General features: G+C 58.5%; 47 protein-coding genes and 1 tRNA gene (1 of these 48 cut by a window edge). 34 read left to right on the top strand and 14 right to left on the bottom strand.

The window, feature by feature from the left end; all coding sequences use genetic code 11:
• From Q0V70_RS04705 to Q0V70_RS04690, 4 genes are all read left to right on the top strand, one after another.
• A protein-coding gene (locus Q0V70_RS04705; protein WP_297588972.1) for an alpha/beta hydrolase crosses the window boundary here: on the top strand, nt 1-522 show its end. Its footprint begins 1,047 nt before the window's first position; only the last 522 of its 1,569 coding nucleotides appear in the window; its start codon lies off the left edge, out of view; its stop codon occupies nt 520-522.
• A gap of 108 nt (nt 523-630) precedes the next feature.
• A tRNA-Thr gene (locus Q0V70_RS04700) sits at nt 631-703 on the top strand.
• Nucleotides 704-1,169: 466 nt separating this feature from the next.
• Complete coding sequence (locus tag Q0V70_RS04695) at nt 1,170-1,454, top strand: HigA family addiction module antitoxin (protein WP_297588968.1); 285 nt, start codon at nt 1,170-1,172, stop codon at nt 1,452-1,454.
• A 513-nt stretch (nt 1,455-1,967) separates the two neighbouring features.
• Nucleotides 1,968-2,306 carry an Lsr2 family protein gene (locus tag Q0V70_RS04690; RefSeq protein WP_297588965.1) on the top strand — a complete coding sequence of 113 codons (339 nt, stop codon included), beginning with the start codon at nt 1,968-1,970 and terminating at the stop codon, nt 2,304-2,306.
• A 68-nt stretch (nt 2,307-2,374) separates the two neighbouring features.
• Here the strand turns inward: Q0V70_RS04690 and ispF are convergent, their stop codons facing one another.
• On the bottom strand, nt 2,375-2,962 hold the full coding sequence (gene ispF, locus Q0V70_RS04685) for a 2-C-methyl-D-erythritol 2,4-cyclodiphosphate synthase (RefSeq protein ID WP_297588963.1): 588 nt from the start codon (nt 2,960-2,962) through the stop codon (nt 2,375-2,377).
• Nucleotides 2,963-2,997: 35 nt separating this feature from the next.
• On the opposite strand from ispF, the gene Q0V70_RS04680 reads away from it, so the two are divergent.
• The 8 genes from Q0V70_RS04680 to Q0V70_RS04645 all read left to right on the top strand — a co-directional run bounded on the left by Q0V70_RS04680 (nt 2,998) and on the right by Q0V70_RS04645 (nt 14,696).
• Nucleotides 2,998-4,191 (top strand): ATP-binding protein, encoded by a 1,194-nt coding sequence (locus Q0V70_RS04680; protein ID WP_297588960.1) that lies wholly within the window; start codon nt 2,998-3,000, stop codon nt 4,189-4,191.
• 11 nt (nt 4,192-4,202) lie between these two features.
• A complete protein-coding gene (locus tag Q0V70_RS04675; RefSeq protein ID WP_297588957.1) occupies nt 4,203-5,672 on the top strand; it encodes a TPM domain-containing protein in 1,470 nt (489 codons plus the stop codon).
• 166 nt (nt 5,673-5,838) lie between these two features.
• Nucleotides 5,839-6,696 (top strand): phosphatase PAP2 family protein, encoded by an 858-nt coding sequence (locus Q0V70_RS04670; protein WP_297588955.1) that lies wholly within the window; start codon nt 5,839-5,841, stop codon nt 6,694-6,696.
• 90 nt (nt 6,697-6,786) lie between these two features.
• The gene (locus tag Q0V70_RS04665) at nt 6,787-8,247 is read left to right on the top strand and encodes a cell wall-binding repeat-containing protein (RefSeq protein WP_297588953.1); all 1,461 of its coding nucleotides are present in this window, start codon (nt 6,787-6,789) and stop codon (nt 8,245-8,247) included.
• Between the two features lie 166 nt (nt 8,248-8,413).
• Nucleotides 8,414-9,874, top strand: coding sequence for a cell wall-binding repeat-containing protein (locus tag Q0V70_RS04660; protein WP_297588951.1), 1,461 nt, complete (start codon nt 8,414-8,416; stop codon nt 9,872-9,874).
• A 190-nt stretch (nt 9,875-10,064) separates the two neighbouring features.
• Nucleotides 10,065-10,694, top strand: coding sequence for a response regulator transcription factor (locus Q0V70_RS04655; protein WP_295028223.1), 630 nt, complete (start codon nt 10,065-10,067; stop codon nt 10,692-10,694).
• Between the two features lie 11 nt (nt 10,695-10,705).
• Nucleotides 10,706-13,267 (top strand): histidine kinase N-terminal 7TM domain-containing protein, encoded by a 2,562-nt coding sequence (locus tag Q0V70_RS04650; RefSeq protein WP_297588948.1) that lies wholly within the window; start codon nt 10,706-10,708, stop codon nt 13,265-13,267.
• The gene (locus tag Q0V70_RS04645) at nt 13,260-14,696 is read left to right on the top strand and encodes a sensor histidine kinase (protein WP_297588945.1); all 1,437 of its coding nucleotides are present in this window, start codon (nt 13,260-13,262) and stop codon (nt 14,694-14,696) included. The genes Q0V70_RS04650 and Q0V70_RS04645 overlap by 8 nt, the downstream gene beginning before the upstream one ends.
• 30 nt (nt 14,697-14,726) lie before the next feature.
• On the opposite strand, the gene Q0V70_RS04640 is transcribed toward Q0V70_RS04645, so the two are convergent.
• Nucleotides 14,727-15,875 carry a pyridoxal phosphate-dependent aminotransferase gene (locus tag Q0V70_RS04640; protein ID WP_297588942.1) on the bottom strand — a complete coding sequence of 383 codons (1,149 nt, stop codon included), beginning with the start codon at nt 15,873-15,875 and terminating at the stop codon, nt 14,727-14,729.
• A 182-nt stretch (nt 15,876-16,057) separates the two neighbouring features.
• On the opposite strand from Q0V70_RS04640, the gene Q0V70_RS04635 reads away from it, so the two are divergent.
• The 14 genes from Q0V70_RS04635 (at nt 16,058) to Q0V70_RS04570 (ending at nt 31,504) form a co-directional block, all read left to right on the top strand.
• On the top strand, nt 16,058-17,953 hold the full coding sequence (locus Q0V70_RS04635; RefSeq protein WP_297345696.1) for a ribonucleoside triphosphate reductase: 1,896 nt from the start codon (nt 16,058-16,060) through the stop codon (nt 17,951-17,953).
• Between the two features lie 192 nt (nt 17,954-18,145).
• Nucleotides 18,146-18,775 carry a hypothetical protein gene (locus Q0V70_RS04630; protein WP_297588940.1) on the top strand — a complete coding sequence of 210 codons (630 nt, stop codon included), beginning with the start codon at nt 18,146-18,148 and terminating at the stop codon, nt 18,773-18,775.
• Between the two features lie 70 nt (nt 18,776-18,845).
• Complete coding sequence (locus Q0V70_RS04625) at nt 18,846-19,646, top strand: anaerobic ribonucleoside-triphosphate reductase activating protein (RefSeq protein WP_297588937.1); 801 nt, start codon at nt 18,846-18,848, stop codon at nt 19,644-19,646.
• Between the two features lie 65 nt (nt 19,647-19,711).
• Nucleotides 19,712-20,977, top strand: coding sequence for a hypothetical protein (locus Q0V70_RS04620; RefSeq protein WP_297588934.1), 1,266 nt, complete (start codon nt 19,712-19,714; stop codon nt 20,975-20,977).
• 28 nt (nt 20,978-21,005) lie between these two features.
• The gene (locus Q0V70_RS04615) at nt 21,006-22,832 is read left to right on the top strand and encodes an N-acetylmuramoyl-L-alanine amidase (protein ID WP_297345692.1); all 1,827 of its coding nucleotides are present in this window, start codon (nt 21,006-21,008) and stop codon (nt 22,830-22,832) included.
• 67 nt (nt 22,833-22,899) lie between these two features.
• Nucleotides 22,900-23,748: a DsbA family protein gene (locus Q0V70_RS04610; protein ID WP_297345691.1), complete on the top strand. Its 849-nt coding sequence runs from the start codon at nt 22,900-22,902 to the stop codon at nt 23,746-23,748.
• Nucleotides 23,749-23,817: 69 nt separating this feature from the next.
• On the top strand, nt 23,818-24,750 hold the full coding sequence (locus Q0V70_RS04605) for a cytochrome c biogenesis CcdA family protein (protein ID WP_297588931.1): 933 nt from the start codon (nt 23,818-23,820) through the stop codon (nt 24,748-24,750).
• A 41-nt stretch (nt 24,751-24,791) separates the two neighbouring features.
• Nucleotides 24,792-26,273: a magnesium transporter MgtE N-terminal domain-containing protein gene (locus Q0V70_RS04600; RefSeq protein ID WP_297345689.1), complete on the top strand. Its 1,482-nt coding sequence runs from the start codon at nt 24,792-24,794 to the stop codon at nt 26,271-26,273.
• A complete protein-coding gene (locus Q0V70_RS04595) occupies nt 26,266-26,820 on the top strand; it encodes a DUF1003 domain-containing protein (RefSeq protein ID WP_297345688.1) in 555 nt (184 codons plus the stop codon). The genes Q0V70_RS04600 and Q0V70_RS04595 overlap by 8 nt, the downstream gene beginning before the upstream one ends.
• Nucleotides 26,821-26,879: 59 nt before the next feature.
• Nucleotides 26,880-27,857 carry a 23S rRNA (guanosine(2251)-2'-O)-methyltransferase RlmB gene (rlmB, locus tag Q0V70_RS04590; RefSeq protein WP_282922578.1) on the top strand — a complete coding sequence of 326 codons (978 nt, stop codon included), beginning with the start codon at nt 26,880-26,882 and terminating at the stop codon, nt 27,855-27,857.
• Nucleotides 27,858-28,067: 210 nt separating this feature from the next.
• The gene (cysS, locus tag Q0V70_RS04585; protein WP_297588927.1) at nt 28,068-29,588 is read left to right on the top strand and encodes a cysteine--tRNA ligase; all 1,521 of its coding nucleotides are present in this window, start codon (nt 28,068-28,070) and stop codon (nt 29,586-29,588) included.
• A 21-nt stretch (nt 29,589-29,609) separates the two neighbouring features.
• A complete protein-coding gene (locus tag Q0V70_RS04580; protein ID WP_297588925.1) occupies nt 29,610-30,368 on the top strand; it encodes an AzlC family ABC transporter permease in 759 nt (252 codons plus the stop codon).
• Complete coding sequence (locus Q0V70_RS04575) at nt 30,365-30,688, top strand: AzlD domain-containing protein (RefSeq protein ID WP_297588923.1); 324 nt, start codon at nt 30,365-30,367, stop codon at nt 30,686-30,688. The genes Q0V70_RS04580 and Q0V70_RS04575 overlap by 4 nt, the downstream gene beginning before the upstream one ends.
• A gap of 81 nt (nt 30,689-30,769) precedes the next feature.
• Nucleotides 30,770-31,504: a phosphoglyceromutase gene (locus Q0V70_RS04570; protein WP_297588920.1), complete on the top strand. Its 735-nt coding sequence runs from the start codon at nt 30,770-30,772 to the stop codon at nt 31,502-31,504.
• A 71-nt stretch (nt 31,505-31,575) separates the two neighbouring features.
• Here the strand turns inward: Q0V70_RS04570 and Q0V70_RS04565 are convergent, their stop codons facing one another.
• Nucleotides 31,576-31,809, bottom strand: a complete 234-nt coding sequence (locus Q0V70_RS04565) for a hypothetical protein (protein WP_297588918.1) — start codon at nt 31,807-31,809, stop codon at nt 31,576-31,578.
• A gap of 140 nt (nt 31,810-31,949) precedes the next feature.
• Between Q0V70_RS04565 and Q0V70_RS04560 the strand changes: the two genes are divergently transcribed.
• Complete coding sequence (locus tag Q0V70_RS04560) at nt 31,950-32,432, top strand: CarD family transcriptional regulator (protein ID WP_282922572.1); 483 nt, start codon at nt 31,950-31,952, stop codon at nt 32,430-32,432.
• Nucleotides 32,433-32,532: 100 nt separating this feature from the next.
• On the opposite strand, the gene Q0V70_RS04555 is transcribed toward Q0V70_RS04560, so the two are convergent.
• From Q0V70_RS04555 to Q0V70_RS04540, 4 genes are read right to left on the bottom strand one after another with little or no spacing between them, the layout of a single operon-like run.
• Nucleotides 32,533-32,844 (bottom strand): P-II family nitrogen regulator, encoded by a 312-nt coding sequence (locus Q0V70_RS04555; RefSeq protein WP_297588916.1) that lies wholly within the window; start codon nt 32,842-32,844, stop codon nt 32,533-32,535.
• Entirely contained in the window at nt 32,841-34,475 is a 1,635-nt protein-coding gene (locus tag Q0V70_RS04550; protein ID WP_297588914.1) for a DUF1538 domain-containing protein, read from the bottom strand. Before Q0V70_RS04550 ends, Q0V70_RS04555 begins: the two co-directional genes overlap by 4 nt.
• Nucleotides 34,476-35,153, bottom strand: coding sequence for a P-II family nitrogen regulator (locus tag Q0V70_RS04545; RefSeq protein ID WP_297588912.1), 678 nt, complete (start codon nt 35,151-35,153; stop codon nt 34,476-34,478).
• The gene (locus Q0V70_RS04540) at nt 35,146-36,642 is read right to left on the bottom strand and encodes a DUF1538 domain-containing protein (protein ID WP_297588906.1); all 1,497 of its coding nucleotides are present in this window, start codon (nt 36,640-36,642) and stop codon (nt 35,146-35,148) included. The genes Q0V70_RS04545 and Q0V70_RS04540 overlap by 8 nt, the downstream gene beginning before the upstream one ends.
• A gap of 722 nt (nt 36,643-37,364) precedes the next feature.
• On the opposite strand from Q0V70_RS04540, the gene Q0V70_RS04535 reads away from it, so the two are divergent.
• The 6 genes from Q0V70_RS04535 (at nt 37,365) to Q0V70_RS04510 (ending at nt 44,963) form a co-directional block, all read left to right on the top strand.
• Entirely contained in the window at nt 37,365-38,093 is a 729-nt protein-coding gene (locus Q0V70_RS04535; RefSeq protein ID WP_297588903.1) for a 2-C-methyl-D-erythritol 4-phosphate cytidylyltransferase, read from the top strand.
• Nucleotides 38,094-38,353: 260 nt separating this feature from the next.
• Nucleotides 38,354-39,928 (top strand): MFS transporter, encoded by a 1,575-nt coding sequence (locus Q0V70_RS04530; RefSeq protein ID WP_297588900.1) that lies wholly within the window; start codon nt 38,354-38,356, stop codon nt 39,926-39,928.
• A complete protein-coding gene (locus tag Q0V70_RS04525) occupies nt 39,925-40,647 on the top strand; it encodes an ABC transporter (protein WP_297588898.1) in 723 nt (240 codons plus the stop codon). Before Q0V70_RS04530 ends, Q0V70_RS04525 begins: the two co-directional genes overlap by 4 nt.
• A 133-nt stretch (nt 40,648-40,780) precedes the next feature.
• Nucleotides 40,781-42,157, top strand: coding sequence for an MFS transporter (locus Q0V70_RS04520; RefSeq protein WP_297588896.1), 1,377 nt, complete (start codon nt 40,781-40,783; stop codon nt 42,155-42,157).
• A 96-nt stretch (nt 42,158-42,253) separates the two neighbouring features.
• Nucleotides 42,254-44,383 (top strand): hypothetical protein, encoded by a 2,130-nt coding sequence (locus Q0V70_RS04515; protein WP_297588894.1) that lies wholly within the window; start codon nt 42,254-42,256, stop codon nt 44,381-44,383.
• A 109-nt stretch (nt 44,384-44,492) separates the two neighbouring features.
• Complete coding sequence (locus Q0V70_RS04510) at nt 44,493-44,963, top strand: peroxiredoxin (protein WP_295028615.1); 471 nt, start codon at nt 44,493-44,495, stop codon at nt 44,961-44,963.
• Nucleotide 44,964: 1 nt separating this feature from the next.
• On the opposite strand, the gene Q0V70_RS04505 is transcribed toward Q0V70_RS04510, so the two are convergent.
• Together Q0V70_RS04505 and topA are read right to left on the bottom strand one after the other, a co-directional pair.
• The gene (locus Q0V70_RS04505) at nt 44,965-46,434 is read right to left on the bottom strand and encodes an MFS transporter (protein ID WP_297588891.1); all 1,470 of its coding nucleotides are present in this window, start codon (nt 46,432-46,434) and stop codon (nt 44,965-44,967) included.
• Nucleotides 46,435-46,504: 70 nt separating this feature from the next.
• On the bottom strand, nt 46,505-49,234 hold the full coding sequence (gene topA / locus Q0V70_RS04500) for a type I DNA topoisomerase (RefSeq protein ID WP_297588887.1): 2,730 nt from the start codon (nt 49,232-49,234) through the stop codon (nt 46,505-46,507).
• A 452-nt stretch (nt 49,235-49,686) separates the two neighbouring features.
• Between topA and Q0V70_RS04495 the strand changes: the two genes are divergently transcribed.
• On the top strand, nt 49,687-51,411 hold the full coding sequence (locus Q0V70_RS04495) for a CAP domain-containing protein (RefSeq protein ID WP_297588884.1): 1,725 nt from the start codon (nt 49,687-49,689) through the stop codon (nt 51,409-51,411).
• Nucleotides 51,412-51,541: 130 nt separating this feature from the next.
• On the opposite strand, the gene Q0V70_RS04490 is transcribed toward Q0V70_RS04495, so the two are convergent.
• The 5 genes from Q0V70_RS04490 to uppS all read right to left on the bottom strand — a co-directional run bounded on the left by Q0V70_RS04490 (nt 51,542) and on the right by uppS (nt 57,646).
• The gene (locus tag Q0V70_RS04490; protein ID WP_296182908.1) at nt 51,542-53,380 is read right to left on the bottom strand and encodes a phosphoenolpyruvate carboxykinase (GTP); all 1,839 of its coding nucleotides are present in this window, start codon (nt 53,378-53,380) and stop codon (nt 51,542-51,544) included.
• A gap of 251 nt (nt 53,381-53,631) precedes the next feature.
• Nucleotides 53,632-54,918: an adenylosuccinate synthase gene (locus Q0V70_RS04485; protein WP_297588880.1), complete on the bottom strand. Its 1,287-nt coding sequence runs from the start codon at nt 54,916-54,918 to the stop codon at nt 53,632-53,634.
• Between the two features lie 114 nt (nt 54,919-55,032).
• A complete protein-coding gene (locus Q0V70_RS04480; protein ID WP_004007695.1) occupies nt 55,033-55,206 on the bottom strand; it encodes a hypothetical protein in 174 nt (57 codons plus the stop codon).
• Nucleotides 55,207-55,358: 152 nt separating this feature from the next.
• The gene (locus Q0V70_RS04475; protein WP_297588878.1) at nt 55,359-56,771 is read right to left on the bottom strand and encodes a PhoH family protein; all 1,413 of its coding nucleotides are present in this window, start codon (nt 56,769-56,771) and stop codon (nt 55,359-55,361) included.
• A gap of 98 nt (nt 56,772-56,869) precedes the next feature.
• The gene (gene uppS, locus Q0V70_RS04470) at nt 56,870-57,646 is read right to left on the bottom strand and encodes a polyprenyl diphosphate synthase (protein WP_297588876.1); all 777 of its coding nucleotides are present in this window, start codon (nt 57,644-57,646) and stop codon (nt 56,870-56,872) included.
• Nucleotides 57,647-57,671 lie beyond the last annotated feature (25 nt).

The raw sequence follows: 57,671 nt of genomic DNA, 5'->3' as shown, positions 1-57,671 counted from the left end.
CTGAACCAAGCCCTGAACGAGGCTGATGGCACCGGCCTTCTGAACAGTGCAGATTATTACAACGAACGCAACGCGGACGGCACGTATCAGAACAACTCCTCCGACGCTTTCATTGTTATCAATTCACTGGACTATGAGCCGGTCGGCGATATGGCCCAATGGAAAGCGAACGCGGCAAAGATGGAGGCGGATTATCCCACCGTCGGAGAATTCTTCTCGTACAGTTCCCTCGGCGCGGAAAGCTGGCCATTTAGGGCAAAAACCACGGCGAAACGCGAAGTTAATCCCCCGTTAGAGGAGGACATCCTGCTGATTGGAACCACCGGAGATCCTGCCACCCCACTAAAGATGGCACAACACACCCACCAGATGATGGACCATTCCAAGCTGTTGACCGTGCAAGGCTGGAACCATACGGCATATAACTCCTATGCGCCGGGCTGTGTCAAAACCATCACCGACACTTATCTGATTTCGGGAAAAATTGAGGCCGCGAACAGCGAAACCTGCCAGCTGGATTAGGCACGCCCGCCTCGCGCTGACGCCCGCAGCAGGGTCTGCCACCGGCCTGTCACAGTTTGGAACGACCCGTGTTTCAGGCTAAAATGAAACCCGCGCATTTTGCGCACCGCCGCCTTAGCTCAGTCGGCAGAGCGATTCACTCGTAATGAATAGGTCGAGAGTTCGATTCTCTCAGGCGGCTCTGTTTACACAGCGACTCAAGTCAACTCTCGGGTCACTTTTTCTGTTTGGAGCTCCGTCTAAAACAGTCCACAGGACTGTTTTTTAACGACTCCGCACCCCGCGCGAGCAGCACACACGCTTCGCGCTGCCGCTCGTCTCTCAGGCGGCTCCACATATTTCGTTTATATTAGGATGAAAACCCATGCTAAAAATAAAGAGGCACGGCAATTAACGTTCAATTAACGTTTAGCTAACCGCACTGGTCGTTACACGCAGATGTTTCCACCCCCAGAGAGGCACCTCTTACCGTTGTAAAACCGCAACGAAATGCCCCCTAAACCTCGCTGACGTGCAAAATGGTTTCATGATTACCCCTACGATTCCGCAAAGGATGGGTCGTCATCTTTGGAAAATGATTTGTAGAGATTCGCGGGTGAAGATGTGGAACTCGTTGATTACCTTGACTATCACTGAGGAGGATGAAAATGAGTATGAAAAATCCGGTGTATCCCGGAGCTGTAATACGTGAGGATTTCTTGAATGAACTTGGCATTTCAGTCAGTGACGCCAGTCGAAAGTTGGGGGTGTCTCGAGTTACGCTTTCGCGCGTCTTAAATGGGAAAGCGGCGCTAACTCCTAATCTGGCTTTACGCCTTGAGCTCGCAGGAATTGGCAATGCCCGTCTGTGGCTGGATATGCAGACCGCCTATGAACTTGCTCAGGCTCGCAGTAAGGAGACCCCTAAGGTAGAGCAGCTAGTCGCCCTCTAGCCGTTATGTCGTTGTGACACCGATATGCTGTTTGGGTTCCGGTGAGCACAAGGAAAACGCTGGTCAGCCCGCATGGGTGGAGTTGATTCGTGGCATGAGTCTCGATAGGTACTCGGCTGACGCGAGGTTCGTTTCCATAGCGATATATCTGTGCGCTTTGAAAAAATCCAGTTTCTACATACTAGAGGTATTTCTATGCAATCTCAGTGCAAGCAATTGTTTCAAAATCGGCTCTAAACTCTGCTTTCACACCTTTCCAGGCCAAAAAATCAAGCTCGTCTGACAATCCTCTTTCGGGCTTAATAAAAGCTCATAACCGAATTGTATTTTCATAATAATGACGGCTAGATGCCGGGAATTAAACGTTAATTTGGTCGCTAAATGCACCACGCAACCTTAATGCATGAATTCTTTCGTTCTGGTGATTCATTACCCCCAGCCAGGTTGAATTATTTATTCTTCGATGTCTAATATAGAATCGTTCATCCACTCATACTTTTGGAGGGCGCCATCATGGCCAAGAAAGTAAAAACCATCCTCATTGACGATATTGACGGCTCAGACGCGGTCGAGACAGTCGCCTTTAGCTTAGACAACGTCAACTACGAAATTGATTTAAATGAAACCCACGCTAAGGAACTGCGCGACAGTCTGGAGCGCTGGATTGCCGCTGGACGCAAAGTTTCGGGCCGCCGCCGCCGCGGAACTGGCTCGGCAACTAACAACGAAGTCCGCGAACTCAATCGCCGCGTGCGTGCTTGGGCTGGCGAAAAAGGAATCCAGGTCAATGACCGCGGCCGCGTTCCGCAAAAACTCATAGACCAATACCGCGCTGCCACCGGCGATAAGTAAGGGCTATTTCTACCCCGAAAACTTCATAACACGTAAGGACTGACCGTCCGGCCTATTGCGGCGAAACGTTATTCACGACGCAATAAACAGATTGCCAGGGCGGCCAGTCCTTCCTGATTCCCCGTAAAACCCATGCGATCAGTCGTCGTGGCCGAAAAAGACACCGGCGCCTCCAGGATATTTCCCAACGCCGCCTCGGCTTCAGCGTAACGCGAGCCGAGGCGCGGCTCCTGACCGATAACGGTCACGCTGGCATTGACGACCGCCCAACCGGCCTCGTGCAACATCCGCATCGCCGCGCTTAAGAACACTTCCCCGCCGGCCCCGGCAAACTCCGGACGAGACACCCCAAAGTTGGCCCCCAAGTCACCCAACCCGGCGGCTGAGAGCAGGGCATCGGCCAAAGCGTGGGCGGCCACGTCTCCGTCCGAATGCCCCTCCAGCGGCGCATGGTCAGGAAAAGACAGGGTACCCACCTTGAGCGGGCGGCCCGCCACCGGCTCACCGGCAGCAAAACGATGCGCGTCAAAACCCTGGCCAACTCGGAAATCCATGAATAAAATCCTAATTGGAATGTTGGTGGTATTTAACCCTTTTGGGTGGTGTATTCCCCTGACCAGCACTTTAGTCTGGTGATAGTAGCAAATTTTGCTCATCCCCAGCGGATACAAGCTAAGGAGGCCAGTCAATCGTGAGCGATGTGCAGCTAAAATGTCCGTCCTGCGGTGCTCCCATTAATTTTGATGTGCCCAGCGGCAAGATGAAGTGCAGCTTTTGCGGGGCTTCATTCACAGTCGAGGAGGTCAACCAGTTCAACGGTATCTCCCAAGCCAACGCGGAACTCAATGCCGCGCACGCGCAACAGACGGGGACAACGGGGGTCGCCGGTGGGGCCGGAACCGCTGCGAGCCCGGAAACGCAAATCTCCACCACTCCCGCCGAGGGTCAACCCGGCTGGGTCGAGCCCCCGCCCACCTATCTGGACGAAGCGACCGGACAGCAAATGGCTCAGTTCCAATGCAATTCCTGCGGTGGGGAAATCATCGGTTCGCCCGATATGGTCAGCGCTCGGTGTCCTTGGTGCAACAACAACTTCGTGGCGACCGGACAGCTGACCAGCACCCGCGTCCCCGACCGGATGATTCCTTTTGCGATGACCAAAGAGCAGGCCCTGGATGCTTTCAAAGCCGAAATGCGGAAGCTGAAGCTCATTCCCAAAGAGTTTAAGCAGGCCAGCGTCGACGACATCCAAGGCGTTTACGTGCCTTACTGGCTGTATGACGCAACTGTCGCGGGCGAAGGCAACTACCGGTGCGAAACCATCCGCACCTGGACCGATTCTGATTACGAGTACACCGAACATCGGGAATTCGACGTGTATCGCAGCGCCAACGTTGCTTTCCTGGATGTGCCGGTGGCGGGCACCACGAAAGTGACCGATAAGCTCACGGAATCCATCGAACCTTTTGACTACACCAAATCGGTAGCGTTTTCCCCCGCCTACCTGACGGGCTTCATGACCAACAAATATGACGTGGAAGCGCAAGACGCCAACCCCCGTGCTTTGGAACGCATGAAAGAATCCACCGAGACGGTGCTGCGGAACTCAATCAGCGGCTATAACTCGGTGTCAACCGTCAGCACCTCCATCCAGCCGGCTTTCGGCGAACTTGAATACGTGTTCTTGCCGTTATGGTTGATGAATGTCGATTTCCAAGGCAAAAACTACAACTATGCGATGAACGGGCAAACCGGCAAGTTTGTGGGCACGTTCCCGGTATCCGAGCGCAAGTATTGGACCGGCCTGATAGGGATTGCCTTCCCCATCGCCATCATTTTTGGCGCCATATTTATTCCGTTCCTGATGCCGTGGCTTTTCGATTGAGGTTAGAAATCATGAATATGCGTAAGAAAATCCTGTTTTCCGCTGGCGCGCTAGCGGTGGCGTTGGCTCCGGCGGTTGGTTTTGCCATGCCCGCGGCGGCGGGCGCAGAAGTCAGCCCTACCGCAGTTTCCGGGTCGGCCCCGGAGCGCGTGGTACGAGGCGAAACATCCAATACCGAGTTTATCTATGACGACGCGGATTATCTGGATGCCAATCAAGAGGCGAGGCTGACAAACATCGCGAAAGCCGTATGGCAGACTTCCGGTCACCGCATTATCTACATTTCCACTACCGATCCGGCTATGGAGGACGACTCCGAAGCCTGGCTCGACGATTACGCCAAGGCCCACAATATTTCGCTTGACTCCGTCATTTTGGTGGCCGGAGGCGTGAACTACACCACCACTGACGGGCAAACCTCTGACGCGATTTCTGACGCGGACTGGGAACAGTTGCTGAAAAAGTCTAAAACCGCAGCAGACACGCATACCAAGCGTGCCGACAGTTTCTTTATGACTTTTGCTGATTATCTGAACAAGCATCCTCTGGAAAGGGCGGGTAACCCCGCGGCGGCGTCACAGCCGACCAACCAGACTCCGCCTCCGGAGGAGTCAGAAACCCCGGAGGCCGGTGAAGAACCGGCTGACTCCGCGGACCTGCCGCTGACCGAATTTGGCGACATCATCAAATTCCCTTATGGAGAGCAGTTTCCCTACGTGGGCGGACAGTCGGATGTGAAATCCGCGGCGCCTTTCATCCGCGACCACTCCGAGGTGTTTAGCAAGTCAAAGATTGCCGGCTGGGAAAAGCAAATGACCGCTTTGGCCGACAAGTACGGGATTGCGCCCTATATCGTGACCGTGGACGATTTCCGTTATCAAACCCCGCAAAAGTGGGGAGCGAACTACTACAACGTTAACCAGCTTGGTCTGGGGGAAAAGGACGCCAGCGGGGTGCTCATGGTCATTAACCCCAGCTCGCGTGATTTGTGGTTCCTGGGTCACGGGGACGGTGAAAAGGCCTTCACTGTCTATGGCATCGAAAAGCTCTATGACCACGTCAAACAACCCTTGGGTGATGACCACTGGGACGACGGCGTGGACGTCTACCTGACCCAGGTGGCGGATTACCTGGAACAATGGAAAGCCGGAACGCCCTACAGTGCGAGCCACCCACTGCCCCACCCCATAACCCTGGAGTCAACCACTGCCGGGGTCGCCGGGGCGGCAGCCCTCGGTGGCGGTGCCGGAACTCTGGTGATGCGTCGGATCAGGAAGAAGCACGATACGGCACAGCTGCAGTCGGGAGCGACCTATTACGTCGTGCCTGGTTCGGACCAGATTACGGGCTCTAACGATGTCTTTGTGAACGAATACATAACCCACGTCGCACGTCCCAAGAGTAGCGGCAGCTCCGGTTACAGCGGCGGCTCGTTCAGTTCCGGGGGCACGTCGTTTAGTTCCGGGGGCGGCAAGTTCTAAGTTCACGGTCCCAAGGGCGGTAGCGTGGCGTGCCCAGCGATGTTACGTGTCCGGTGGCGCGGCGGCCCACCGGCAACCGCCACACCCGCCCGTGGACCCCGCTTGTGAACAGGCATAACACACACCGCGCTGGCAACGCCACTCATAACCGACCTAAGATTGACACGTGAGTGAGGTTTCGGCGCCGCGGCTAACCCGCAACCAGTTTTTTCGGCTGGTTGCGGCTGTGGTTTGCGCAATCCTCACCGCGGTCATCGCCCAGCAGTCCCTCGCTACCGTCAAGGGACAAAACTTTGACGGCCTGACCCGGTTTGCGGTCAGCCGCGGCAAACCGTTCCTGTTCGGGGCGGATACGGCGGCACTGGACACCATTTCTATGGGAGCCCTCATCGCGCTGACAGGAGTGGTATTTTTGATAGCCGCCGCCCGGAAACGGCGCGAACTGGGAATTCGTGTGCTGATTTTGGTAGCGGGCGCGAACCTGACCACCCAGATTCTGAAGCACTGGATTATTCACCGCCCGGCGCTGGGCGTCGATTATCAAGGTTTAGCAAACTCGCTACCCAGCGGACACACGACAGTAGCGATGACGGCGGCGATTGGAATCGTCATGGTCGTCGTGCCCAAGTGGCGTTCCGTAGCCGTGTTTGTCGGCTGGCTCACCACCAGTTTTGTCGGCATTGCCGTGATGCTCAACCAATGGCATCGCCTCTCCGATGTACTCACCGCCATTCTCATTGCGGCCGCCTGGGGCTTGGTGCTGACTCCCCGGGAGGCCACCGACCGCCGGTTCGGCCACACCCACCGCGTTACCCTCCTGGTTTCCCTGGCCGCCACCCTCATCGGGGCTATTGGAATTGGTGTGATTTGGCTGCGGATGACCGACATTCCCCTGTCCGAGGCCGCTCTGCAAGCCGCCGCCCGAACCCCGCTCGGTTTGGCGACCGGCGGCGCCTCCGTGCTGACCATCATCGGCCTGGCCGGCTTGGTCCTGGCGATGGTCAACACGCAAGCCCGCCATTAAAACCGGTTGAGACGGTTTCACCCTTTTGGGTGGTTACTCGCACGCGGAGCACCGATAGTCTGTAGGCGTCTGTTCTATCAGGAGGTAACTATGTTTAATTCTTTCCCAAGTTCTCCCTCTCGGTTCAGTCGTGCCGGAGCAGGATTCGCGGTGGCAGCATTGGCTGTCGCCGGTTTGCTGGTGCCCGCGGCGCAAGGCACCGACACCGGGAATACCTACGCGGCTAACGGCTGTATCACGTGGGATCGTCTGGGCGGCGCAAACGCGATAGAAACTTCCGACCTGGTGGCCAATCGCGCCTACCCGACGGGTTCATCCGATTTCCTGGTGGCTTCCGCGCGAAACCCGGTTGACGCGCTGCCCGGCGGCGCCTTGGGCGTGGGGCCTATCCTCCTCACCGATGGTAAGAGCTGGAACCTCGAAACTCTGGCAAAATATCAAAATGTGACGATACTTGGCGGCTACGGCGCGGTCGAGGAGCTGGCGGAAACATTTTTTGACGAGCACGGCATCTCTAGCTCCCGACTGCATGGCCCTGACCGCAACGCCACCGCCTCCGCTATTGCCGATCGCTGGGTAAAAGTTCACGGCCAACCGACCCATGTCTATGTCACCCGCAATACCGGGACCGGTTCACCCGATGCCGTAGCTGCTTCCGTGGTTAGAGATGGACCTATCTTGACCTTCACGAGTGCTGCGAGCCTGCAAGCCGCGGCCGCGAAAATCCAGGCAATGCACCCCAGTCAGGGTGTAGTCATCCTGGGCGGTGAAGCGGTGGTTTCCGCTGCCGAGGCAAATATCCTGGCCGGAGGCTTACAGCTGAATCGCCTCAGCGGGATGAATCGTTACGAAACGTCCCGAGTCATTGCGAGTTGGGTGGCGCAAACCCGCCCGGTTCACCACGTCTATCTGGCCAGCGGTCACGCTTTGAAAGATGCCATGGTGGCCGGAGCCTTCAACGATGGGGTCATCCTGTTGACCCCGCCGGATGGTTCGGGAATCAATGAATGGGCACGGATGATGAACGCGGACGGCATCACGGTTGTCGGTGGACGCGGTGTGGTTCCCGATAGCACCGCACAAATTGCCGCCTGCGGTGAAACTGCTGGAATCACCAATTCCCTGGTCCAGGGGCTGCTGTACCCCCTCGGCACCGATCAGGCCTGCTCTACCGCGAGTTGGAACGCGGCGGAATCTCTGGGCATGATGGAACAAATGCCGCAAGGCGAGGATGCCTGCTGGCAAAAGCCGACGGGTACACACATCAGCATTCAACACCGTGGAGACTATTTCTCTGACGGTTTCCCCGATGCCATCGTCTATGTCAGCGATGTGGACGGAACGATGGTGTTCCTGGTGGTTTATAACCCCGCAAATCCGAGCCACCCCTACGTATCCTACCTGTGGGGCGGCAATGGTGATTGGGGTTTCCGCGTGGTGGAACAGTCTTCTTACCCCCTGTTTGAACCGCTTTCCGACGGACAAGTGGTCAATCAGCTTACCGTAGAGGATATCGACGGCAAGCCGAAAGTCGTGCAGCCGGTCAGCTAAAACTGGCACTGTAGCGAAAGCGTCGGTGGTGGGGAACCTCGTTGACTCCCCACCACCAACCTGTCACTAACTGCGTGATTCCACCAATTTCACCCTTAAGGGTGATGATTTGCGGGATTAGCGCCGCTACCTTGAGGGTATTCCCTGTACCCCCAAGGAGGTCACCATGTTCTCTACGCTCCACCGTTCCAGTTTCCGCCACAAAGGCGTCACCGCCGGTTTTGCGGTGGCCGCCCTGGCATTGGGCGGCTTGATGGTTCCGCTGGCACAAGGGGCGGAATCGGGTGAGACCCAGACCAATCTCGGTTGTCTCGCCCAGGATCGCCTGGGAGGCCAAAACGCCATCGAAACATCCGCCCTGGTAGCCGCCCGGGCTTATCCAGAGGGCTCCCACGATTTCCTGGTGGCCTCCGCACGCAACCCCGTTGATGCTCTGCCGGCCGCGGCCCTGGGTTGGTGTCCCGTGCTGCTGACCGATGGCCTCAACTGGGATTTGCACACCCTCGCCACCCTGAACACCGCCTACATTGTCGGAGGCCCGGGAGCAGTACCAACATCAGCGGAAATGTTCTTTACTGAACATGGGATTGAACACCAGCGGATGCAAGGCGCGGACCGCAATCAGACCGCCGCAGCAATCGCGGATTCCTGGACTTCCACCAATGGACAACCGGAATACGTCTATGTCACCCGCAATGCTGGCGCTGGTTCCCCGGATGCTGTGGCGGCCTCCGGGGTGCGTAACGGACCGATTTTGACTTTCACCAATCCGGCTAGCTTGCACGCCGCAGCGGCAAAAATCCAATCTCTGAAACCGCGAAGCGGAGTGGTCGTCCTGGGCGGTACCAGCGTGGTCAGCGATGCCGAGGCTCAAGTCTTGGCCGGTGGTCTGCCCTGGCAACGCTTGAGTGGCCAAGACCGTTACGAAACATCTTGGGCTATAGCCAACTGGATACTGCAATCCAAAACCCGCTCCCATGTCTATCTGGCCAGTGGTCACGCTTTGAAAGATGCCATGGTGGCAGGGACTTTCAATGACGGGGTCATCTTGCTGACACCACCAGATGGTTCCCGCATCTTCCAGTGGGCTAATGAAATCAACGCTGATGGCATCACAGTTATCGGGGGACGTGGCGTCGTTTCTGACGAAGTCGCGCATAACGCGGCTTGTGGCAAGACCCCGGGAGTGGACGAAAAAGTGGTCGCAAACCTGCTGTATCCGTCAACGGAACACGTTTGCTCCACGGACACTTGGGATAGTTTGAACAGCCTGGGATTGATTCCATCCATGCCCTCTATGCCCGATGCGTGCTGGACGCCTCGCGACCGGCTCAACCAGCAAGTGAAAATTGTGCGCCAATCCGATTTTGACCAAGACGGTTTCGGTGATGCTGTAGTCTACCTGTCCGACAACGGCGGAACCTCGGTTTACGTGGTTCTATACAACGCTTACGATCCAGCACATCCCTACGTGGCGTATCTGTGGGGAGGCAACGGCGACTGGGATTTCCGCATCACGGACGACCCCTTCGCCACGTTTGACCTCATTGCCAACGGTGAGCTGTTCCGCAACCTAGCTGTCATCCGTAACAACGGAGTCCCCCAAATGTTAGAGCCGGTAGGTTAGGCGGCATCGCGTTGAAGCCCACCGGGAGCAGTAGCTCGGCGAGGCGTGGGTAGTGGGGAGTCTCTGAGTCCCCGCCACTTTTCGCGGTAATTCGAGCCAAATTCTCGGTGCGCCCTGATAAACTTTGCAAACAACAGACGGCAAGACTTCGCCCCGGACACAGTCAGGAAAATTGGAAAGGGAAAGGCTATTGACCCGGATAACCATTGTGGAGGATCAGACTATCCTGTTGGATTCCCTCGCTTCCGCGATTGCTGCCGAGGACGATTTTACCGTTGTCGACAAACTCAGCGATGCCGCCGCGATTCACGCTTCGGTGCGGATTCACCCCGTCGACCTGGTGTTGATGGACGTGGTAACGGAAAATTCTTCTGGTTTGAGCGAATCGGCCAAACTCAAGCAGGACCACCCCAACCTCAAGGTCGTCATCTTCACCGCCATGCCGGATGCGGCTTTCGTACAGGAAGCTCACGAGGCCGGGGTCGATTCTTTCGTGTACAAAAACATTTCCACCCCCGATTTGTTGGCAGTGCTGCGTTCGACCATGCAGGGGAACACCAGTTTCCCCGGCACCACAGCCCTGCCCAGTTTTGGTGCCAACGAGTTGAACCAGCGCGAGATGCAGGTGCTACGCCTGGTGTGCGCCGGTTATGCACGCAAGGAAATCGCGAAAAAGATGTATTTGAGCGAAAACACCATCAAGTCCTACATCTCCCAGCTGCTGGCGAAAAGCGGCTTTTCTTCCGTGGCACGCCTGGCATTGTGGGCGGTTTCCAGCGGCTACATCGTGGTCCAAGACAATGACGCGGACTGTGACTGAATCGGGATTTCATGTCTGCCTCGCCCTATCCGCGCAATAGGTTTCCCAGTTCGCCTTCCGTAGTTTCGGTCGGACCCACCTGGGTACACGACTGGCTGGCGCATTTGGGTGTTGCGCTCGCTTTGGGATTCATTGCGGTGGTTTTGATTTTTGCCCCACTGCGCACGATTTCCTTTCAAACCGAATACACCATGGCGGTGCCTACGAGTTTTGACCAGCGTCTGACGGACTACTATCAACGAAACGGAGTCAAGGTCGAGCCTCACAGCGAATGGTCACTGCTAAAGCTGCTGCGTTCGGGGCCTGCTTACGTGATTACCAGCGAAGTCATGGCCAATTCGGCGCAGAAATCTGAACCCGACGGACGGTTCACGAAACTTTATCCCGAATCGATTGTGCTGGCCTCGCGAGCCACAAAAGTCAAGTCCATCACCGATTTCCAGAAACTAGCCGAGGCCACGAAAACTATTTATCTCGATCAAGGCGTTTCCCGGCTGGAACTGATGAGCGCCCTGGCTTTGCGTCACGACTCTGAGGAAACGCAAGATTTTTCCGCAGCTCAAGCGAAACGACTATTGAATAACATCAAGCACCAGGGCCGACTGGAGACCGGAACTTCCCCGCAAGATTTGGAACGGGCACTTCGCCGCGGCTGGTATTGCTTGACCACAGATCGGCGCGCGGCCCAATCCTCCGTGAGTCCCTCAGTCCATTACGCCCCCGCCCCCACGCTAACTGCACAAATCGGCATCTGGCAACGCAGTCCTAACGGCATCCACGGAACCTTGCCGCTGGTAACGGTACCCGAGGGATTTTTCAGCCCCGTCGACTACCCCTCCACAGATCCGGATTTCCAGGAACAAATCCACGCAGAAACAGTAACTAACCTGGACAATTTTGAGGAATTTGTCTGGGACGCCAGCCTCTACAACGACACCTACGGCGGGTCTTGGGGATGGGAGAACACCAACGAGGCCTACGAACTGGGAGGATTCATCGCCCTGCTGGTTTTCCTGAGTTTTTGGGCCGGATGGCGGTTCTGGACAGCGACTTTCACCTACGTGCGCTGGGCGGTGCTGGTGCAAGCGGGGATACTCGCGCTGTGGATTATGGCGCGGATTATCAAGCACGCCTCCCTCGGGGTTTTCGAGCGTTACACCTGGTATTACTATTACGTTCCGATTTATACGACCTGCACAATCTTGTTCTTTGTCATGTCCCACTCCAGCCGCGGACGCCCACCGGGTTACCGCTTCTTGCGCGCCTCGATTATCGGGGTCGGCGCGGCCCTGATTCTGCTGGTATTCACCAACGATTTGCACCACCTGGTGCTGCGCTTTGGTACCGGGCAGTCCGGGGTGGATTACAGCTACGGTCCGGGATACTACCTGCATTACTCGGCGGCGCTGCTGGTTTTCGCGGCGGTCATTTACGCCGGTTCGTGGTCACTCCGGGGACATTGGCTGCGTCTGGTAGCGGGAATCGGGCTACTGTTCCTCGCGGTGTTGTTCTATTCCGTGGCGTACACGTTGCGCATCCCGCTGGTTCGTACCACCGAAACCGTCCAAATGTATTGCGTGATTTTTGTGTTGGCATGGGAGATTCTGTTCTTTATCGGGGCAATTGGGCAAAACCGCGGGTATCTGCGGTTCTTTGAGAAATCCCAGATACCCATCGAAATTGTCGACCGGGACTGGCTTCCCCATTACCGCACGTCCCAGCCCCTCAATCTGGACCAGGACACCCGCCAGCAGCTGCGGGACCGCCAGGAACCCCTGCTGGTCACAGACACCTCGGTGCAGCCAAACCGAACCGTATACTGCCAAACCCGCCCGGTGGACGGAGGCCACGTCCTGTGGGAAACGGATGTCACCGCGGTGCAAGATTTGGAGCGGGCTTTGGCGGCGCTGCGTGCCCGCGAAACTCACCAAACTGAAATTCTGCGCGCCGAATACGAAGCCACGTTAAACATGGAGGAGTCAGCCGATGCCCCCATCCTCTTTGACCGGCTCGACGACTTGATGAACGCATCCTTGGGGCGGATCCAAACCAACACCGCACGGCTCAACGTCCAGCTGGACGAAAGCGAACGCTCCGATATTTTGCGCAACATTAAGATGGACTTGGGTTACGCCAAACGCGCGGGTTTGTTGACTTTGCAGAACTTTGAGAACGAAACTGTTTCGGTTAACGCCCTGACGACGTTCATGAGCCAATCCTGTACCGATTTTTCCTATGCAGGAGCGGTGGCAGGCTTGCACGGACCGACCACCGGCACTGTGCAACTCCAGGTGGCACTGTGGTGTTTGGAAGGCTTGCACCGCACCTTGAACCAGCTCATTGAGGCGTCAGAGGCGGCCGTGTTCGTGAACTTCGAGGTACCCCCAGACGGCAATTCTGCCCGGTTAAACTGGATTATTGACCTGCCGGAACAGGACCTCCCCCTACTCAATCCGCTCTTGACCTGGCCGCGTGCCCAAGTCGAACTGTATGTTGAGGACGCCACCTGCCACCTGAACATGATTATCAGCGCTGGTGAACCCGCTTTGACACCGGAGGCGACGCATGAGTGACCAGCTCTACAATCTCACCCCCGTCCAGATGGGCGCCGCCACCGCCCTGATGGGTATCGGCTTATTGGCGGCGTGCCTGCTCACAATGGGGCAATGGCTCATTCATCGGCGACGTTTAGCCACGGTGTTCCTGTTGAGCGTGGTGATTTTGCTGGCGTTCTATATGTGGGCGTTCGCCACCGTTTTCATTCATTCCCATACTGGGATTTTCTGGCTCCAAGACCGTAACTTCGGGTGGTTTGTGGTGGTCTGCTTGGTGCTTGGGGCGGCGACGATGGGAACGAACTACCGCTATGCCGAGGTACCCCTGCTGGTGACGCTGACCCCGGCGATGCCTCCTTTCGTCACTGCCGGGGGAGTCTGGGTACTGCTCACTTCCGGAGCATTGACAACCTCCTGGCTGTGCGTCCAAGTGTGGCGAGACTGGCAGCTGCTGCACCGTGTCCTCAGTCCTTTCAGTGTCAAAGGGGCTTTGGACCGGTTGGAACACGGGGTAATGTTCGCCAACTTCCGGGGTCGCAGCAAGTTCGCCAATGTTGCGATGGAAGGGCTTTTGGGGCGTCTGGGGTTGACGTCGTTGACGAATATCGGGACGTTGGAACGCCAACTATGTCAATTCAGGTTTGAGACGAAAAACCACCCAGCGGGCCCCGATTCCCCGAACTGCTGGGAAGCGAACGAAGATGGAACCTCGCAGCTGCGGATTAAGGAACCCGATGGGCGGACTTGGGTGCTGACCCATAGCCGGATTCGAGACGGCCGGCGGTCTTGGATTCAACTGCTAGCTGTCGATGTCAGCGATTACATGACGCTCAGCTACCGGCTTTCAGCTGAGATTGACGCCCTGCAGGTTCGCCAAAAACGCCTGGTCAGGGAGACTTCGCGGCTCGATGAAGCCCTGTCACGCCGGCTCATTTTATCGACCCGGTCCACCATTCACGACACGCTTTCCCAGCGCATTTCTTTCGTCCACCGCTTCCTGGAGGACGAAGTGTCGGATGACGAGCGCCTGCGCCGCCTCCAGGGTCTGCTGGAGGATCTGCCCTCCGACCTGAGTAAGGACCGCGTCACCGCCACCCCCGAAATTTGGCTGGAAACCCTGCAAGATTTAGCCTCGGCGGCCGAACTGGAACTGCACATCTCCGGCGACCTCCCACCCCAGGCGGACAAAGCCCGGATGTTCACGGAAGTGTTGCGTGAAGCCATCACGAATGTGCTGATTCATACGACTTCCAGTGAAATGGAGGTTCACCTGGGCCAGGATGCCTCCAGCTGCTGGATGGAAGTTTCTAACCCCAGTACCATGGAGACCACGCTGACCTACGGCACCGGCCTGAGCAACTTGGAGTCCCGACTCGAAGCCCTCGGCGGCTCCCTGTCCGTGTTCACCACCCCGCGTTTCACCCTGCGCGCCCGTTTGCCGCGCTGAGCAGGAATCGTCTCCCCACCGGCCAGGCAATCAGAGCTGTTCAGCGATGCTTGCCAGCAAGGCTTCGCTGGCGGAGCGGAACGCCGGGGCATCGAGCAGCAGCGACACCGATACCACCCCGGCAAAAGGCATATCGAAAAAATACCCCGGCTGCACGGTGACGCCCCGCTGGGCAATCAGCCCGGTGACGAGCGCGTCCTCGTCCACGTGGGCGGGAAATCGCAGCAGCGCGTTCCAGCCGCCTTCGGGTTCCAGCAGGCTCACGGTTCCGCTCGGCTCCCTGCGCACAAGGTCCCTCAAGGTGGCAAGGTTCTCGCGGCAGCGTTGCCGGGTGGTGCGGGTCGCGGCGGGCACAGCAGCCAGGTATTGCTCCAGGCGCTGCGCCAAAACATCGGAAAACGGCAGGTAGGCGTCCGCGATGACGTCCAGGCGGGCCAGCGCCGCCGCCACGTCTGGCTCCGGCCCGGACACTTCCAGCCACGCGATTTTCAGCCCCGGGGCGCTCAAGTTTTTACTCATTCCGTCCAAGGCAAAAGTCAGCACTTCCGAGGTTCCCGCCAGGCGTCGGCGATCGGCGAGTCGGGTGGGGGCGCCGGGCAGGTCAAAGTCAAAGAACACTTCATCAGCGATGAGCGCTACCTCGTGGTCCGCACAGTAGTTGAAGAGCCGCTGACGATCCTCCCCGTGTACATAAGAGCCGGTGGGATTGTTCGGATTGATGGCCACCACCGCGCTGACCGCCCCCGGATTGAGGTCGACCAGTTCCCAGCGGGATCCCACCCAGGTCAGGGGATAGAAATCGACCCCCACGTTTTCCAACCCCGCAATCGTTTCTACCAGGGGGTATCCCGGGGTCGGGGCAGCGAGCCACTCTCCGGGATTACTGGTCAACTTCGTCAACCAGGCATAGCCCTGGGAAGTAGAACTTAGCAGGTAGAGATGGTCGGGGTTCACGGTGCGTTCGTCACGCTTACTCAGCCAGGCAGCCAGCGCCTCGCGGGCCGCCCGAGGCCCCCGCGGGTCGGGTTCGTAGGGCGGCAGGCCCGGTGTGCCCAACCCCCAGCGGGTCGGATTAGAATCCGCTAGATTCACTTTCAACGTGCCGTCGCGTCGGGCCGCGCCCTGGGCGACAGTCACGGCGTTCGGTTCGTTCAGTTCCACCCGGTGAGAAAATTTCACCCTCCTACGATACCGCGACACGCACAGCAACGAATCGCCGTAACTCACAGACCTGGGCAAACACAATATGTAGTGGTAGAATTGAGCAACACGCACAATATGTAGTTGATTTGGCGAAATGCCTCCCTAGAGTAATTTCTTGTGTCCCCGATACCGGGAGATGAAGAGACGAAAGGAAGAAGATGACTACAACAAAGCAAGAGACGACCCCCGTTTTTGAAACGAACCCGCGCCACCACACGGTTGACCCCATAGAGACAGTGGACGAATACCTCAGCCAGGCTGACTGGCGGGTTAACGCCAACGCCAACCAGGGCTACTCGGTCGGCGGCCTGATTTTGAACGCGGCGGGCAAGATGGTGGCCAACTACTGGCTGGACAAGGTTTATCCTGCCGCGGCCGGTGCTGCCCACCGTGACGGCGACTTCCACATTCATGACCTGGATATGTTCGCCGGATACTGTGCCGGCTGGTCGCTAAAACAGCTGCTGCAGCAGGGTTTCAACGGGGTCAGCGGGGCCATTGCTTCCAATCCGCCGCGGCATTTCAGCTCGGCTTGCGGACAAATCGTAAACTTCCTGGGCACATTGCAAAACGAATGGGCCGGCGCCCAGGCGTTCTCTAGTTTCGACACCTATATGGCGCCTTTCGTCCGCCTGGACAACATGACGTATGCCGAGGTCAAACAGTGCATGCAGGAACTCATCTACAACCTGAACGTCCCGAGCCGCTGGGGCAGTCAGTGCCCGTTCACGAACCTCACTTTTGACTGGACGTGCCCGCCGGACCTGCGCGACGAAGTGCCGCTCATCGGTGAGGAACTGTGCGACTTTGCTTACGGGGACCTGCAGGCCGAGATGGACATCATCAACCGCGCCTACATGGAGGTCATGACCGAGGGGGATGCGGACGGGCGCGTGTTCACCTTCCCCATTCCGACCTACAACATGACCAAGGATTTCGATTGGGATTCCCCCAACGCCAACCTGCTGTTTGAGATGACGGCAAAGTACGGGCTGCCCTATTTCCAGAACTTCATCAACTCAGAACTGGACCCCGGCCAGATTCGCTCCATGTGCTGCCGGTTGCAGCTCGACCTGCGGGAGCTGGTCAAGCGCGGTAACGGGCTGTTCGGTTCGGCAGAGCAGACGGGGTCTATCGGGGTGGTGACCATCAACTTGGCGCGCCTGGGTTATCTGCACAAGGGCGATGAGGACGGTTTGCGCGCCCGCTTGCGCGAACTCATTGAGTTGGCTTCGGTGACTTTGGAACGTAAGCGCATCACTATCCAGTACCACATGGATCACGGCCTGTTCCCCTACACGAAACGCTACCTGGGAACGCTGGACAACCACTTCTCGACCATCGGGGTCAACGGCATGAACGAGCTGATCCGCAACTTCACCGATGATGCTTATGACATCACCGACCCGCGCGGACACGCCCTGGCGGCCCGAATCTTGGACGGGGTGCGCGACCAGATGATTGAACTCCAGGAGTCTACCGGGCACATGTACAACCTGGAGGCGACCCCGGCCGAGGGCACCACGTACCGCCTGGCGAAAGCTGACCGGAAACGCTTCGGGGACAAAATCCTGCAGGCCGGCACGACCGAGAACCCCTACTACACAAACTCCTCGCAACTACCGGTCGGGTTCACGAACGACCCCTTCCTGGCCGAGGAACTGCAGGAGGAGCTGCAGACCAAGTACACCGGCGGTACCGTACTGCACCTGTACATGGGAGAAGCCGTGTCCAGCGGGGAGGCCTGCAAGCAGCTGGTGCGCCGCTCGCTGACCACCTGGCGCACCCCCTACATCACCATCACCCCAACGTTTAGTATCTGCCCGACGCACGGCTACATTTCCGGCGAACACTTCACCTGCCCGCAATGCGAAGCGAAGGGCCGGCACCAAGATTGCGAGGTGTGGACCCGGGTCATGGGCTACTTCCGGCCGGTTCAGTCCTTTAACATCGGCAAGAAAGGCGAGTTCGCCGAGCGGCAGTACTTCAGCGAGTCGGCGGCCGCCTCCCACGGTGAGCTGCATTCGCGTCTGGCGGAAGCGGCCTTGGTTTAGGGCCAGATTCCCCCCTCGTGGTTTCACAAGGGTAGCGGGTCGACCAGGTTCGCGGGTGACAGTTTTCGGACGCCACCCGCGAACCGAGATTTTCCGTACTTTTGGGTGATTACAAACCTTAACCGTTTGCCTAGGCTGTTTATCAATCCGGGGCAACCAGCCCCCTCAGCCTGACAAATGGAAGGAATACTCATGAAAAAGTTACTTGCGTTGACGGGTGCGTTCGCCCTGGCCCTAAGCCTGTCAGCCTGCGGCGGCGGTGACGAGAAACCCACTGCGGACGCTAAAGCCCCCGCGTCGGAAGCTCCCTCAAAGGCGCCCGCTGCTGACCAGAAAACTGGCCTGATTTCCACGACCGAGGACGTGGCCAAGCCAGAGCAAGAGAACGAGGAAGTCCCCGTGGACGACGCTGACGCCCTGGAGAAAAAGTGGGAAGATGCCGGCGAGGCATACGCCGAGTCCAAGGGATATCCCGTTTCCCGCGTTAACCCCACCTTCCAGAACTTCTCCAAGGACAAGATTGAGTCTTATCAATTGTTTCTCAACGCCAACGGTGACTGGAAGACAGGGGAAAAAGTCAAGGTCGATTTAACCTGCCAGACAGTGAAACCCGCCACCATCAAGGTGTGGATTGTTCCGGATTTGAAAGATGTAGAAACTGACGAGCAGAAGGGCCAGCTGACCGAAGTCGGGTGCGGCGTGGATACCCCCGCTACAGGCTCTTGGGAATACACCGTGCCAGCAGACACGAACAACCTCATTTTTGTGCAGTACCAAGTGCCGGTGGAAGGCTTCATGATTCTCAAGGACGAAAAGCAATAAACTGAATCTATCCGACCCAGGTAACCCGGCTGGGTTACCTGGGTCACGTATTTAATCAAGAGGAGCACCAGTGCCCACAGCAACCACGAATAACCCCGCGACCAGCCCGCTCACCGGTTTGGTTATCGCCGGGGTGACGCCGTTTTCCACGGTGGATTGGCCGGGAAAACTGGCCGCCAGCGTGTTCCTGCAAGGCTGCCCCTGGAACTGCGGATATTGCCAAAATTTTGCCATCATTGACCCGCGGGCGCCCGCCGGCTACGAAGAGGCGGACCTATGGGAGCTGTTGAGCCGGCGGCGCGGTTTGCTCGACGGGGTAGTGTTTTCTGGCGGGGAGCCGACCCGCCAGGCGGCGCTGGTGCCCGCCGCGCAGCGGGTGCGCGACCTCGGTTTTCTGGTGGGGTTGCACACCGGGGGGGCCTATCCGCAACGTCTGGTGCAGCTGTTGGAGGCCGGGTTGCTCGACTGGGTCGGCTTGGACGTGAAAGGCCTGGCCCAAAACTATCCCCAAGTGGTGGGCCGTGCACAAGCCCGTCAGGCCGGCACGGACGCTTGGCGGGCGCTGGACTTGATGTTGGCGGCGCACCGGGCCGGAACCCTGCCGGATTACGAGGTGCGCGTCACCGCCTATCCCGGCACAGACGCACGCGATACGAATCCGTCAGCCCTCCCCGCTTTGGCTCGTGCCCTGCAAGAGCGCGGGGTGGAACGCTTGGCGCTGCAGCAGGCCCGTCCCGACGGAACGCGACCGGAATTTCAGGAACTTTACGCAACGGACCAATACCAATCTTTTGCGACTGACTTGACGGACCGGGCTGGAGAGCTCAAGGCAATGTTTCCGCATTTTGAGTTTCGCGGTTCCACCGATTGACCCCACCGCCCGTAATAACCACAAGTTACAGATGGAAAGACGCGAATTTGTGGAATAATGACCGTATGGATGAACTGCGTGCCCAAGCTAGTGACCCGTCTACCCCCGGCTTGGATCTACAACAGCTGGCGACCAATGCGGAACTGCGTCCGTTAATTGCGAAAAACCCCGCAGCCTACACTGGACTGCTCGACTGGCTCGTGAACAAAAATGAGCCCGAAGTCCTCGCCGCTCTGCGCGAGCGCCAGGCCGCTTTTGACGCTGGCCAGATGATGCCCATGCCTTCCCTTCCCCTTCCCCTTCCCGGTTCGTCAGAACCGCCGCCCCCCAGCGAGCCGGCAAACTCAGAGGCACCCGCGACAGACATCCCTGCTGAAACTGATGCATCGCGACCGGAAGTCCCGGTGACACCCGACTCGGAGGCAACCCCCGCCACCGGGGAAACCCCCTCTGTGAGCCCCAACCGCACCTCAATAATGGGACAAAAACCGGACGAAACCACGGTACTGCCCCCGCTGAACACCCCCGTATCAGCCCCGGTGCAGGCTTCCGGTCTGCCCTCGTTTTACCCGCCCAACGCCTCACTAAACCAGAGCGCGGGCATGGGAAACTATGGCACCGTTCCTCCCGCCGCGGCACAAACCCAGTACATGGCTCCCGCCACCAGCAGTACCCCAATGATGAGTACAGCCCCTACCACTTCTTTGCCGATGGCCGCGAAGCAAAATTCCAACACCGCTTTATGGGTCATTTTCTCAATATTGCTCGTTGCTGTGATTGGCATGATTGTTGCGATTGTTTTGGTGATGACCGGCGTTATTGGCGGAGACGATGCCCAGTCTGACGTGAATTCTCCGAATGCTACCGGCAATACCGCGAGCGAAACTCCCCCAGCCAAGGACCAGGATGAGGACCAAAACGAGGACCAAGATGAGACTCCGGGCTCCGAATCCCCGCGTCCGACGATAGCTCCCGCACCGGCCGGTGCCCAAAATATCCAGTCATTTGTCACCGAAACCGGGGACTCTACCTGCCGGGTAAACGGCGATGAACTCATTTGCCAGGTGCGTAACCTGATTAACCCCGTGGGCGGCTGTGATACTTATTCCGAATCTTTGGTCATCAGCTTGCGGGACGGTGACCCTTCCTCCACTTGCCAGCCCAATGTTGATTACAACTCCAGCGGCTCGATAATTCCCCACGATTCAGCCATGACCTACGGCGATTTCGCCTGCCAATCGACCTACAACGGCACCGGATGTTGGAACACAGTCACCGGCAAAGGGTTTTTCTTTGCCAAACAGGACTACCACCAGCAAAACGTAAACTGATAAGTAAGTAACCATCAACAGGAGCAACATGCCCAACTGGGAGGAATTCGACACCTGGGAACCGACCCAGGACTACCCTTCTGCTCCCCCGGCGCGTTCTTCATCTCTGGGTAAGCCCCCCAGCCGCCGCCTGCCCCCAGTCCCGGATTCTGAGCGCAACCCTACGGATACTAACGCGGCCAACTTTTTTGAAGAGTTTTCCGCTGCTGCTGAAACAGCTGGAGCAGCCAGCGCCAACCAGGTACCCCAGCTCCCCTACGGGGATAATCCGGGGATTGCCGCCCTGCTGGCTAATGCCCAAAATATGTTAAACGCGGACGGCCCGGAGCACCAGAATTCTCACTCGTCCAGCCCAACTGAATCGAAAGCCTCGGAGTTTCCAGCCACGGAAGTCCCCGAGGCGATGCGCGAGGATTTTGACGCCACCCTCGCCCCGGGGGAACCCGCCACCCCGACCACGCCGCCGGCACGAACCGGGAGAGCAACCGGGCAAGGGCGCAAACCCACCCAACGCCGACCCGAACCGGTCCATTCCGAGGGATGGAAGTCTTTGGTGTCCGGATGGGACGATTTGGGAGCGACCAGCGCCGCAGCCGCAACATCACCCAAAGCGGACGCCCTGGGGACCGGCGCAAATCCTCTCACTAGCACGCCGCAGCGAACTTCCAAACGAGCCGCGGCACACCCGGATGCGGACTGGGAACACCTCCACTCGGTCTCGCCGCGCACCCCACAGAGCACTTTGGGCACTTCCTCCACGCGAGCGGATTTGTCCGAACCACGCTGGAAGTCCCTCACGACCCAAACCCCGGAAGGACCCTCCAAGTTACGGTTGCGCCGGGTGGGCACGGGAGCCCCCGAACCGCGGCCGAACGATGGAATTTCACCGCTGGTACTCCTGGCCGGAGGAATTATCCTGTCCCTGGTCAGCGTGGGAGTAGGGGTCAGCGTCGGCATGAATGTGGTGCCGCGCCCAACTGTGACTGTCACAGCTACCCCCAGCGACTTTGCCGAACCGAACCCAAACAATCCTGATTCCATCGGGAACGCCAAACCTTCCGAAGATCCCGCTACCGGGGCGGCTGGAGGCCTGAAAGGGCTGAAAGTCGTCCTCGATCCGGGACACAATGGCGGTAACGCCGCAGCTTGGCAACAAGTCGGGGCGAATGTTCCCGATGGACGCGGCGGCCAAAAACCTTGCAACACGACCGGCACCGCTACCGCTGACGGCTATACCGAACATGAGCTCAACTGGAAGATTGCGAACGCACTCAAGACCAAGTTGGAGGCCGAAGGCGCCACCGTGTTCCTGACGCGCGACTCGGATCAGGGGGTGGGGCCGTGCGTGGATGCCCGCGGTCAGTTTGCGCAAAAGGTCGGGGCTGACGTCATGGTTTCCATTCACGCCAACGGGACCACAGACACGGCTCAGCACGGATTCTTTGTGATGATTTCCGACCCGCCATTGAACGAGGCCCAAAAGCAGCCCTCCTCCGATTTGGCTGCCAAACTGGTCAAGGCTTTGCAGGAGGGGGGATTCGCGCCGCAGTCCGGCGAATCTATCAGCAGCGGGGTGTGGAAACGTGCCGATTTGGCGACGTTGAACTTTTCTGAGGTGCCCGCCGCGATGGTGGAACTCGGTGAGATGCGCAACCCCGCTGATGCCGCCCTGATGAAGTCGGATACCGGTCAGGAACGTTACGCCCAATCCCTGTTCGAGGGCCTGAAGGCGTGGGCAGAGGCGACCCGACCGGTCGCCAGCCCGGCGACCTCTCCTGCGACCTCACCGGATGCCCCGCAACAGTCTCCCGCCGCGGAGTCCGCCTCCCCGGCTGCCCCCACGGGCGGACAGTAGTCGCCCGGCTACATACCGGGCTTCCGCTATGCTTGACTAAAGGAATTATTTGGAAATATGAGGAACAATGAGCGATAAGGACAAATCTGTGGAACGCAGCGCCGCCAATGTGTGGGCTTTGAAAATTATTGGCGTCCTGGCCATTGTGGTGCTTTTAGTTATCGCGTTTTTCGTGGGGCGAGCCACGGCTCCGGGTACAAACAACCCGGCAGCCGCCCCCAGCGAACCTGCGACGGCCAGCGGCACCGCTACGGGCGATGAGCAAAAGGCCGTGGCTGACTTTGTGGCGCAAACAGGCTTGGTCCCCGGTCAAGACTTCGCCTCCTCGGTCACGAACGAAGGCGGGCTGGAAGCCATGAAAATCCTGCGGGACGGAGCCGATGAGCCCGGACGCACCCTAGGGAAACCCGATGCCCCGGTGACGCTAACAGTTCTGAGCGATTTTTCCTGCCCGATGTGTACCAGTTGGGGCAACGATACGTTGCCGAAACTACAAAAATATGTCGACGACGGCACCCTCAAAATTCAATGGCACAACATGGTGATATTCGCTGATCAGTATCGTTCCGACGTGGCTGCGCGGGGTTCGATTGCAGCGATGAAACAGGGCAAACTGTGGGATTTCGTGCGGGCCGCCTACGGGACCGCACCCGAAGGCGAACACCCCACTTATGACGAAAACAAGGTCATCCAGATTGCCCAATCCGTTGGCATCACCGACTTGGGACGATTCAAGTCCGACATAAACTCCCCGGAAACCCAAGCTACCGTTTCTGAGGAAACCGATTCGGGACACTCGGTAGGAGTCAACGGTACCCCGTTCTTTGTGCTGGGGGATTCCACGATTTCTGGGGCCTACCCGATTGAGTACTTCGAGCACTCTATCGAGTACCAAAAATTCTTGGCCACAAAGTAGGTCCTGGCAGCTGGCCACGTCATTTTTCAAACTCACTGCGGGGAATAGGCCCGCGGGGAAGGAAGCGGAATGGACTCGGTAACCTTCGCGGTGGCGTACGCCGGGGGGATTCTGACCCTGTTTTCGCCCTGTTCCGCCCTACTGATTCCGTCATTCTTTTCTTACGCTTTTTCCTCAAAGACGAAACTGGCGTCCCGCACCGCCGTGTTTTTCCTGGGGCTTATGGCGGGATTACTGCCCACCGGGGCCGCTTTCGGTGCCATCGGAGCGGTGCTGAACGCGAAACTGCGCGGTCTGACCGTGTGGGCGGGGCTAATCATCGTCCTGTTCGGGGTGTGGCAGTCTTTGGCGCTACCGGTACCGAACTTTGGGAGCCTGAAAAGCCGGTGGCAGCTGTGGAAACAGCGCCGTGCCACGCAACGCGCCACCCGGCGAGACCCGGTTTCGGGCGACTCACCGCGGGATGTGAACACCCCGGTCGAACGTACCTCCCCGGCAGCGATTTTCCTGCTAGGACTGACATACGGGGTCGCCGCGACCGGCTGCCAAGCCCCGATTTTGGGCTCTATCCTCGCTTTCAGCGTCAGCGGTGGCTCCCCGGTGACCGGATTCTTTACTATGTTTGCGTTCGGTCTGGGGATGTTTACCCCGGTCGCCGTGCTGTCATTCTTGTGGAATCTGATTCCGAATCGGGTACTGCGCCCTCGCCCCCTCAAGGTTTTGGGTCGGGATTCCACCGTAGGGAACCTGGTTTCCGGACTGTTGATAACCCTGTTGGGGCTGATAATGACGCTGTCGGGTCCCGGCGGTCTGGCTGCTTCTCTGCTGTCCGCCAGCGCCCAGTCCAATCTGGAGTTCGCGGTGCAACGCACCCTCTCCGGGATTCCCAACTGGCTGTTCTGGCTGCTCGCGGCGCTGCTGGCCGCTTTCGTAGTGGTCTACCTGTGGGGAAAGCGCCGCCCCCGTCCTTCTGAGGACACCGCGCCCGACCCCGACTCGTGAAGTTTCCCACCGCTACCGGCACAAACAGGTAGGATTTACACGTGAGCAGAGACGAAGTGGAACGCGTCTTCGTGGGACGCCTAGGGGGAACCGCCGTGTTCGATCCCATTGGGGATCCGGTGGGAAAAGTTTATGACGTGGTGGTTTTGCTGCACCGTCGGCCGCCTGTCGCTGTCGGTTTAGTGGTGGAGGTAACGCGCGCTCACCGGGTTTTCGTGCCCATCACCCGGGTCACTGCCATCAAATCCGGTGCCGTCATTACGACCGGGCTGGTAAACCTGCGCCGTTTCCAGGCCCGACCCTTGGAAACCTGCGCGATTCAAGACGTGCTGGATCGGGTTGTGACGCTAAAGGACGGTTCTGGTCAGGCTCAGATTCTGGACTTGGCCATCGAGAGGCAAAAGGACCGGACCTGGGCTGTCACTGAACTTTACGTAGCCCGGTCCCGCCGGGGTCCTTTCCGCACCAGGCTTGGGGAAACCTTGCATGTGGGAATCGAAGAAGTCACCGGTTTGACCGTGGGGGGCGCTGATCAAGCGGCGGATTCCCTGCTGGCCACGTTGGGCGAGATGAAACCCGCCGATATGGCTGACGCCCTGCACGATTTGTCCGATTCGCGAATGCTTTCGGTCGCTTCCCAGCTGCCCGACGGTCGCTTGGCTGATGTGCTGGAAGAGTTGGAGGAGGACGATCAGGTTAAGATTGTTTCCTCCCTGGATCCGGCGCGAGCCGCCGATGTTTTGGATGTCATGCAGCCTGACGACGCCGCCGACCTGGTGGCTGAACTACCGCAGGAAGTCGCGGCGAACCTGCTGGAACTGATGGAGCCGGAAGAGGCGAAAGACGTGCGGCGTTTGCTGGCCTACGATGAGGAAACGGCCGGCGGCCTGATGACCACCGAACCGGTGGTGCTGGCTCCGGACGACACGGTCGCCACCATGCTGGCGCACGTGCAACGCCGAGACATTCCCCCCGCTCTGGCCGCTATCGCGATGATTGCCCGCCCGCCCCTAGAGACCCCCACCGGAAAATTTATCGGGGTCGTTCACCTGCAGCGAGCTTTACGCGAACCGCCCCACATCATGCTAGGAAACATTGTCGACACCGACCTGGAGGCCGTGACCCCGGATCGGTCGGTAGACTACCTGACGCGTACCCTGGCGACCTACAACCTGACAGCTATCCCGGTCGTGGGGCCCACCTCCGGTTCCCTGCTGGGAGCTGTCTCGGTCGACGACGTTTTGGACCACCTGCTGCCTGACGACTGGCGGTGGGATGACCGCGCCGAAGCCGAACAGGCCGCCATTGCGGAAGCCGAAGCCGCCGCCGGAGACGAGGAAACGCAACAAGACACTGCTTCGGCCTTGGCCTCTGACGATGCGGAAGGCGCTCCCGGCGATGAGGACGACGACCCCGCCCTTCACCACCCGATGAGCACCGTCTCGGCAAATTCGGCCCGTCACCCACAGACACCCCCAGAAATAGGTAAAGAGGCAGGTAAGGAGGTCAGCCCCGATGTCTAAGGGATTGGAGACCCCCACCGAAGGGCGCCGCGGAGTGTTCGGACGCCGGCGCCGCTCCCAAATCGGCGCCCAGGATCGTTCGCTGTTTACCCGGGTTGCGGAAAGTACCGCCCGCTTCATGGGTACTTCCAAGTTCATTTTGTGGATGACGGTTTTCGTGGCGGTCTGGATTATCGCGAACCTGATATTGACCCAATCCCTTGGGGATAACCCGTGGGATCCCTACCCGTTTATCCTGTTAAACCTGATGTTTTCTACCCAAGCCTCGTACGCTGCGCCGCTCATTATGTTTGCGCAAAACCGGCAGGACGACCGCGACCGGGTCATCGCGGAACAGGACCGCCAGCAGGCCGCCCGGACTTTGGCCGATACCGAATACCTAACCAGAGAAATTGCTGCCCTGCGTTTGGCGGTGTCCGAGCTGGCGACCCGCGATTTTGTGCGTTCGGAAATTCGTGACCTGCTCGACGAGCTGGAGCAGCGCGCCGCTGACACCTCCGAAGATTCAGACAACACCCGCTCCGGCTCGGATTCTAACCAGCGCTAACGACCTGCCCACCCCGGGAACACCGCGAGTTTGCGCCCGGCAAAAACACGTTGGGTAAAATGGTCGGCATGAGTCCAAAGAAATCTGCTTCACACGCCCCGAAAGGCAGCGGCGGGGTCCGCCGACATCGCTTAAAAGGCAAAGGGCCGACCCCGAAGGCCGTCAATCGCCCCTACCACCAGGCCTATCGCGACCGTCTGGAGGCGGAACGCAAAGCCACCCATACCTCGGGGGTAACCCAGCGAGCGGCGGCGAAAAACAAGTACCGGCCCGCAACCGCTACGGACAGCGAAATCATTTTCGGACGCAACCCGGTAGTCGAAGCCGCCGCGGCCGGAGTGCCACTGAAGCGCCTGTTCGTTTCCGCCACGCTCATGAAAGACGAGCGCCTGTCCAAAGTGGTACAGCGTGGGGCCGCTTCGGGGGCGGAGCTGCGTGAATGCTCCCCCGCCGACCTGGATCGCATCACCGCGGGGGGAACCCATCAGGGAATCGCGGCGGAAATCGCTGCTTACGAATACGCCGAAGTCATGGATTTGTGGGACCGGGCGGTGACTCGGGCCAAATCCGAGCCGCAGCGTCCCCCCTTGTTCATTGTGTTAGACCAGGTCACCGACCCGCACAACCTGGGGGCGACGCTGCGTTCCGCAGCGGCGTTCGGAGCTGACGGGGTCATCATTGGCGAGCATCGTTCGGCTTCCGTCACCGCGGCCGTATGGAAAGTTTCGGCGGGGGCGGCGGCGATTGTGCCAGTCGCCAAAGCGCGGAACTTGACTCATGCTCTGCAGCAGCTGCAGGCGGAGGGGGCGTTCGCTATCGGCTTGGACGGCGGGGGAGAAGTGGATTTGCCCGCTTTGACCCTGGCAGATCAGCCCCTGGTGGTCGTGACCGGCTCCGAAGGCAAAGGGATTTCCCGGCTGGTGCGCGAAACCTGCGACCAGATTGTGTCCATCCCGATTGATAAACGCATGGAATCCCTGAACGCCGCTGTCGCCACCGGCATCGCCCTGTACCAAATCGCTGCCCTGCGCGGCTAGACGAGCGGATTGTCCCGGGTGTGGGGTTTACCTGACACGAATGACCGATTTCACTGCGCTTCGAGACGAACGCCTCAAATCAAAATCAGTTTTACCTGTGATTTTGTACCTCAGAGGCCCGGACAAACCCAAAAATCTCTTTTACGATTGGTCATTCGTGCATTTGCACGATTACTGCCCCAAGCCCAACCGAGCCAGTAGACTTAGCTCATGAAGATTTTTGATTCCGCCACGCATGAAGTCCGCGACTTTGAGCCGGTCACGCCGGGAAAGGTGGGGCTCTATCTGTGCGGACCGACAGTGCAGGGGGCTCCGCATCTGGGACATTTGCGCGCCGCACTGAACTTTGACGTGCTGGTACGCTGGCTGCGTCGGCAGGGATACACGGTGACTTACGTGCGCAACGTCACCGATATTGACGACAAGATTTTGGCTAAATCAGCCGCCGCCGGCGTGCCGTGGTGGGAGCTGGCGGCCCATTTCGAGCGGGAATTCGACTTTGCTTACCGGGCTTTGAACACCGTGCCTCCAACCGTGACTCCACACGCCACCGGGCATATTCCCCAACAGATTGCGCTGATTGAACGCTTGCTCGAGCGCGGTCACGCCTACAGCGACGCGAACGGCAACGTGTATTTCTCGGTGACGTCCCTGCCGGACTATGGCGCGCTGACGAACCAGCCGGTCAGCGAACTCGCTTCTACCGAGGACGAATCCCAAATCGACACCGCCACCGAGGCGGGCAAACGCGACCCTCGTGATTTTGCCTTGTGGAAAGCCGCAAAAGACGACGAACCCGCCGATGCGGCTTGGGACGCGCCCTGGGGACGCGGACGTCCCGGCTGGCACCTGGAATGCTCCGCCATGAGCCAGGCTTACCTGGGCGACACGTTCGACATTCACGGCGGAGGGCTCGACCTGCGCTTTCCCCATCATGAAAACGAGATGGCGCAGTCTCACGGAGCGGGCTGGGGATTTGCCCGCTACTGGATGCATAACGCCTGGCTGACGCTGAAGGGCGAAAAAATGTCGAAGTCGGTCGGTAACGTGGTCGGGGTGCGCCGCCTGTTGGAGGATTGGGATCCAGCGGTGGTGCGGATGTCCGTGGTAACCACGCACTATCGCACGAATCTGGAATACTCCGAAGATTCCTTGAAACAGGCGGCTTTGTTGTGGGAGAAATTCACCAGTTTCCTCCAGCAAGTTCCGCGGTCGGCTCCGGCGGAGGCGGTGGCTTCTGAGGTTTGCAATATCTATGGTGATGTCGAGCCAGACCTTGCTCGGCAACGCGAACTGGCCGCGGTCGAGTTACCCGATGACTTTGTGGCGGCTTTGGACGATGACCTGAATGTTCCCGGTGCCCTCCCGGCGTTGCACCGCACCCTGAAAACCGGCAAAGCGGCCTTGGTCAGCGGGGACACGCCTGCAGCTCAGCAGGCCGCCTTGCAAATGCGTGCCATGCTGGACGTGTTCGGTTTGGACCCAGCCGACCCGGCTTGGGCCACGCCAACACCCGCAACCGAGACTCCCGGCGCCACCCCAGACACCGCGCAGGCCCCGAACGATACCTTGGAAGCACTGGTCACCGCCCTTTTGAAGCAGCGTGCTGACGCGAAAGCCCAGCGGGATTGGGACCGTGCCGACTCGATTCGCGACCTGTTGCAAGCCCACGTCGCTCCGGTGGTGGACACCCCCGCTGGGGCTCAGTGCGGCTCGGTCACGTTCGGTTAGCCCCGTAAAGCAGGTCAAACTGTGGCAAAACACGACTTTACCGCGGGAATCAAGGCGGGACTTCCTATCGGGCTGGGCTATTTCGCGGTTTCTATCGCCATCGGTATGTATTGGGCACAAGGCAAGCTGCCGCCTCTGTCCTCGGCCGTCTTTTCCCTGACCAATGTGTCCTCTACCGGCCAGTTTGCTGGCACTACCATCATCGCTGCCCAGGGCGGTCTGGTGGAACTGGCCGTAACCACGGCGCTGGTGAACCTGCGTTACCTGCTGATGAGTACTTCCCTGTCCCAGCGCCTGACCAGTACGAATCCCCGCCCAGTCGGCAGCCTCAAGCGGATGGTGATGGCGCTGGGGGTCACGGACGAGATTTACGCCATCAACATCGGGCGGACTCACGTGGGTTTCGCGCATTATCTGGGTTCGATGATTCTGCCGATTCTGGGCTGGGTGTCAGGCACCCTGGTCGGAGCATATGTGGGTGCGGCGCTGCCCAAAGCGGTGGAAAACGCGGCGGGAATTTTGCTTTACGCCATGTTTATCGCCATCGTCATGCCCCCGTTTAAACAGTCCTCGCAGGTAAAAATGGTGGTGGCCATCGCGGCGGGGACTTCGGCTGCTCTCGCTTTTGCCCCGGTCGTATCCCAGCTGTCCTCCGGCTGGCGCATCATTCTTGCCACCCTGGTGGCCGCGGGGCTCGGAGCGACGTTCTTTCCACATCGTCAGGCGGCAACCGTCCCGGAACTGTCCGGCGATGAAGCGGGGAAAGCGGGGGAACTATGAGCTACCTGGCCACAGCTATCCTGGTGACTGCACTGGTCACCTATGCTTTGCGAGTCTTACCGTTGCTGTTGTTGCGCCGAGACATCAAGTCTCCTTGGATTAATTCTTTCCTGTACTACGTGCCGTGGGCGGTGCTGGCCGCGATGATTATTCCCGCCGCGTTCCTCTCGACCGGTTCCCTGATTTCCGCAGTGTTGGGCATTGGGGTGGCTCTGGCGCTGTCGTGGCGAGGTCAGTCGCTGTTCGTTGTGGCCGTCGCCGCGGCACTGACGGTGTGGATTTGCGAGGTCGCACCAGGGTTCTTGCCCACCCTTTCGTGAACACTCACCAATGGCGTGGCACACCAGAAAACCGGGACCAAAAGCCCTATGACGGACAAAGGCCTGTGGAAGAATGAAACTATGACGTACAAACTTGTGCTGCTCCGCCACGGCGAGAGCGAATGGAATGCAAAAAACCTGTTCACCGGATGGGTTGACGTGCCTTTGAGCGAAAAGGGCCGCGCCGAAGCTACCCGCGGCGGCGAACTACTTAAAAAGGAAGGCATCCTGCCTGATGTCCTGCACACCTCCCTGCTGCGCCGCGCGATTATGACCGCCAACCTGGCGTTAGACGCGTGCGACCGGCACTGGATTCCCGTGCGCCGCTCGTGGAGGCTGAACGAACGGCACTACGGCGCCTTGCAGGGCTTGAACAAAAAGGCTATCCGTGACGAATATGGCGAGGACCTGTTCATGCAGTGGCGTCGGTCCTATGACGTGCCGCCGCCCCAGATTGAGCTCGGTTCCGAGTTCAGCCAGGACGCCGATCCGCGTTACACAGGCGAGCCGATTCCGCGTTCGGAATGTCTCAAGGACGTGCTGGAACGCGCTTTGCCCTACTGGAGTGACGCGGTCATCCCCGACCTTAAGACCGGCAAGACCGTCATGGTGGCGGCTCACGGCAACTCGCTGCGCGCCATTGTAAAGCACCTGGATTCCATCAGCGATGATGAGATTTCAGGCCTGAACATTCCCACCGGGATTCCGCTGTACTACGAGCTGGGTGAGGACTTCAAGCCTGTCGCCCACGGCCGCTACCTGGATCCGGACGCGGCTGCCGACGCCATCAAAGCGGTGGCTAACCAAGGCAAATAGTTCAATTTAAACATATGTGGGGCGCTTCGGTATACCGAGGCGCCCCATGTAATTGCCGGTCGTTGCGGATTCTAGAACTCGGTGCCGCGCGAAGGCTCCGCTAAAATCCCACGCCGCGTCACTTCATAGACCGGAGGGTCGAGCAGTTCCGCTTCGACTCCGTGCAAAGCGGCTACATCTGCAGCTTGAGAGGCCATTACCCGGCGTGCCGCCTTGACTACTTTCCGTTTTACCGGAGCGTTTGTTAGGTCAATACCCTGCTTCTTTTTACGGTCGGACTTCTTTTTCCTTTTCGGTTGAATCATTGTTACCTCGGTAAAAATTCGTGCTACGGGGGGCAGTTTTTCGCGCCATTGCGCCAAAAGTGAGCGTAGCTTTAATTGCTCTTTACCACAAAATCGTGATAATATAAGTATATCCACCTCAAAACCGGGAGATTTTCAATATGACATTTAAGGTCGGCGAAACCGTTGTTTATCCCCATCATGGGGCCGCCACGATCGAAGAGATCACAACCCGCGTTATTGGAGGTGTGGAACGCGAATATCTCAAGCTCCGTGTAGCTCAGGGTGACCTCACCATCCAGATTCCGTCTGAGAACGTAGAAATGGTCGGAGTGCGCGACGTGGTTGATGAAGCTGGTCTGGAGCACGTCTTTGAAGTGTTGCGCGCCAAGAAGACCGATGAGCCTTCCAACTGGTCGCGCCGCTACAAGGCCAACGTAGAAAAAATCGCTACTGGCGACGTGGTCAAGGTGGCCGAAGTTGTGCGTGACCTGTCCCGCCGTGACTCGAACCGCGGACTGTCGGCCGGCGAAAAGCGAATGCTGACCAAGGCACGTCAGATTCTGGTTTCCGAACTGGCCTTGGCTGAGAAAACCAACGAAGAGGACGCTTCGTTGCGCCTGGACGAAGTCTTGGCTTCCTAAAACACCATAACTTTTGCAAATAATAGTTGGAGGTTTTCCTCCAACTATTATTTTTTGCCCGTATTACCCCGTTTTGTACGCTTCGGACGCTTTGCCGGTCCTACTCGGTCGGTTGGTAAAGCCCGCGCACGCGGGCTGTGTTTTGCACGAAAACAATGCCGTTTCCGGGCTGGCGCAATTCCAGAGTTTCATAGATGGTTTCCACTATTTGCGGGGTGTTCGCCTGGTCGGCCAGGATTATCACCAGCTCTTTTTCCGGTTCAATTCCCAAACCGAACAGGGTGGCGGTTTCGTGGACTCCAGAGCCGCGCGCATTAATAATCGTCCCGCCGTGCGAGCCGGCCTGCACCGCCGCGTCGATGACCTCTTCGGCGTGGCCTTTTTCCACAACGGTCAATATCGCCTGAATCATGAGTTTTCCTTCTTTCCTTGGCCAGTTTCAGCCGGTTGATGCCCTGCCGAGACGGCAGCAGCGCGGGGGGTGGATTTCGCACAAGCGGTGGGGGATGCGGGAGAGTCAACGTCATCAGTCGGGGTGGGGCTGGACCACGGGTCGCTGTTCCGCAGGTTGGTGCGGCGCCGGGCGCGAGCCTGGAACACGACGCCGAGCAGCTGCAACACAATCGGGGGCATCAGCGCAACCATCGTGATGAGTCCCAAACCGTCCTCTACCACGTCTGCAGTAGGGGTGCCCGCGGCCGCTCCCTGGGCAAAGGCCAGCACAAACGTGGTCAGCATCGGGCCGGGCGCGACCCCGCCGCCGTCAAAAGCCAGCCCGCCGAACAGCTCGGAGGACACGAACGTCAGCCCGACCGCCACCAGATATCCCGGCAACAGCATGTGCCACAGCTCTAAACTGGGTATCACCAGGCGCAACGTAGACAACAGAACTGCCGAGCCCACCCCTAGTGCCATCGCCGCCATCACGGCAGAGGCACGCACTGACCCGGAAGTGACCTCCTGCACCTGCTCGGTCAAGACGTGTACCGCCGGTTCCGCCAACACGGCCAGGAAACCCAGTGCGAAAGCAATGGCCAGCAGTAGCGGCGCACTCCCCCGAAGCGCCAAACTCACCCCGATAGTGCGTCCCACGTCCATGAAACCGCCATTCGCGCCGGTCAGGAAGAAAGTCAGACCCAAAAACGCCATAACGATACCCGCGATGACGCTACGGGTAGCTGACTTGTGCAGTTTGAACACCGTGAAGTTACCAATCAGGAACAGCGCCAGCAGCGGGGCCAGGGCGAGGCTGACGCTGCGGGCTTCCATCGGAAAATGTTTCACCAGCGGTTCAAAGAGGTGGGTGGTGTCCGGAGTCAGGGTCGGTCCGGTAGTCGGCAAAGCGCCCAGGTGCAGCAGGATAGACGTGATTTGCAGGGCTAAAATCGCCCCCACGCAAGCAATCGCCACCAGCCCGAACGCGTCGGATTCACTGCGGGCCGAGTCGCGTTTCATCGACGCTACCCCGGTGGCGAAAGCCAGCACGACCGGCACCGTCAGCGGCCCGGTCGTGGCGCCGGACGCATCAAAAGCAATAGCCAGATACTGCATGGGCGCCACCAGTGCCAACAGCGCCACCAGGCCATAAGACGCCAGCAGCACCCAGCGAAGTTTCCAGCCACGCAAAATCCGCACCATGCCCAGGCACAGCAGTACCGCCAACCCGGCTGAAACCACCACAATCAGCAAGATAGAGGACACTATTCCGCGGGTCAACGTGTTGACCTGCGCCGCATAGATGAGAATATCCGGTTCCGCCATGGTCAACAGGAAACCCAGTACAAACGTGAGCGTCATAACCACCGAAATCCGCCCGGACTTGACCACGGTCGAGGACATAATCCGTCCGATGGGGGCGATACCGACCTCGACCCCCAACAGGAACAGCGACAGCCCGGCGATAATCGCGATGGCACCCAGACCGAAACGAGGCAGCAGTACTCCCGGCAGGGGAACGACCGTGAAATGCACCAACACCACAACACCGGCTATGGGAAGGACCGACTTGGTCGTTTCCCACAGCTTTGCGGTTAAGGTATTCATCTACGCTCCCTGGTACAGCCCGCTGACAGCGACCACATTTTGGGTGAAAAGAATGCCGTGGTTGGGTTTTTCCAAATCGAGACGCTGGTCGATGGCGTCCTCAATCTGAGGGGCGCTCTGAGCGGGGGCCAGCATGAACACAATGTCCTTTTCCGGTTCGATTTCCATGCCCAGCACCAGTTCGGTTTGAGCAATCCCCGAGCCTCGCCCGGCGATTACGGTGCCTCCGCGAGCTCCGGCACTTTGCGCGGCCTCAACCACATCCTCGGCCCGGCCGTGCTCGACAATGATGGTGATGAGCTGCCACTGTGCCGGTTGCACGGCATGGTCCGCGGGGGGTTCGGGCCAGCGTTCAATGGCAGACGTTCCCGCGATGCCCTCCATCTCAACCGCAAAAGCGATACCCCGGTTGGGTTTCTCAAAGTGGAAACGTTTTGCCAGCGCCTGCATCGCCGTGCTGGCGGTGGCGGTGTCGGCACCCATGATGAGGACTTCTTTGCGGGAATCCACCACGCCGATAGCGTTGAGCCACTTGTTCTTGATGGTGCCGCGTCCCAGCATCACTGTCGCACCGCGAATCCCGTGTTTTTTCGCTTCGGCAATAACTTTGGAGGCCATCTGGTCATTGACCACAACGTAGAGCAGCACCGCGTCCTTATGCCAGTCTTTCTCAAGCATGGGAAACCTTCCTTGTCTTAGAAGAATATATTAGTCCGAGAATTTGAATGGTAATCAGCGGTGTCATGGCGACCGTTGCGATTACCCCTAGTCCGTCCACCACCACGTTTGCTCCCGGTGTTCCGGCCGCAGCTCCTTGGGCAAAAGCCAATACGAAAGTAGCCGTCATAGGTCCGGACGCCACCCCGCCGGAATCAAAGGCGATGCCGGTAAACAGCGGCGGAGCGTAACGCATCATGATGACAGCTACCACGTATCCCGGCAGCAGGATGTGCCATAGCTCCAGCGTGGGCACGAGGACACGCGCGGTGGACAGCACGACCGCCACGCCCACTCCTAGTGCCAGCGAAAACATCACCGCTTTGCGGTGCACCGCCCCGGCCGTAACGTCCTCGACCTGGTCCATCAGTACGTAGACTGCCGGTTCGGCCAGAATCGTCACGACCCCCAACAGGAACGCCACCGCCAGCAGCAGGGCAGGGGGTTGGTTCGCGGCCAGCGTTTCGCCGATGGTGCGGCCCACATCCATGAAACCTGCGTTGACCCCGGTCAGGAAGGTGACCAAACCGAGGTAAGAAAACACCAGGCCCAAGATGATACGACGCAGTTTCTCCGCAGTCAGGGGGAAAAACTTTGCTACAGCGCCAACCACGAAGGCGGTGAGGATGGGAGCCAATCCTAGCGCCACGTCACGAACCTGGCGGGGAGCCTCTTCGGCCAGCGGCGCCAACGGGCTGAGATTCAACACTTCCGGGGCGGGAATGTCACGGGGAATCTCTCCCAGCCGAAAGATGACGGCGGTAACCAGCACCGCCAAAATTGCCCCCGCGGAAGCAATTCCCACCAGCCCAAACGCATCAGCTTCACCGCTGCGAGAGTCCTTTTTCATCGCGGACACCCCCGCCGCCATCGCCAAGATGAACGGAACGGTCAACGCCCCGGTGGTGGCTCCTGAAGCATCAAAAGAAATCGCGAGGTACTCGGTGGGAGCGAAAAAGCCCAGGATTGCCACCAAAACGTAGGCGCCCAGGAGGACAAATTTCAGAGGGATGGAACGGATGATGCGCACCATGCCGATAGTCAGAAGCGCCGCTATCCCCAGGCTCACCACCAGCACCAAAAAGAGCTTGCCCAGTAACCCGCCGGTAATCAGCTCGACTTGACCACCGTAAATATGCAGGTCAGGCTCCGCTACCGAAATGAACAGACCCAACACAAAGGTTGCTGATATCACGACCGAAAGCCTGCCGGACCGAGCGATAGCGTGTCCCAGCAGCTGGCCGATGGGGGTCAGGCCAATGTCTACTCCCAGCAGGAATATCGCCAAACCCACGATAATTGCGAACGTGCCCAAGGTAAAACGCGCCGGCAGCGAGCCTTCCAGAGAAACCAGCGTGAGTGCCAAAACCACGACAATTCCGACAATAGGCGTCACAGAAAACAGCGTCTCTTTCAGCTTTCGTAGCGGTGCAGAAAAATCAGCAAGCAAAGTGGCTCCTCACATAGGGGCGGTTTTATGCCAGTTTATCAAGTTGTCCAACCGAAGAGCACCGCGCCGGTTGCGCAAGTGAGCCCAGCCGCGAGGTCTGGCGGCGTTCGGGGGGATGCCTCTCAGTCGCAGAAATGGGGTCCCGTTCTGTTTTTCTAAGCGGGCAAGCCGCTAAGAAAAACTACGAACACCCATATGCTCCTTCGAGGTCCCCCCTCCACCACCGCCCTCGCGATGAACCCCTGTATCCTGTCTGTTTTGCACGAATGACCGATTTCACTGTGCGCAATGCTGTCTCGACACAGCTGGAATCTCTATAACCTGCAGGTTTAAAAAACGGGAGTCGATGATGGCCCAGATTCTGGGTTGAAATCGGTCGTTAGTGAAACTATTCCGAAAAACCAAGGGGATTTCACACCTAAACAGGGCAGAAATCCGGAGCATAGACACCGGATTTCGGGCGGGAGAATCAGGAGGCTACTTGCTGGGTTGCGGATATAAGGTGGGATTTGGGTCGTACCTGCCATTATTGGCAGCTACTGCCCTATTTTCACCTTTAAACCACGCGCGCCCCGAAGCCCCGGTAACAAACAGCCCCTAAATTTCTCGGATAACGTTGAATAAAACCTATTTAAACGTCTCGGTGTGCCATATATGGCACACCGAGACGAATTAATAGGATTTATGCCGAAACCAGGGGAAAATATTGGGGGTAAATTGGCATGGTGAGACTTTTTGTGGTGCTGACTGCGGCAGGGTCGGGAACTCGGCTCGGTTGCGACATGCCCAAAGCGCTAGTTCCCGTAGCGCACCGCCCATTGCTGGAGTGGGCTTTAAAAGGTCTGCCCAGCTGCGATTTCGTCGTTGTCAGCGCGCCGCCGGCGCAGCGCGACCGTTTTCAGTCGGAGGTTTCCGGTTGTGGCGTCCCCGCTGCGGTTGTCCCCGGCGGTTCTTCGCGACAAGGCTCGGTGGCGGCAGCCATACGAGCACTGGTAAACATGGTTGACCCGGTGCAAGAAGATGACCTGGTTCTGGTTCATGACGCGGCTCGCCCTTTCACTCCACCCGCAGTGTTTGACCGCGTGGTGGCGGCTTTACAGGACGGTCATCGGGCCGTTGTTCCCGCCCTGCCCGTCACCGACACAATCAAGGTCGTAGCTGCGCGGACCCATCCCGACGAGCCTGTCGAGGTCGTCACTGCCACCCCGAACCGCGCAACTTTGCGAGCAATCCAGACGCCACAAGGCTTTTACCTGCATGAGTTGGCTGCACTACACGAGCGGTTTGCCGAGCAATCGCTTACTGAGTCCACGGCATTTTCCGATGATGCAGCGCTTTATGAAGCCGCGAATCTGCCAGTCGTGACCGTAGACGGCGATCGCTCCGCCTACAAAATCACCACTCCCGCTGACCTGGCCCTCGCCGAATTCCAGCACTCCCCGCACCACTAACGTCCCCACCCTTGTGCAACGAACACCCTAAATAACACGAGAGAACTTAACAAATCCCTAACGTAAAACCGGTAGGTTAACAGTAAAGTCATCAAAGGGGAGAGATATGCCAAAACCAGGCGAATTCATACAAAAGTTAACCTGGTGTATGTGGGCGCAATGGCAGCGCGAAGCGCATGAGCCATCGCGGGCCGGGCGCGAAGGCGTCAAAAAACGGTCCGGGGGACCGTTTTAGCCGCAGCTCCTTGAAAGGGAAAACAATGACAAAAGAAGGCGGATTTCTTCAAAAACTAACTTGGTGCATGTGGGATGCCGGCGGCGCCTCTGTCAACGCGGTCGCGACGACTTTCGTGTTCACGGTCTACCTGACCGGGGCCGCTTTTGGCAACCAAACCGCCTCTTCACAGGCCGTTTCAACCGGGATGACCGTCGCGGGGATTATCGTGGCGCTGACTGCCCCCATCACGGGGCAGCGCGCGGATCGGCGCGGCAAAGGGACGTTCTGGCTGGGAGTGTTTTCGGCAATCATCATCGCTTGCCTGGCGGCGATGTTCTTTGTAGCGCCGCACCCGAACTTCCTGTGGTTGGGCGTAGGTCTGCTGGCGTTGATGACCATGTTCTTCGAGTTCGCCACCGTGAACTATTACGCCATGCTGACTCGGATTTCCAACGCCGACAACATCGGAAAAATCAGCGGTATCGGCTGGGCCAGCGGGTATTTCGGCGGAATTGTCCTGTTGATGTTCCTGAACTTCGGGTTCATCTCGGAAAATAACTTCACCGGCTTGGATACTTCAAACGGCATGGGGGTGCGAGTCGCGATGCTGGTCGCGGCCGCGTGGTCGCTGATTTTCTTTGTGCCGGTGCTGTTCACCGTGCGGGGGCGGGTCGTGCCGGGCAGCGAAAATCTGCCGCACGAGTCCATTTTCACTTCCTACAAAAAGCTGTTCCAAACCATCGCCTGGCTGTTTCGCAACGCCCCGAACGTGCTGTATTTCCTGTTTGCCTCCGCGATTTTCCGCGATGGGCTGTCCGGCGTCTTTACGTTCGGCGGCATAATCGCCGCGGTGACTTTCGGTTTCTCTCCCGGAGAAGTCATTATTTTCGCGGTCGTCGCCAACGTTGCGGCCGGTATCGCCACAACGTTGATGGGATTCTTTGACGACAAAATCGGCCCCAAGAAAGTCATGATTTTCTCCCTCATCATGCTGGTAGCCTGCTGTTTGGGGGTTTTCGCCCTGCACGCCCAAGGCAAAATCATCATGTGGACGATTGGGCTGTTCATGACGCTGTGGGTCGGCCCAGCCCAGTCGGCTTCCCGTTCTTTCCTGGCGCGGCGCATTCCCGAGGGCCACGAGGGCGAGGTGTTCGGGCTCTACCAGACGACGGGTCGCTCGGTGACGTGGCTGGCTCCCCTGATGTTTACCCTGTTCATCAGCCTGGGCCAGCACTTTACCCCGTTTATTCCGCCCGCTTTGCTGTCCGTGACGACGGGTCCGGGCGGCCCGATGATGGCGATTCACGAGCAGGCTCAATACTGGGGCATCCTCGGGATCGGCTTGGTGCTGCTGATCGGATTGCTGATGCTGCTGCCGGTGCGCGAGGACCACATGGTATTACGGGGGGCTCCCGAGGCCGCATCTCACGTTTCCGCTCCTGCCGCCGTTTCGGGCGACCCCACAAGTCTTGAGGGGGACGTTTCCGTGACGGTTTCGCCCTCCGGGCTCGGCCAGCCGGTCGAACTCCCGACAGAAACACCAACGGAGGACTCCTCACCCGGGACTCCCCCGCCCAGCACGCCAGACCCCACACAAGCCCCCGGAGGTGCCCAATGAAACGCCAGCTTATTTCGATGATTGCCGCGGCCGGCCTGGTGACGCTGAGCCTAACCGGATGCGCCTCAGATCAAAGCAAAGTTGACGCGAAACCGGCGCCCGGCTCTCCTGACATCGGTGCGACGGCCGCCATTTTTGCCGACCTGAAACTGGCGGGGCACTCGCTCACACCGTTCAACGAGGACGAATCTACCCAGCTGCGCCAACAGGTTGACCTGGCCGGGGACCAGGTACGCGACCTGAAAAATCCGGCCGGACTGAAGTTTGAGCCCGCCGGTTCCGGCTGCCAAGCCATGATGCGCAATTCTTTCAACCTTCCCCTGCTGCACTGGCCCTCCCTGGCGGCCCAAGCGCCTGACGGAAAGGCCGCAGCTCAGGTGTTCCTGGCCCCCTCCGAGCAGGATGTGCGGTCGATGATTAACAATCTGGACACGATGACCAGGAACTGCGAGGAAGTGACAGTGAGCGCCCCGACCGGCACCGTGAAGATGACTCTCAAGTTCAATGATCCCGCCGTATCTTGCCCGAGCGGATACCGCCAAACCGTGACTCGGAATCGGGTCAGCCAGACTTTGGACGTGTGTTACGTCCCGGAAGGCAACGCCGTTTTGGCGCTCTCCCTGGCGGATTCCACGGATACCGCTCAGGGCATGGCGCAGGATTTTGAGGATTTCTCGTCGCGTTTCTATGCGCGGCTCGCTCCGCTGTACACCGAGTAGTCCCTCGTCCCTGCACGAGTCACGCTGCCCCGCCTGAAACGGTAGGGCACCCGCGGCCCGCATCTGCGGTGCGGCCTGATAAGCGCGGTTTCGCAATGTCAGCGGGCGCGCGGCTGAGGAATATACTGGCCGTATGTCGTCAGTTCGCAAATCTAAGGCTCCTGGTCCTCGTCAGCCCGACAGTATCCTGGCTTCCCCCGACCCTGCCATGATTGATGCCGCCCGCACCGAACCGGGCGGCATTCCCGTTCCGGTCGAGAAACTGCCCCTGACTGCGCTGCGCCCTACCGCCCAAGCGGCTTTCACCGGCTACACCAGTCACGACCCGGAATACCGGCGCATCAAGTTTGCCCTGTTCGTAGCCGGTTTCGTGACTTTCGCCCAGATTTATGAGGTGCAGGTGCTACTGCCGGACATTTCGAAGTTTTTCTCTATCCCCCCGGTCACAGCCTCGCTGGCACTGTCGCTGACGACCCTGGCGTTGGCTATCTCGATGTTCTTTATCGGGCCGTCCTCGGAGCGTCTGGGACGCCGTCCGATTATTTTGATTTCTCTGTTCGTGGCTTCCCTCCTGGGTATCATCTTAGGTTTTACCCCGAACTGGGGCTTTTTGATGGTCGGGCGTTTTGTGCAAGGCATGGCTTTAGCGGGTTTGCCCGCGGTGGCCACAGCTTACCTGGCTGAAGAAATCTGTTCAGCTGAGCTGCCCAAGGCGGCCGGTTCCTACGTGGCCGGCACCGCGATTGGCGGTATGTTGGGCCGGATTCTCTCCGGGTTTCTGTCTCACCTGGTGGGCTGGGACATGACCATCACTATCCTGGGGTGCATCGGCGTGGTCGGGACAGTGCTGGTGTGGCTGCTTTTGCCCAAACAAGAGGGTTTCTCTAAGGCCGAGCCGGGGCTGAAAGCCCTAATGCAACACACCAAGGATGTCCTGACCGAACCCGGTTTGCTGCTGCTGTTCGTGATTGGCGGCACCGCGCTGGGCGCTTATCAAAGTATCCTCAACATGATGCCCTACCGTTTGACCGGCGCGCCCTACTTTATGGCGACCTGGATTGTTTCCCTGATTTTCCTGGTCAACCTGTTCGGCTCGTTTGCGGCTTCCACAGCGGGCAGCCTGGCTTCTCGTTTTGGCAGGCGGGCAGTAGTTCCGGTCGCCGGCATCATCTATCTGGTGGGGATTTTGATGATGTTGGCCAAGCCGTTGTGGGCGATTTTCGCGGGTCTGGTGGTGTTTACCATCGGGTTTTTTGCGGTTCATTCCGTCGCGACCGGCTGGGTTACGGCCCGAGCGGTGTCCGGGGTAGGCGCCACCGGCCAGGCTTCGTCAGCCTACTCGATTGTTTACTATGCCGGCGGCTCGATTTTCGGCACTTTGGCTGGTTTTGGTTGGACCGCCCTGGGCTGGCCGGGCGTAGTGGCGATTTCTGGCTCCCTGGCAGTTGTGGTCATCATCCTGGCGTTGATCTTGCGCCACATCAAACCTCTGTCCGCCTCCGGGTACTAAACTTCGCGAAAACCGGTTAACCGTACCCACCCCGGACCTAAACTGTAACGGTGCGAGCGATGCTCGCGACACGTATCCCTAGTGAGGAACAATCAAATGGCAGAACATGAAAAACCGGGGCTGGGTGAGCGGTTTAAATACCGTTTCGACAACCTCATGTCCAAAGGCATGTTGGGGAAAATTTTCCTGCTGGGTCTGCTCAGCATCGTGTTTATTTTCATAATTTTTGTGTTGACCCGTATCTTTGAGCGCACGCCGATGGATCCGGGCAAACAGCTGTGGGTCACGCTGATGCGGACTTTTGACCCCGGAAACCTCAACGGGGACGAAGAAGTCTATTCAAAAGTTTTCGTGTTTTTCATGTTGTTAGCCACTCTGTACGGCATTTTTTTCTTGGCCACGTTTATCGGGATTATCAATAACGGCCTGGAAAACTATATGGATATGCTCAATCAGGGTAAATCTCATGTCCTGGAACGTAACCACACCGTCCTCTTGGGCTTCAACGAAATCGCGTTCAATATTTTGGAACAGCTTTTTCTGGCCAACCTCAGTGAACCCAAGAAAACTGTGGTGATTCTTTCCTCGGACCATGACCCGCGAGAGCTGGAGGACACTATCCACAACCGGTTTCGCTTGGGTCTGCAAGACGGAACCTCGCAGCGTAAGTACCAAAAACACACTCGGGTCATTTGCCGCAAAGGCGAAATTTACGCCGAAAACGATTTGGCGATGTGCTCCCTGGAACACTGCCATTCCGTCATCATCAACGCCAACAGTGACTTTTACACCATCAAAGCCATTATGGCTTGCCGGAAGTATCTGGAAAACGTGGCGGCCGGGTCGGAACAAAACCAACCGCGGCGCCCCGGGCCTCATATCACAGCGGTTATTCACCAGAAAAAGAACATTAATGCCGCTTATATCGCCGGCGGAGAGTTTCTCGAAGTCATTTGCTACGAAGAATTTATGTCCAGAATCATGGCGAATTCCGCTCGCCAGCCGGGGCTATCCCAAGTATTTAACATGCTGTTCAACTACCAAGATAGCGAAATTTACTCCGCCGATACCGCAAACCTGCGGCTTAACGGCACCCCCCTACCTCTTGAGAACATCCCGATTTATGAAATCAATCAATACCTTAAGAATGCGGTGGCTATCGGCGGCTATACGAGTCAAGACGCGCCGCGGCTGAGCGTGGACGACAAACTCAATCGCCGGCAAATTCCTCACAGTCTGCTGTTTCCCTCCATAGTCAACGAAACAAATCCGGGAACGCTGCGCGGTTTTGAGAAACTCTATCTGGTTGAGGAGGACAACGGGGTCGAGGAACTGACCGAGAAAGTCTGCGATTGGTCAAATGACCCGAAGCCCTGGACGGTTCCGGATAAACCACGGGGCAACATCGTCATTATCGGGGCTAACGACCTGCTCCCCTCCGTGCTGGAGGGCTTTAGCGGATTCCTCAGCGACAATGCTTCAATTCTGGTGTTGGACAATGCCTCTAAGATTGCCCAAGCGAATAATTTTTGCCCCAAAGGTCTCGATGTTCGCTACGCGGCTTGCAATATCGATTCCTATGAGGAACTGGCGAAGTGGCTGCCCACTCCTGAACCCGCGTCCGCGGGCTGCGGCCCCAGCTGGGACTGCACTCGCAGCATTTTGCTGCTGTCCGACTTCCAGTGGGAACAAGCCGACGAGGCACACCCCGACCCGGACGACTTGTACAACCGGATGAGTCTGGCGGATGAAAAAACGCTTTCGCGCCTCCTTTATGTCCGTCAACTCTGTACCCTGGCGTCCGAGCCTTACTCCATCACCTGTGAAATGAACCTTGAGCAAAATCGGAGACTCGCCGAATACACCGGCAACGAGGATTATGTGGTGGGCACCAGCGTTACCGCCCTGATTATTGCGCAAATCTCAGAGAGCCGCGATTTGTACCTAGTTTTCCGGGAGTTGCTCAGCCCCAACGGTTCCGAACTCTATATGCGCAAAGCTGGCTCCTACCTGGGATTTTCCGATTCCCCCAAAGCCTTCAACTTTTTTGAAATGTTGGCGCTCACGGCCCAAAAGAACGAAGTGCTAATCGGTTTTCGCCGCCGTGGCGCTGATGGCCAGTACGAAACGCCCGCCGTCCTTCCGCCACGCTACGATGCCAGCGGCGCGCTGATTCGCTACACCGTCCATCCTGAGGATTTGTTGGTCACCATCGCTGAACAGTAGTCGCACTCGCTTGCTTCACAAGGGGTTGGCTCCGGTTTCCGGTGCCGTTACGGTGCGTTGCGGGGTCGCCGGGCAGGGCGAAATGCCGGGCGGGTCGTAGGATAGAAACATGGAACAGAAACTCAACGTGGGCGATGCGGCCCCGGACTTTACAATCGAAACCACCGCAGGAACCTTCCACCTGGCCGAGGCTCGTCAAGCCGCGAAAGCCGGGGTGGTCGTGTACTTTTACCCCCGCGCGATGACCCCGGGCTGCACCACGGAGGCTTGTGACTTCCGCGATTCCCTGAACTCCCTGAAATCCGCGGGATACACGGTCATCGGGATTAGCCCGGACCAAATGCCCGCCCTGGAAAAGTTCCGCGACAAACAGACCCTGAACTTCGCCTTGGGCTCCGACCCGGAGCATACAGTCCTGTCTGACTACGGCGTGTGGCAGGTGAAACCCCTGACGAAAAAGCTCGGGGTGGTGCGCTCCACGTTCGTAGTCAGCCCGGATGGCACGCTGGTTTCCGCGAAATACAACGTGCGGGCGACCGGGCATGTCGCCCGCCTGCGCAAAGAACTCGGACTGGATTAAATCACTGTTCGTCGGGGCCGCTATCAGGGTTCTCCCCGGTTTCGTCAGAAGGGTCGCCGCTGGGGTTTTCCGAAGTGTTCTCGGCCGGGTTTTCCCGAGGGGCCTCGCTAGCGTCCTCGGTCGGCTCCGATTCGGGACCGTAATAGCCGGGGTCTACGGGATAGACGGTCTGCAGCGGGCTCGGCCCGCAGTCGTAGTGGCGTTCCCGAGGGCCTTCCATCAGCAAGAACGGCCACCGGCGCTGCCAGGAAAACCGCAGCTGCCAAGCAAACAGCGCCCAGATAAACACCGCTATCGCCGCGCCCATGCAGGCCAGCGCCCCCAAACCGATGCTCCAACGGGCTCCGAAAGTCTTTCCAACCCAGCCCACCAGCGGGGACCCGATGGGCGTGGCACCCAGGTTGAACACGAAGTAAATCGAGAGGACCCGCCCTCGTAAACTTTCGGGCGTAGACGTTTGAATCAGGGCGTTTGCCGCGGTCAGCAGGGTAATCATGAAGAACCCGGCGGGTATGGACATGACCGCAAAAGCCCAATAGGTCGGGCACAGCGCCAAAAGCGCCTCGGCCAATCCAAAAAAGAAAACCCCGGAAATGACCATCGCGAAACGCGGGTGAGTGCGCCGCGCCGCCAACAGCGCGCCCGAGAGAGAACCGACCGCCAGCATCGTCCCCAGCAAACCGTACTCGCCCGGCCCTTTGGCATACACATCGGTGGCCATGAAAGCCTGGGTCATCTGCAGGTTGAACCCGAAAGCACCGGTCAGGGTAATCAGGAAGATGATGGCTTTCAGGTCGGAGCGGGATTGCACGTAGGCGAAACCCTCCCGAATCATGCCACGACGCCGCACCCCGCGCTTGACCACAAAGAAATTATCCCTGCGCATCAGCGCCAAAGTCACCACCGGAATCACGAAAATGACCGTGTTGATGACGAACACCCAGCCCGGCCCCAGCACCGCAATAAGCACCCCCGCCAGGGCAGGACCAATGAGGCGGGCAATGTTGAAAGCCATCGAGTTCAGCCCCACCGCGTTGGGCAGGCACTCCGCCGGGACCAGCTCTGAGATGAAAGTTTGGCGCTGGGAAATCGCCAGGGCATCAAAAATGCCGGTCACGAACGCGATGAGGTAAATCTCAAACAGCTGCGCCGAGCCAGTCAGCAGCAACAACCCCAGAATCAACCCCAGCAAGGCCACCCCGAATTGGGTAATTTGCAGCATCATGCGCCGATCCATCCAATCCGCCAACGCCCCGCCAAAGAAACCGAAAATCAGCTGGGGCAGGAACTGCAGGGCGGTGGTCATCCCGACCGCGAACGCATCGTTGTCGGTCAAAACGACCAGGACCACCCAAATCTGGGCGACACGCTGCATCCACATCGCGGTCGCCGCAAACAGATTCGAGACAAACCATAGCCGAAAATTCGCGAACCGCAGTGAATAGAAGGTTTTACTGGCCAAGCGGCTCATCTTCTTTCTATTCCACAGGTTCCCCTAGGCGTGGTCTCGCTGTTGGGGGTCGAGACCAGCAGGTTTTCGCTTACTTTTTCTTGGTCTTTGCAGTAGTTTTCTTCGCCGTAGTTTTGCGAGCCGGCGTTTTGCGTTTCTTGGTGGGACCTTTGGCGCGTTTTATGGCCAAGAGTTCAAACGCGGAGCTTTCGGTCAGCGTGGCGGGGTCGGTGCCGCGCGGCACGGTCGCGTTCGTGGTTCCGTCCGTCACATAAGGTCCGTAGCGGCCGTTCTTAAGGGTGACTTTCTGGCCTGTTTCGGGATCCTCGCCGAACTCCATCATCACCGTTTGCGATGTCGCCGCCCGCCCGCGAGTTTTCGGCGCCGCCAGCAACGCCAATGCCTGTTCGGTCGTCAGCGTGAACAGCTGTTCCTCGCTTTCCAGTGAGCGCGTGTCGGTACCGCGCTTGATGTACGGCCCGTACCGCCCGTTAGATGCCACAATGTCCACGCCTTCGCTGTCCTGACCGACCGTGCGCGGCAGGCTCAACAGTTGCAGGGCTTCCTCCAGGGTAATCGTGTCCGGGGACTGAGTTTTCAGCAGGGAGGCCGTCCGATTCTTGGGTTTCTTTTTCGCGGCTTTTTTTGCCTTGGTTTCGCTATCCGCTTCGGCTTCCGGTTCCGGGGCCAGTTCCTCCACGTAAGGACCAAATCTGCCGTTCTTGGCGACAATCTGAAGTCCGGTTTCGGGGTGTATCCCCACCACCCGGTCGCCTTGGGCACCTTTCTCCAACAGTTCCCGAGCCATCTCCAGAGTCAGCTCATCGGGAGCCACCGTATCGGGAACCGAAGCGCGTTCTTCGCCGCGCTGCAGGTAGGGGCCGTAGCGTCCCACACGCAGGGCGATTCCTTCGCCCAGCTCCACCGTGTTCAGGGCGGCAGCGTCAATATCCCCCAGCTCCGCCACCGCGCGTTGTAGCCCTAATCCTTGCAGGTCAGAGCCTTTACCGTGACCGTACCAAAAGTCCTTTAACCACTGGGTGCGGTCGGCTTGCCCGGCCGCGATTTTATCCAAATCGGCTTCCATATCGGCCGTGAAGTCGTAATCGATGAGCCCGGGCAGGTTTTCTTCCAGCAGTTTCACCACGGAAAATGCCAGCCACGACGGCACCAGAGCCTGTCCGCGGCGATACACATACTGCCGGTCCACAATGGTAGAAATCGTGGAGGCATAGGTCGAGGGTCGCCCGATCTCGCGTTCTTCCATCGCTTTGACCAGCGAGGCATCCGTGTAGCGGGCAGGCGGGGTCGTGAAATGCTGACGGTCCTCGCCAGAGTCCAGGTTATTGAGATTTAGCCGGTCGGTGACTTGCATCCGCGGCAGTCTCGCCTCGCCGGTCTTGCCCTCACCGGAAGTCACCGCGGGTTCATCGCCCTCATCCCGGCCTTCCTCGTAAGCGGCGAGGAAACCGGGATTTTCAATCACCGTTCCGGATGCCCCAAACTCGGCGTGAACCGAGCCATCACCAGGAGTCGCCGCAATCTTCACCGACACGGTGGTGCCGGTGGCATCGTTCATTTGGCAAGCCAGGGTGCGCCGGAAGATGAGGTTGTACAGTTTCCACTCGCGCGCATTGAGTTTGCCTTCCAGACTCGAGGGCAGCTGGAACTGCTCCCCCGCGGGGCGGATAGCTTCGTGAGCCTCCTGCGCTCCCTTCGTTTTTGTCTCATAGATGCGGGGTTTAGCCGGTACTGCGTCCTTGCCGAAGCGGCTCACCGCCAGGGACCGAGCCGCGGAAATAGCCTGTTCAGACAGGTTGACCGAGTCGGTACGCATATAGGTGATGTAACCGTTTTCGTACAGAGACTGCGCCACGCGCATCGTGTCTCGCGAGTTCAACCGTAGTTTCCGGGACGCTTCTTGCTGCAGGGAAGACGTCGTGAACGGGGCGGGGGGACGGCGCCGATACGGCTTGGAGTCTACGTCGTCGACCGACCAGGTCGCGCCCGTGCTGATGGCATCAGCCAGCTTTCGCGCCGTGGCACCATCCAGCGCAAACACCCCGGCCTTTTGTGCCGCGGACTTGAGCTTTCCGTGCTCGTCAAAGTCTTTGCCGGTCGCAATGCGTTTGCCATCCACCTCCCGCAAGGTGGCGGAGAACTCGGTGCCGCCCGCCTCGGGAGTCAGCCAGGCCACCAAATCCCAGTATTCAGCAGAGGTAAAACTCATCCTGTCGCGTTCCCGGTCGACGACCATCCGGGTCGCCACCGACTGCACCCGTCCCGCCGACAAGCCGGTACGAATCTTGCGCCATAGCAGGGGGGAGACTTCGTATCCGACCAGGCGGTCGAGGATACGGCGAGTCTCTTGGGCATTGACCAGGTCGGTGTCTAGCTCGCGGGGGTGGCTCAGGGCGTGGTTGATAGCGTCCCTAGTAATCTCGTGAAACACCATGCGTTTTACGGGGACTTTCGGTTTCAGCACCTCCAGTAGGTGCCAGGCAATAGCCTCTCCCTCGCGGTCCTCATCAGTGGCCAGCAGGAGTTCGTCAGCTTCTTTCAGCCGGGCTTTCAGCTCGCTGACTTTCTTTTTCTTATCCCCGTCAACCACGTAATACGGCTCGAAGTCGTGATCCAGGTCAACCGCGAACTTCGCGTAGCCGGTCTTTTTCAACGCGGCGGGAAGGTCAGACGGCTGCGCGAGGTCACGAATGTGACCCACCGATGCCTCCACGTCGAAGTCGTCGCCAAGAAACCTCCCAATGGTTCGGGCTTTCGCCGGGGACTCGACAATCACGAGTTTTTGGTTTGCTTCAGCCACTAAGTCTTACTCCTTTTAAATGCGCAAAAAATGAGTTTACCTTCTGAAAGATACCTCGAATTCCCCGATTGGGTAAAATTGTGGAGTTTTCCGGCGGGCTTTGTCACCATCGAAATTGTCAGGTCTAATCGCCCTTTCTACTTGTGATTTATATCACACAAGCCTCACCGGCACCACGCCCACACGACCTTTTGCACTCCCTCTCAGCGCAAAAGCCAAGGGTAAACCCGCGCAAAGGAAACAGCGGACCCAACTCCCTTTTGCTGGTCAAACCTGCATGAAGTCACGATATATAATTCTCATTCACGACTCATGAAGGTCGATACGATTAAAGAGGGAAAGTGTGCCCAAATCACCTGGTCTTTGTCAGATTGGAAGGAGGCCGGGGCGTTGCCGTTTTGCGAGGGGAGGGCTGAACGATGCGCCGTGCGTTAGACACTAAACTGACGCCATTGCTGGCATTCGTCTCCATCGTCAGTATCCTCGTGGCGTGCGTGCTGGAAGCTCCCGCTAGCGGGCATGGCACCAGATTCGGCGCGACAAAAACCCCCGACCGAGTCCACTCCGCCGAGCTGCACCAGCCGGCACCACCGGACAACAACTTTATCGACACGACTTCTAAATCTGAAGTTCGCCGCGCCTACCTGGCACATTACGAAAAAAACATGATTCGTCCCGCCATGAGTGTCGGGGTGGACCTGGAAAAATGCGACCCTGGCCAAGCGGTGACAGACGGTATTCGCCCCATCGTTGAGGCCTGGAATTTTATGCGCGGTCTCAACGGCTTAAACGCCGTCACCTTGGACACTTCGGGAGCAATCGCTCCCTACACTCAAGCCGCCGCAATGGTCAGCGCCCGCAACGGCAAACTGTCACACTATCCGGCGGTAGAGGGGTTTGCTTGTGCTACCGATGATGCGGTGCGCGGGGCAAGACATTCCAACCTCGCCCAATCCATCTCACAAACTTCTGCAGAAACTGCCCTATGGTACTACATGGATTATTCCAGCCAATCCAACCCCACCAATGACCAGCTCGGGCACCGCCTGTTTATGATGGATCCGCAGTTGTCCCTGACTTCTATCGGGGCCGTGGCAGGCTATACCGCTATCTCGGTTCGCACCGGTGAACCCTATCCGGGGCTGCCCGCCGAAGCCATGCATGATTCCCAAGCCCCTTCCCCAGAATGGATGAGCTGGCCCTCCGCCGGGTTCTTTCCCAAACAACTGCTGACCTCGGTAGGGGAAACCAACTCGGGGATGGACGTGGAACGTTGGAGCTTCTCGGTGCTGAACGCGGACCTCTCCACCGCGAAAGCCACCATTATTGACCCGACCGGACACCCGGTTCCTCTCACCACCATTCACCCCGGTGAACGGGGAATTACATTCACGCCCCGCGCCATTGCAGACTATTCCACCCTGCTGATGAAGTTCCCCACGATAGAACGGAAGCCGGTGGGCCAGGAAAACCTGGTATATAAAGTCAAGATTGAGGGGGTTAAGCACTCCCCAAAGAGTACCTACGAATATCAGGTGGCGCTGTTCGACCCGCTGACTCCCCTAGAGAAAAGCGCCCCTCAAATTCAGCTGATGGAACAGCCCCTGACCGGGGTGGGATACAAGCTGGCTAGCCCCATCCGAATGCAAGTTTCGGCTTGGCCGGTGCCGAAATATCAGTGGCAGGAACGTGATCATGCCGAAACCTGGAGGGACATCCCCGGGGCGAACCAGGAAACTTACACCCCCGATGGAATCTGGTCATGGGAGCGCTCGAAGAACACCGAATACCGCCTGATAGCGATTTCTTCTGAAGGTACCGCCACTTCTGAACCGGTGCGGGTGGCGGTGCAGGGTCTAAAGAATATGCCGTCCAGCGCAAAAGTCCCGGTGGGGTCGCGCGTCTCGTTTGAGGCAGCACCTATTATGGACCCTGACGGCTCCCTGTTCGACACGACCTATGAGTGGCAGGTGAAACGCGCCGGAATCTGGCAGCGTATCTTCGACGACGGGCATTTTGAGGACACCGACACCAACCGCCTGTCCATCAGCCGGGTCACTTTGGCCGATCAAGGCTTGCAGTTCCGTCTGGTTGTTCGCTCCAAGATTTTCAAACTGTCCGGATATGACGTGGTCGTTTCCTGGTCGGACGGCAACGCCAAACTCACGGTTTACTAGGGCCACGTCTGCACTGTGCCCGGCCCGAGGTTTAGGCTTTTTGGCAAACTATTGGCATACAAAGGCGGGCAGTCACCGAATGGTGACTGCCCGCCAAAATATTAATGGGTCAGTGCCCCATGAGCACTAACTACTTAGCGGCCTTGAGGCGCTCACGCAAGCCTTCCAGCTCTGCCTTAAGTTGAGCCGGGAGCTTGTCGCCGAACTGAGCGAAGTACTTTTCGGTATCTTCGGTCTCAGCCAGCCAAGCCTCGGGGTTAATCTCAAACAGGGCATCCCAGGCGGCCTTGTCGATGTCCAAGCCCTCCAGGTTGAAGTCCTCGAACTTCGGGTAGAACCCAGTCGGACCCTCAATGGCGTCAACCTGGCCGGACACGCGCTTGACCACCCAGTCGAGCACGCGGGAGTTCTCGCCGTAGCCGGGCCACATGAACTTGCCGTCAGGCGTCTTGCGGAACCAGTTGACGTGGTAGACGCGCGGGAACTTGTCGCCCAGCTTCTCTTGCATCTCTAGCCAGTGACCCCAGTAGTCCGCCATGTTGTAGCCGCAGAACGGCAGCATCGCGAAGGGATCATGACGCAGCGAGCCAACCGCGCCTTCTGCGGCAGCGGTCTGTTCGGAGGACACGTTCGCACCGATGAACACGCCGTGAGCCGGGTTCTTCTGCTCGGTCACCAGCGGCACGTTCGAGGCGCGGCGGCCACCGAACAATACGGCGTCAATCGGCACGCCCTCGGGAGCCTCCCAGTCGGGGCAGATAATCGGGCACTGCGCGGCCGGAGCAGTGAAGCGGCTGTTCGGGTGGGCTGCCTTTTCGCCGGATTCCGGCGTCCAGTCCTTGCCGTGCCAGTCAATGAGGTGGCTCGGGGTCGGGCCGTCAATACCTTCCCACCACACATCGCCGTCGTCAGTCAAGGCGACGTTGGTAAAGATGGTGTTTTCCTTCATGGACTCCATGGCCATCGGGTTGGTGTCATAAGACGTGCCGGGCGCCACACCAAAGAAGCCCGCCTCCGGGTTGATGGCGCGCAAGGTGCCGTCCGGGCCGGGACGCATCCAGGCGATATCGTCGCCGATGGTTTCGACCTTGTAGCCCTTGATAGTGGGCTGCAACATAGCCAGGTTCGTCTTGCCGCAGGCAGACGGGAAAGCCGCCGTCACGTGGTAGCGCTTGCCGGTCTTTTCGTCCGTCAGACGCAGAATCAGCATGTGCTCGGCCATCCAGCCGTCGCGGCGCGCCATGGTGGAGGCGATACGCAGCGCGAAGCACTTCTTGCCCAGCAGGGCGTTGCCGCCGTAACCCGAACCGTAGGACCAAATCTCGTTGGTCTCGGGGAAGTGGGTGATGTACTTGGTTTCGTTGCACGGCCAGTTCGTGTCCTTCTGGCCCGGTTCGAGCGGCGCGCCCACGGAGTGAACTGCCGGAACCCACGGCTTGCCCGAGTTAATCAGGTCCATCGCCTTGGCACCCATGCGCGTCATGATGCGCATGTTCAACACCACGTAGGCGGAGTCGGTCAGCTCGATGCCCAGCTGGGAAATCGGGCCGCCCAGCGGACCCATCGAGAACGGCACCACGTACATGGTGCGGCCCTTCATCGCGCCCTGGAACACGCCATTTTCCCCAATCAGGGTTTCCTTCATTTCCTTGGGGTCAGCCCAGTGGTTCGTGGGGCCAGCGTCCTCTTCCTTTTCGCAGCAGATGAAGGTGCGGGATTCCACACGCGCCACGTCAGACGGCAGCGAGCGCGCCAAGAACGAGTTCGGGCGCTTCTCAGGGTTCAAACGGGTAAAGATTCCGGCATCAACCAGCAGTTGCGACAAGCGGTCCCATTCCTCTTGGGAACCGTCACAGAACTCAATAGATTCCGGAGTCGTCATTGCCGCGACCTTAGCAACCCACTTAACTACCTCTTCAGGAGCATTTGCGGGAGCTGCAGCGCGGACATCAGTTTCAGTAACAGCCATAAAGGGCCTCCTACATAGATTGTTTCTCTTACACCGCAATTATCGCGCATTTTCGAATATTGTGCAGGGAGTTAAGTCCTATGCCGAGGTGAATTTTGGCAACTTTTCGGGGTCAAAAGGTCGGTACGCTCATTACCCGGAACGCTGCAGGTTCCTGGTGGGGAACCACCACCCCGACCACGGCGCACCGAGAGACCTCCCACCCGCGCTTTTTAGCAGGGAAAACGGAAAAAGGAAACCGCAAAACGAAGTTAGATGAGGGTGTAACGCACAATCGCGTCTTCGCGCGAAGCCCCCGTACCGATGACGGAGATGCGGCAACCCACCTTGTCCTCCAGGTAAGCAACGTAATCCTGCGCCGCCTTGGGGAGCTTCCGGAAGTCGGTGATGCCGCTGATGTCCTCGCCTTTCCAGCCGGGGACTTCTTCGTAAATCGGGCGGGACGCAGCAAAGTCGACCGAATAGTCGGGCATCTGGTCGGTACGTCCGCGCGGGGTTTCGTAGCCCACACAGACCGGAATCTTGTCAAACTCGGACATGACGTCCAGTTTCGTCATCACCAGGTCGGTCAGACCGTTGACGCGCACGGCGTAACGCACTACCACCGCGTCAAACCAGCCGGTACGGCGCGGACGTCCCGTCGTAGCCCCGTATTCTGAACCGAGTGTCCGCAGCTGTTCACCAGTTGCATCAGTCAGTTCGGTCGGGAAGGGCCCTTCGCCCACGCGGGTCGTGTAGGCTTTCATAACCCCCACCACCCGGTCGATGCGAGTCGGGCCGATACCGGTACCGGTGCAGGCTCCACCCGCGGTGCAGTTCGACGAAGTGACGTAAGGGTAGGTGCCGTGGTCGATGTCCAGCATGGTCGCTTGACCGCCCTCGAATAGCACCACGCGCTTTTCATCCAGCGCGTTATTCAACACCAGAGACGTGTTCGCCACCATCGGGCGCAGTCGCTCCGTGTAGGACAGCAGTTCCTGGGTGACTTCAATAGGATCGATTGGTTCAGCATGGGACCAGTCTTGCGAAATGCTCTTTAGGATTTCGGACATGGCGGTGACTTTTTCGCCCAAAATTTCGGGGTCGAACAGGTCTTGGACTTGGATTCCAATCCGGTACATTTTTTCGGCATAGGTCGGGCCAATCCCTCGCCCGGTCGTGCCGATTTTGCGGGGGCCACGGTACTGTTCAGAAGAACGGTCTATGGCAATGGCAAAAGGTGTGATGACATGGGCTCGGCTGGAGATGAGCAGTCGGTCGCAGGGCACGCCCCGCTTCTCCAAGTCGTCGATTTCCTGGAACAAAACTTTCGGGTCAATGACGGTGCCGTTGCCGATAACCGGAGTCACGCGCGGAGACAGGATGCCGGTAGGCAGCAGGTGCAGCGCAAACTTTTCACCACGAACCACCACGGTGTGACCAGCGTTGTTACCACCATTATATTTGACCGAAAAATCCACGTCTTTGGCCAGCTGATCAGTTGCTTTTCCTTTACCTTCATCGCCCCACTGGGCTCCCAAAACTACTATCGCAGGCATTGTTCTATCGTTGTCCTCTAAATATCGGAATTGCGCGGCGCGCGCAGATTCAGTCTAGCAAATCATCTGAACTTTTGACCCCTCGGCTCACAGCTAAGGAATAGCAGCGGCAAATCAAGGACGCGAGGACGCCTCTAGTTCAGCCCATTCCGAGGGAGTCAGCCGGAACACGCCCTTTTCCTCCGCCAAGCGCTTGGAAGCGAGCGCAGCAGCGATGGCTGAACGCATCAGCAAAGATTGCGCCTCCGGAGGAAACGGGAGATTTTGCGGGTTTTCGTCATCACGCACGGGTATCAAACTAGCATTCAGGAGCAAATTGCCGCGGCATCAACACCCGAAACCGCCAAAAATCAACACAATTTGTCCCTAATTGGCGCACTCAAGGGGAGTGCCGCACGAAAGCGCGGCGATTGTCGGAGTGCGATTGGGGGTGCGGCGACTCAATAATCAAGCAGGCTGGTGACCAAATCCGCGATGGCGCTGCGTTCCGAACGAATCAGGGTCGTGTGGGCGAACAGGGACGAGCCTTTCAAATCTTCGATGACCGCGGCAATACCGTCATAGCGTCCCACCCGCAGGTTATCGCGCTGCGAAACGTCATGAGTCAGCACAATTTTGGCGTTCTGACCCATACGCGACAGCACCGTCAGCAACACGTTGCGCTCCAGGGACTGTGCCTCGTCAACAATCACGAACGCGTCATGCAAGGAACGACCGCGAATGTGGGTCAGCGGCAGCACCTCCAGCAGGCCGCGTGCCACCACCTCGTCAACAACTTCCGGAGCCACAATCGAAGACAGGGTGTCGAACACGGCTTGCGCCCACGGATCCATCTTCTCTTCACCGCTGCCCGGCAAGTAGCCCAAGCTCTGCCCCCCGACCGCGTAAATGGGACGGAACACGACAATCTTGCGGTGCTCGTGACGTTCCACCACCGCGTCCAACCCGGCCGCCAAAGCCAGAGCCGACTTGCCAGTGCCGGCCCGCCCACCCAGGGACACAATCCCAATTTCCGGGTTGACCAGGTGATCCATCGCGATACGCTGCTCGGCGGAACGCCCTTTCACACCGAACAGTTCCCGATCCGTGCGCACCAGGTGCACCTGATTGTCACCCCAGATGGTGGCCAGGGCAGAGCCTCGCGGGGAACTCAAGATAATTCCGGTATGGACGGGTTGGTCCTCCAGCGAGGGGATTTCGGGTTCTTCGAAGTCGACGCTGTTGTCTTCCTCGTTCACCAGGCTCGTCGGGTCGTTGCTATAAGTCGCGACATCGTTTTCTTCATCCCCCGGGTCGTTCGTCAGCACAATCGTGTCGAACTCCACCGCGCCGTCCTGATAGAGCCGGGACATGTCCTGTTCGCTCATCTCGCCGCGAATGACCCCGCGATAGGTGTCTGCACTCGACAGCGGGTTACGGTACACATCAGCGTCCAAGCCGATAGAGGACGCTTTGACCCGCATCGGCAGGTCTTTGGACACGACTGTCACGTCCGCCCCGGTTTTCGCCAGATTGGCAGCGACCGCCAGAATCTTCGTGTCATTGTCGCCCAGGCGCATCCCGGAGGGTAGCACCGAGTCATCGATAGAGTTCAACTCCACCCGCACGGTCCCCCCTTGTGAACCAACCGGAACGGGCTGATCGAGCCGACCGTTGGCGATACGCAAATCGTCGAGCAGGTGCAGCGCTTTACGGGCGAAATATCCCAGCTCTGGATCATGACGCTTTTTCTCTAACTCGGTGATGACCACCACCGGCAAAACGACCTGGTGCTCGGCAAACTTCAGCAAGGCCTTCGGATCGGACAACAACACGGACGTATCAAGCACATAGGTGCGCGCAGGGGTAGCCATGTTTTGACCTTATCAATGGCACGGGGTTCGAGCGTGCTAAAGCGCCGGTTTTACGAGGTTCTTACATTTTGTAATTTGTCCCGCTGAGGCAACGGGGTTCACTTTCCCAGGCGACGTTCCCGATTTCCGTAGTCACGCAGGGCACGCAGGAAGTCGACCTTGCGGAAGCTCGGCCAATACGTTTCACAAAAGTAGAACTCGGAATTCGCGCTTTGCCACAGCAAAAATCCACTGAGACGCTGCTCCCCCGAAGTGCGAATTACCAGGTCAGGGTCCGGTTGCCCCTTGGTGTACAGGTGAGCTTCGATGTCCTCCAGACGAATTTGATCAGTCACCTCTGCCAGGGTTTCCCCCTTTTCAGCCGCTTCGTTGAGGTATTCCCGCACGGCGTTGACGATTTCCTGACGTCCCCCATAAGCGACGGCGATATTCACCACCAGCGCATTTTCCGGTCCGGTTCCGTTAGCCGCACGCAGGATTGCGGCCAGGCCCGGATCCAGCAGGGATGTGTCGCCCAACACTCGCAATTGGTATCGACCCGAAGCCTGTAAACCTTGTACGGTATGGCCGATGACGTCTTGCAAGGGCTGGAGCTCCGCGGCTTTCCGACCCAAGTTGTCAATCGAGAGCATCCACAAGGTCACGACTTTGACCGGCCATTCCTCACACCACTGCAACACTTCAGTGATTTTCAGAGCTCCGCGCTGGTGCCCACGGGTCGCCGGAGCACCTTCCGCTTTCGCCCAACGCCGGTTTCCGTCCAGGATAATGCCGATATGTCGCGGCACTCCTGCCGGATTAATTTCACGAATCAAACGTCTGGCATAAATCCGGTAGAGGATTCCAGGCTTTGACTTTTTCACGGAGCTGCTCACATAATCAGTTTAAAACATTTAAATG

This window comes from uncultured Mobiluncus sp. (assembly GCF_947087965.1).
Lineage (GTDB): Bacteria > Actinomycetota > Actinomycetes > Actinomycetales > Actinomycetaceae > Mobiluncus.
This window is presented reverse-complemented; position numbering and strand designations above follow the sequence as displayed.

Excerpts from the sequence above, each read along its gene's own strand:
- Q0V70_RS04695 (WP_297588968.1), top strand. The coding sequence starts at position 1,170 with ATGAGTATGAAAAATCCGGTGTATCCCGGAGCTGTAATACGTGAGGAT.
- Q0V70_RS04690 (WP_297588965.1), top strand. The coding sequence starts at position 1,968 with ATGGCCAAGAAAGTAAAAACCATCCTCATTGACGATATTGACGGCTCA.
- ispF (WP_297588963.1), bottom strand. The coding sequence starts at position 2,962 with ATGAGCAAAATTTGCTACTATCACCAGACTAAAGTGCTGGTCAGGGGA.
- Q0V70_RS04675 (WP_297588957.1), top strand. The coding sequence starts at position 4,203 with ATGAATATGCGTAAGAAAATCCTGTTTTCCGCTGGCGCGCTAGCGGTG.
- Q0V70_RS04665 (WP_297588953.1), top strand. The coding sequence starts at position 6,787 with ATGTTTAATTCTTTCCCAAGTTCTCCCTCTCGGTTCAGTCGTGCCGGA.
- Q0V70_RS04660 (WP_297588951.1), top strand. The coding sequence starts at position 8,414 with ATGTTCTCTACGCTCCACCGTTCCAGTTTCCGCCACAAAGGCGTCACC.
- Q0V70_RS04650 (WP_297588948.1), top strand. The coding sequence starts at position 10,706 with ATGTCTGCCTCGCCCTATCCGCGCAATAGGTTTCCCAGTTCGCCTTCC.
- Q0V70_RS04645 (WP_297588945.1), top strand. The coding sequence starts at position 13,260 with ATGAGTGACCAGCTCTACAATCTCACCCCCGTCCAGATGGGCGCCGCC.
- Q0V70_RS04635 (WP_297345696.1), top strand. The coding sequence starts at position 16,058 with ATGACTACAACAAAGCAAGAGACGACCCCCGTTTTTGAAACGAACCCG.
- Q0V70_RS04630 (WP_297588940.1), top strand. The coding sequence starts at position 18,146 with ATGAAAAAGTTACTTGCGTTGACGGGTGCGTTCGCCCTGGCCCTAAGC.
- Q0V70_RS04620 (WP_297588934.1), top strand. The coding sequence starts at position 19,712 with ATGGATGAACTGCGTGCCCAAGCTAGTGACCCGTCTACCCCCGGCTTG.
- Q0V70_RS04615 (WP_297345692.1), top strand. The coding sequence starts at position 21,006 with ATGCCCAACTGGGAGGAATTCGACACCTGGGAACCGACCCAGGACTAC.
- Q0V70_RS04610 (WP_297345691.1), top strand. The coding sequence starts at position 22,900 with ATGAGCGATAAGGACAAATCTGTGGAACGCAGCGCCGCCAATGTGTGG.
- Q0V70_RS04605 (WP_297588931.1), top strand. The coding sequence starts at position 23,818 with ATGGACTCGGTAACCTTCGCGGTGGCGTACGCCGGGGGGATTCTGACC.
- Q0V70_RS04595 (WP_297345688.1), top strand. The coding sequence starts at position 26,266 with ATGTCTAAGGGATTGGAGACCCCCACCGAAGGGCGCCGCGGAGTGTTC.
- rlmB (WP_282922578.1), top strand. The coding sequence starts at position 26,880 with ATGGTCGGCATGAGTCCAAAGAAATCTGCTTCACACGCCCCGAAAGGC.
- cysS (WP_297588927.1), top strand. The coding sequence starts at position 28,068 with ATGAAGATTTTTGATTCCGCCACGCATGAAGTCCGCGACTTTGAGCCG.
- Q0V70_RS04575 (WP_297588923.1), top strand. The coding sequence starts at position 30,365 with ATGAGCTACCTGGCCACAGCTATCCTGGTGACTGCACTGGTCACCTAT.
- Q0V70_RS04570 (WP_297588920.1), top strand. The coding sequence starts at position 30,770 with ATGACGTACAAACTTGTGCTGCTCCGCCACGGCGAGAGCGAATGGAAT.
- Q0V70_RS04565 (WP_297588918.1), bottom strand. The coding sequence starts at position 31,809 with ATGATTCAACCGAAAAGGAAAAAGAAGTCCGACCGTAAAAAGAAGCAG.
- Q0V70_RS04560 (WP_282922572.1), top strand. The coding sequence starts at position 31,950 with ATGACATTTAAGGTCGGCGAAACCGTTGTTTATCCCCATCATGGGGCC.
- Q0V70_RS04555 (WP_297588916.1), bottom strand. The coding sequence starts at position 32,844 with ATGATTCAGGCGATATTGACCGTTGTGGAAAAAGGCCACGCCGAAGAG.
- Q0V70_RS04550 (WP_297588914.1), bottom strand. The coding sequence starts at position 34,475 with ATGAATACCTTAACCGCAAAGCTGTGGGAAACGACCAAGTCGGTCCTT.
- Q0V70_RS04545 (WP_297588912.1), bottom strand. The coding sequence starts at position 35,153 with ATGCTTGAGAAAGACTGGCATAAGGACGCGGTGCTGCTCTACGTTGTG.
- Q0V70_RS04535 (WP_297588903.1), top strand. The coding sequence starts at position 37,365 with ATGGTGAGACTTTTTGTGGTGCTGACTGCGGCAGGGTCGGGAACTCGG.
- Q0V70_RS04530 (WP_297588900.1), top strand. The coding sequence starts at position 38,354 with ATGACAAAAGAAGGCGGATTTCTTCAAAAACTAACTTGGTGCATGTGG.
- Q0V70_RS04525 (WP_297588898.1), top strand. The coding sequence starts at position 39,925 with ATGAAACGCCAGCTTATTTCGATGATTGCCGCGGCCGGCCTGGTGACG.
- Q0V70_RS04520 (WP_297588896.1), top strand. The coding sequence starts at position 40,781 with ATGTCGTCAGTTCGCAAATCTAAGGCTCCTGGTCCTCGTCAGCCCGAC.
- Q0V70_RS04515 (WP_297588894.1), top strand. The coding sequence starts at position 42,254 with ATGGCAGAACATGAAAAACCGGGGCTGGGTGAGCGGTTTAAATACCGT.
- Q0V70_RS04510 (WP_295028615.1), top strand. The coding sequence starts at position 44,493 with ATGGAACAGAAACTCAACGTGGGCGATGCGGCCCCGGACTTTACAATC.
- Q0V70_RS04505 (WP_297588891.1), bottom strand. The coding sequence starts at position 46,434 with ATGAGCCGCTTGGCCAGTAAAACCTTCTATTCACTGCGGTTCGCGAAT.
- Q0V70_RS04490 (WP_296182908.1), bottom strand. The coding sequence starts at position 53,380 with ATGGCTGTTACTGAAACTGATGTCCGCGCTGCAGCTCCCGCAAATGCT.
- Q0V70_RS04485 (WP_297588880.1), bottom strand. The coding sequence starts at position 54,918 with ATGCCTGCGATAGTAGTTTTGGGAGCCCAGTGGGGCGATGAAGGTAAA.
- Q0V70_RS04475 (WP_297588878.1), bottom strand. The coding sequence starts at position 56,771 with ATGGCTACCCCTGCGCGCACCTATGTGCTTGATACGTCCGTGTTGTTG.